At 45.5% G+C, this 57,671-nt stretch carries 58 protein-coding genes and 1 tRNA gene; 51 read left to right on the forward strand and 8 right to left on the reverse strand.

Translation table 11 applies throughout. From position 1 onward, the window contains the following. Positions 1 to 29: 29 nt before the first annotated feature. The 5 genes from EKG38_RS10375 to EKG38_RS10395 form a co-directional block, all read right to left on the reverse strand. Positions 30 to 647, reverse strand: coding sequence for a pseudaminic acid biosynthesis-associated methylase (locus EKG38_RS10375; protein ID WP_126520175.1), 618 nt, complete (start codon positions 645 to 647; stop codon positions 30 to 32). A 247-nt stretch (positions 648 to 894) separates the two neighbouring features. After that, positions 895 to 1,110 carry a hypothetical protein gene (locus EKG38_RS10380; protein ID WP_126520176.1) on the reverse strand — a complete coding sequence of 72 codons (216 nt, stop codon included), beginning with the start codon at positions 1,108 to 1,110 and terminating at the stop codon, positions 895 to 897. A gap of 50 nt (positions 1,111 to 1,160) precedes the next feature. Then, positions 1,161 to 1,236 (reverse strand) — tRNA-Arg (locus EKG38_RS10385). Positions 1,237 to 1,380: 144 nt separating this feature from the next. Further along, complete coding sequence (locus EKG38_RS10390) at positions 1,381 to 2,547, reverse strand: flagellar assembly protein FlgT (protein WP_126520177.1); 1,167 nt, start codon at positions 2,545 to 2,547, stop codon at positions 1,381 to 1,383. A gap of 301 nt (positions 2,548 to 2,848) precedes the next feature. Next, on the reverse strand, positions 2,849 to 4,630 hold the full coding sequence (locus EKG38_RS10395) for a GSCFA domain-containing protein (RefSeq protein ID WP_126520178.1): 1,782 nt from the start codon (positions 4,628 to 4,630) through the stop codon (positions 2,849 to 2,851). Between the two features lie 340 nt (positions 4,631 to 4,970). On the opposite strand from EKG38_RS10395, the gene EKG38_RS10400 reads away from it, so the two are divergent. Together EKG38_RS10400 and EKG38_RS10405 are read left to right on the forward strand one after the other, a co-directional pair. Next, positions 4,971 to 5,597 (forward strand): FlgO family outer membrane protein, encoded by a 627-nt coding sequence (locus tag EKG38_RS10400; RefSeq protein ID WP_126520179.1) that lies wholly within the window; start codon positions 4,971 to 4,973, stop codon positions 5,595 to 5,597. Next, positions 5,594 to 6,040 (forward strand): LPP20 family lipoprotein, encoded by a 447-nt coding sequence (locus EKG38_RS10405; RefSeq protein ID WP_126520180.1) that lies wholly within the window; start codon positions 5,594 to 5,596, stop codon positions 6,038 to 6,040. Before EKG38_RS10400 ends, EKG38_RS10405 begins: the two co-directional genes overlap by 4 nt. Positions 6,041 to 6,335: 295 nt before the next feature. Here the strand turns inward: EKG38_RS10405 and EKG38_RS10410 are convergent, their stop codons facing one another. The 3 genes from EKG38_RS10410 to flgA form a co-directional block, all read right to left on the reverse strand. Further along, positions 6,336 to 6,761: a flagella synthesis protein FlgN gene (locus tag EKG38_RS10410; RefSeq protein ID WP_126520181.1), complete on the reverse strand. Its 426-nt coding sequence runs from the start codon at positions 6,759 to 6,761 to the stop codon at positions 6,336 to 6,338. 7 nt (positions 6,762 to 6,768) lie between these two features. Next, entirely contained in the window at positions 6,769 to 7,107 is a 339-nt protein-coding gene (flgM, locus tag EKG38_RS10415) for a flagellar biosynthesis anti-sigma factor FlgM (RefSeq protein WP_126520182.1), read from the reverse strand. A gap of 106 nt (positions 7,108 to 7,213) precedes the next feature. After that, on the reverse strand, positions 7,214 to 7,921 hold the full coding sequence (gene flgA, locus EKG38_RS10420; protein ID WP_126520183.1) for a flagellar basal body P-ring formation chaperone FlgA: 708 nt from the start codon (positions 7,919 to 7,921) through the stop codon (positions 7,214 to 7,216). A gap of 211 nt (positions 7,922 to 8,132) precedes the next feature. Here flgA and EKG38_RS10425 point away from each other — a divergent pair, with 211 nt between their 5' ends. From EKG38_RS10425 to EKG38_RS10670, 49 genes are all read left to right on the forward strand, one after another. Then, positions 8,133 to 9,053 (forward strand): chemotaxis protein CheV, encoded by a 921-nt coding sequence (locus EKG38_RS10425; protein WP_126520184.1) that lies wholly within the window; start codon positions 8,133 to 8,135, stop codon positions 9,051 to 9,053. A 126-nt stretch (positions 9,054 to 9,179) separates the two neighbouring features. Then, positions 9,180 to 10,019 carry a CheR family methyltransferase gene (locus EKG38_RS10430; RefSeq protein WP_185826832.1) on the forward strand — a complete coding sequence of 280 codons (840 nt, stop codon included), beginning with the start codon at positions 9,180 to 9,182 and terminating at the stop codon, positions 10,017 to 10,019. 408 nt (positions 10,020 to 10,427) lie between these two features. Beyond that, positions 10,428 to 10,826: a flagellar basal body rod protein FlgB gene (gene flgB / locus EKG38_RS10440; RefSeq protein ID WP_126520187.1), complete on the forward strand. Its 399-nt coding sequence runs from the start codon at positions 10,428 to 10,430 to the stop codon at positions 10,824 to 10,826. Between the two features lie 2 nt (positions 10,827 to 10,828). After that, entirely contained in the window at positions 10,829 to 11,245 is a 417-nt protein-coding gene (flgC, locus tag EKG38_RS10445) for a flagellar basal body rod protein FlgC (protein ID WP_012143420.1), read from the forward strand. A 13-nt stretch (positions 11,246 to 11,258) separates the two neighbouring features. After that, positions 11,259 to 12,110 carry a flagellar hook assembly protein FlgD gene (gene flgD, locus EKG38_RS10450; RefSeq protein WP_126520188.1) on the forward strand — a complete coding sequence of 284 codons (852 nt, stop codon included), beginning with the start codon at positions 11,259 to 11,261 and terminating at the stop codon, positions 12,108 to 12,110. 147 nt (positions 12,111 to 12,257) lie between these two features. Further along, positions 12,258 to 13,622: a flagellar hook protein FlgE gene (gene flgE, locus EKG38_RS10455; protein ID WP_126520189.1), complete on the forward strand. Its 1,365-nt coding sequence runs from the start codon at positions 12,258 to 12,260 to the stop codon at positions 13,620 to 13,622. Positions 13,623 to 13,818: 196 nt separating this feature from the next. Next, positions 13,819 to 14,562, forward strand: a complete 744-nt coding sequence (gene flgF / locus EKG38_RS10460) for a flagellar basal-body rod protein FlgF (protein WP_126520190.1) — start codon at positions 13,819 to 13,821, stop codon at positions 14,560 to 14,562. Between the two features lie 11 nt (positions 14,563 to 14,573). Continuing rightward, positions 14,574 to 15,362, forward strand: coding sequence for a flagellar basal-body rod protein FlgG (gene flgG / locus EKG38_RS10465; protein WP_126520191.1), 789 nt, complete (start codon positions 14,574 to 14,576; stop codon positions 15,360 to 15,362). A 10-nt stretch (positions 15,363 to 15,372) separates the two neighbouring features. After that, positions 15,373 to 16,062 (forward strand): flagellar basal body L-ring protein FlgH, encoded by a 690-nt coding sequence (flgH, locus tag EKG38_RS10470; RefSeq protein WP_126520192.1) that lies wholly within the window; start codon positions 15,373 to 15,375, stop codon positions 16,060 to 16,062. Positions 16,063 to 16,074: 12 nt separating this feature from the next. After that, positions 16,075 to 17,166 (forward strand): flagellar basal body P-ring protein FlgI, encoded by a 1,092-nt coding sequence (locus EKG38_RS10475; RefSeq protein WP_126520193.1) that lies wholly within the window; start codon positions 16,075 to 16,077, stop codon positions 17,164 to 17,166. A 205-nt stretch (positions 17,167 to 17,371) separates the two neighbouring features. Then, the gene (flgJ, locus tag EKG38_RS10480) at positions 17,372 to 18,382 is read left to right on the forward strand and encodes a flagellar assembly peptidoglycan hydrolase FlgJ (protein ID WP_126520194.1); all 1,011 of its coding nucleotides are present in this window, start codon (positions 17,372 to 17,374) and stop codon (positions 18,380 to 18,382) included. 76 nt (positions 18,383 to 18,458) lie between these two features. Further along, entirely contained in the window at positions 18,459 to 20,390 is a 1,932-nt protein-coding gene (gene flgK / locus EKG38_RS10485) for a flagellar hook-associated protein FlgK (protein WP_126520195.1), read from the forward strand. 57 nt (positions 20,391 to 20,447) lie between these two features. Continuing rightward, positions 20,448 to 21,638 (forward strand): flagellar hook-associated protein FlgL, encoded by a 1,191-nt coding sequence (flgL, locus tag EKG38_RS10490; RefSeq protein ID WP_126520196.1) that lies wholly within the window; start codon positions 20,448 to 20,450, stop codon positions 21,636 to 21,638. Positions 21,639 to 21,704: 66 nt separating this feature from the next. Continuing rightward, positions 21,705 to 22,526: a flagellin N-terminal helical domain-containing protein gene (locus tag EKG38_RS10495; RefSeq protein WP_126520197.1), complete on the forward strand. Its 822-nt coding sequence runs from the start codon at positions 21,705 to 21,707 to the stop codon at positions 22,524 to 22,526. A gap of 244 nt (positions 22,527 to 22,770) precedes the next feature. After that, positions 22,771 to 23,589 carry a flagellin N-terminal helical domain-containing protein gene (locus EKG38_RS10500; RefSeq protein ID WP_126520198.1) on the forward strand — a complete coding sequence of 273 codons (819 nt, stop codon included), beginning with the start codon at positions 22,771 to 22,773 and terminating at the stop codon, positions 23,587 to 23,589. A 106-nt stretch (positions 23,590 to 23,695) separates the two neighbouring features. Next, positions 23,696 to 24,085: a flagellar protein FlaG gene (locus EKG38_RS10505; protein ID WP_126520199.1), complete on the forward strand. Its 390-nt coding sequence runs from the start codon at positions 23,696 to 23,698 to the stop codon at positions 24,083 to 24,085. A 57-nt stretch (positions 24,086 to 24,142) separates the two neighbouring features. Next, entirely contained in the window at positions 24,143 to 25,516 is a 1,374-nt protein-coding gene (gene fliD, locus EKG38_RS10510) for a flagellar filament capping protein FliD (RefSeq protein WP_126520200.1), read from the forward strand. Between the two features lie 28 nt (positions 25,517 to 25,544). After that, entirely contained in the window at positions 25,545 to 25,871 is a 327-nt protein-coding gene (locus EKG38_RS10515) for a hypothetical protein (protein ID WP_126520201.1), read from the forward strand. A gap of 10 nt (positions 25,872 to 25,881) precedes the next feature. Then, positions 25,882 to 26,292, forward strand: a complete 411-nt coding sequence (gene fliS / locus EKG38_RS10520) for a flagellar export chaperone FliS (RefSeq protein WP_126520202.1) — start codon at positions 25,882 to 25,884, stop codon at positions 26,290 to 26,292. Positions 26,293 to 26,582: 290 nt separating this feature from the next. After that, positions 26,583 to 28,016, forward strand: a complete 1,434-nt coding sequence (locus tag EKG38_RS10525; RefSeq protein WP_126520203.1) for a sigma-54 dependent transcriptional regulator — start codon at positions 26,583 to 26,585, stop codon at positions 28,014 to 28,016. A 139-nt stretch (positions 28,017 to 28,155) separates the two neighbouring features. Further along, entirely contained in the window at positions 28,156 to 29,271 is a 1,116-nt protein-coding gene (locus EKG38_RS10530; protein WP_126520204.1) for a sensor histidine kinase, read from the forward strand. Beyond that, the gene (locus EKG38_RS10535; RefSeq protein WP_126520205.1) at positions 29,264 to 30,622 is read left to right on the forward strand and encodes a sigma-54-dependent transcriptional regulator; all 1,359 of its coding nucleotides are present in this window, start codon (positions 29,264 to 29,266) and stop codon (positions 30,620 to 30,622) included. The genes EKG38_RS10530 and EKG38_RS10535 overlap by 8 nt, the downstream gene beginning before the upstream one ends. Before the next feature lie 322 nt (positions 30,623 to 30,944). Then, complete coding sequence (fliE, locus tag EKG38_RS10540) at positions 30,945 to 31,277, forward strand: flagellar hook-basal body complex protein FliE (RefSeq protein WP_012143401.1); 333 nt, start codon at positions 30,945 to 30,947, stop codon at positions 31,275 to 31,277. Positions 31,278 to 31,353: 76 nt separating this feature from the next. After that, on the forward strand, positions 31,354 to 33,063 hold the full coding sequence (gene fliF / locus EKG38_RS10545) for a flagellar basal-body MS-ring/collar protein FliF (RefSeq protein WP_185826833.1): 1,710 nt from the start codon (positions 31,354 to 31,356) through the stop codon (positions 33,061 to 33,063). Next, positions 33,053 to 34,102, forward strand: a complete 1,050-nt coding sequence (fliG, locus tag EKG38_RS10550) for a flagellar motor switch protein FliG (protein ID WP_126520207.1) — start codon at positions 33,053 to 33,055, stop codon at positions 34,100 to 34,102. The genes fliF and fliG overlap by 11 nt, the downstream gene beginning before the upstream one ends. Then, positions 34,102 to 35,106 (forward strand): flagellar assembly protein FliH, encoded by a 1,005-nt coding sequence (gene fliH, locus EKG38_RS10555; protein ID WP_126520208.1) that lies wholly within the window; start codon positions 34,102 to 34,104, stop codon positions 35,104 to 35,106. The genes fliG and fliH overlap by 1 nt, the downstream gene beginning before the upstream one ends. A gap of 120 nt (positions 35,107 to 35,226) precedes the next feature. Further along, positions 35,227 to 36,567, forward strand: a complete 1,341-nt coding sequence (fliI, locus tag EKG38_RS10560; protein WP_126520209.1) for a flagellar protein export ATPase FliI — start codon at positions 35,227 to 35,229, stop codon at positions 36,565 to 36,567. Between the two features lie 66 nt (positions 36,568 to 36,633). After that, on the forward strand, positions 36,634 to 37,080 hold the full coding sequence (gene fliJ, locus EKG38_RS10565; RefSeq protein ID WP_126520210.1) for a flagellar export protein FliJ: 447 nt from the start codon (positions 36,634 to 36,636) through the stop codon (positions 37,078 to 37,080). 157 nt (positions 37,081 to 37,237) lie between these two features. Beyond that, positions 37,238 to 39,070 (forward strand): flagellar hook-length control protein FliK, encoded by a 1,833-nt coding sequence (locus EKG38_RS10570; protein ID WP_246033130.1) that lies wholly within the window; start codon positions 37,238 to 37,240, stop codon positions 39,068 to 39,070. Between the two features lie 119 nt (positions 39,071 to 39,189). Continuing rightward, entirely contained in the window at positions 39,190 to 39,711 is a 522-nt protein-coding gene (fliL, locus tag EKG38_RS10575; protein ID WP_126520211.1) for a flagellar basal body-associated protein FliL, read from the forward strand. A 41-nt stretch (positions 39,712 to 39,752) separates the two neighbouring features. Next, entirely contained in the window at positions 39,753 to 40,778 is a 1,026-nt protein-coding gene (gene fliM / locus EKG38_RS10580; RefSeq protein ID WP_126520212.1) for a flagellar motor switch protein FliM, read from the forward strand. A 91-nt stretch (positions 40,779 to 40,869) separates the two neighbouring features. After that, positions 40,870 to 41,253, forward strand: coding sequence for a flagellar motor switch protein FliN (fliN, locus tag EKG38_RS10585; protein ID WP_126520213.1), 384 nt, complete (start codon positions 40,870 to 40,872; stop codon positions 41,251 to 41,253). A 20-nt stretch (positions 41,254 to 41,273) separates the two neighbouring features. Next, the gene (fliO, locus tag EKG38_RS10590; RefSeq protein ID WP_439332652.1) at positions 41,274 to 41,639 is read left to right on the forward strand and encodes a flagellar biosynthetic protein FliO; all 366 of its coding nucleotides are present in this window, start codon (positions 41,274 to 41,276) and stop codon (positions 41,637 to 41,639) included. Then, complete coding sequence (fliP, locus tag EKG38_RS10595) at positions 41,633 to 42,382, forward strand: flagellar type III secretion system pore protein FliP (RefSeq protein WP_439332653.1); 750 nt, start codon at positions 41,633 to 41,635, stop codon at positions 42,380 to 42,382. Before fliO ends, fliP begins: the two co-directional genes overlap by 7 nt. Positions 42,383 to 42,390: 8 nt before the next feature. Further along, entirely contained in the window at positions 42,391 to 42,660 is a 270-nt protein-coding gene (locus EKG38_RS10600) for a flagellar biosynthetic protein FliQ (protein WP_126520216.1), read from the forward strand. Positions 42,661 to 42,712: 52 nt separating this feature from the next. Beyond that, entirely contained in the window at positions 42,713 to 43,510 is a 798-nt protein-coding gene (fliR, locus tag EKG38_RS10605) for a flagellar biosynthetic protein FliR (protein ID WP_126520217.1), read from the forward strand. A 32-nt stretch (positions 43,511 to 43,542) separates the two neighbouring features. Then, positions 43,543 to 44,676 (forward strand): flagellar biosynthesis protein FlhB, encoded by a 1,134-nt coding sequence (gene flhB / locus EKG38_RS10610; RefSeq protein ID WP_126520218.1) that lies wholly within the window; start codon positions 43,543 to 43,545, stop codon positions 44,674 to 44,676. A 292-nt stretch (positions 44,677 to 44,968) separates the two neighbouring features. Then, complete coding sequence (flhA, locus tag EKG38_RS10615; protein ID WP_126520219.1) at positions 44,969 to 47,071, forward strand: flagellar biosynthesis protein FlhA; 2,103 nt, start codon at positions 44,969 to 44,971, stop codon at positions 47,069 to 47,071. An 11-nt stretch (positions 47,072 to 47,082) separates the two neighbouring features. Then, positions 47,083 to 48,477 (forward strand): flagellar biosynthesis GTPase FlhF, encoded by a 1,395-nt coding sequence (flhF, locus tag EKG38_RS10620; protein ID WP_126520220.1) that lies wholly within the window; start codon positions 47,083 to 47,085, stop codon positions 48,475 to 48,477. A gap of 4 nt (positions 48,478 to 48,481) precedes the next feature. Further along, entirely contained in the window at positions 48,482 to 49,363 is an 882-nt protein-coding gene (locus tag EKG38_RS10625; protein ID WP_126520251.1) for a MinD/ParA family protein, read from the forward strand. Further along, positions 49,356 to 50,075: an RNA polymerase sigma factor FliA gene (locus tag EKG38_RS10630; protein WP_126520221.1), complete on the forward strand. Its 720-nt coding sequence runs from the start codon at positions 49,356 to 49,358 to the stop codon at positions 50,073 to 50,075. Before EKG38_RS10625 ends, EKG38_RS10630 begins: the two co-directional genes overlap by 8 nt. Positions 50,076 to 50,109: 34 nt before the next feature. Next, the gene (gene cheY / locus EKG38_RS10635; protein WP_012143382.1) at positions 50,110 to 50,493 is read left to right on the forward strand and encodes a chemotaxis response regulator CheY; all 384 of its coding nucleotides are present in this window, start codon (positions 50,110 to 50,112) and stop codon (positions 50,491 to 50,493) included. 13 nt (positions 50,494 to 50,506) lie between these two features. Further along, complete coding sequence (locus EKG38_RS10640; protein WP_126520222.1) at positions 50,507 to 51,244, forward strand: protein phosphatase CheZ; 738 nt, start codon at positions 50,507 to 50,509, stop codon at positions 51,242 to 51,244. Positions 51,245 to 51,259: 15 nt separating this feature from the next. After that, complete coding sequence (locus tag EKG38_RS10645; protein ID WP_126520223.1) at positions 51,260 to 53,413, forward strand: chemotaxis protein CheA; 2,154 nt, start codon at positions 51,260 to 51,262, stop codon at positions 53,411 to 53,413. Positions 53,414 to 53,438: 25 nt separating this feature from the next. Then, on the forward strand, positions 53,439 to 54,554 hold the full coding sequence (locus EKG38_RS10650) for a protein-glutamate methylesterase/protein-glutamine glutaminase (RefSeq protein WP_126520224.1): 1,116 nt from the start codon (positions 53,439 to 53,441) through the stop codon (positions 54,552 to 54,554). Then, positions 54,547 to 55,215, forward strand: a complete 669-nt coding sequence (locus EKG38_RS10655) for a hypothetical protein (RefSeq protein WP_246033131.1) — start codon at positions 54,547 to 54,549, stop codon at positions 55,213 to 55,215. Before EKG38_RS10650 ends, EKG38_RS10655 begins: the two co-directional genes overlap by 8 nt. Before the next feature lie 36 nt (positions 55,216 to 55,251). After that, positions 55,252 to 56,043: a ParA family protein gene (locus EKG38_RS10660; RefSeq protein WP_126520225.1), complete on the forward strand. Its 792-nt coding sequence runs from the start codon at positions 55,252 to 55,254 to the stop codon at positions 56,041 to 56,043. Next, entirely contained in the window at positions 56,027 to 57,085 is a 1,059-nt protein-coding gene (locus EKG38_RS10665; RefSeq protein ID WP_126520226.1) for a chemotaxis protein CheW, read from the forward strand. The genes EKG38_RS10660 and EKG38_RS10665 overlap by 17 nt, the downstream gene beginning before the upstream one ends. A 7-nt stretch (positions 57,086 to 57,092) precedes the next feature. Continuing rightward, positions 57,093 to 57,584: a chemotaxis protein CheW gene (locus EKG38_RS10670; RefSeq protein WP_126520227.1), complete on the forward strand. Its 492-nt coding sequence runs from the start codon at positions 57,093 to 57,095 to the stop codon at positions 57,582 to 57,584. Positions 57,585 to 57,671 lie beyond the last annotated feature (87 nt).

Genomic DNA, 57,671 nt, shown 5'->3' on the forward strand with positions numbered 1-57,671 from the left:
TGCCACTCTTATCCTTTCTATTATTAATGCTACACTTTCTCTAGCAAAAACCACGTCATATCATCTTGAGGGAAAGTATTGTCCCTGTGGTAGACGAAACCATAATCGACAAGCGATAGATCTGGATACTTGTCCATTAATTCACCTGCAAAATCCCGCTTAAACAGTTTCTCTTTATGGCCTCTATATTCAACTTCTACTGGTGTAGGATTATAGTATTCAGAGATACAGATATATTTTTTGCTTGAGCGGTAAAGCAACTCATAGACGTGATTGAGTTCTGCAGGGTTGATATGGATCAGAACCCCTTTGATCAAGACTAAATCATTTGTCTCTTCTGGTTCAAAGTCTAAAATAGAGGTATGGAATACTTTCAAATCGTCAAAGCGCTGTAATTTTTCTACTGCGTTATCATTGATCTCGATGGCCGAAAGCGAAGCTTGAGGTAACAAGACTTTTAACGCTTCTAAATTAAGACCGATATTTGAACCAAACTCGATGATTTTAGTGATGTTTTTTGTTTTTTTTAGTATAGATGAGAGCATCGAAATATTTGCAGCAACGATTTTATCACTCTTATTACGACCTATATAATTATTGCCAAATTCCCCAGCCCAAAATTTTTCTTGCTCTGTCTTATAGCTCATAGCCCGTCCTTTAGGTTCGTTCGATAATTAATAAATTTGGTTACTTTAGCTTAATCAATTCTATTACGAAATCTTAGTTTATGTATCCAGGAGTCATGTGGGATACTCATAGATTTACAATCTTTATTCTGATCACTATGAGTTCGCGTTTCCATTAAATTTCACTGATATAACTTAATCTGAGGTTTAGTATAAATATAGAGCCTTAAACACATCAAGTATCTTTGAAATTTAGCGATTTTGCCATTCATTGAGCATGACCATCAATCAGGAGACTGGATACATCGCATATGCCATAGACAGTGACGACGACAGAGTTGAATATTGTCGACGTAGATAGCTTGATTATTACGAGTGACAAGGTTTGCACCGAGGTGAACGAATGATTGAACTTTGAGGCTGAAGCTAAAACTGGCCAGCGTTGCTGTATGATTTGAAGGTTTGATTCAAATTGTTCAGTCATTGACTCTATCCTTGACAGTAATACTCATTACTAGATATCAGGTCACTAACTGGTCTCCCCACAGGGACTCGAACCCCGATCGATCGCTTAGGAGGCGACTGCTCTATCCTGTTGAGCTATAGGGAGACGTCAGTGATTATACTGATTTTATTCCAGATGAAAAGAGGGATGAAAAGGCTTTAGATTTAGATGCTTGTTTATTAATCGCAAATAGTACACCGTCTAATGTCACAAGCTGAATTTAACGGTGCACTCATTAAGCATCTGAGCCTACATTTTTATCGCAATATCATTGATTTGTACATTGAAGGATGCTTTTTGGCCGATTAATACGGCGGTGGCGGTATCTTCGGTTACCTGATCTATTTTTACCGTTGCGCGGCTTTTTCCGGCAACCGCTCTCATCTTATCGAACCGGTCAGGAAAGTTTTGTTGCAGGATAAGTTGGAATGAATCACCCACTCGTATTCCGTGGCGCCGTCCCAAATTTATGATCAGCCTGTCATGTTGTTTGGCGACGACTTGTCCCAGAATAGGGCGACAGCTTAAACTGGTATCGATATCCTGGATGGCCTGAGCTAACAACTTATCGATACTTTTGCCGTAGGTCGACTTCCAAAATCTTTGATGGTTAGAGGGAACGGTTTCCTGACGGTCGAACTCCCAGGGGGCGGAGCTATTGTAGGTCTCACTCCAGATCTGTTCGCCACTGATCCCATGGTAGAGTGAAAGACGAATTTGAAACTGACGGTTCGGATCGCTGCTCCACAACCCAAGCATATGACTCTCTGCAGGATCGGTCGAGATATCGATGATCTCGGGTAATAACACATATTGGCTGTCGGTTATTTCACTCAGCCAGCTAGGCAGACGGTAGCCCCGAATATCGACTAATGCCTGCTCTATGTCTAAGCGTTCATTGGCATGAATATGGGGAAAGCTGGTTTGAGAGCTCTGAGTTATTGTGTCTCCAATTCGTTGAGATAGTGCCTTTTCAAAAAATCCGATATTACCGTAGCGTAGTTGCGTTCTGTCTTTAATGAGTGACTGCGGGACTAATATTGCCGCTTTAAGAGATTGACTGTCACACTGCATCTCATTGGCGTCTGAGGAAACGATATCGACTCTGATCATGACGGTGAGCTTATCGTCTTCTATCAGCTCATTGACTAATTCAACTTTAGCCGCTTCCGATTGGTTTTGAATTGAAAAGCTATCTTCCACAAGCTGACCATTTTTGACCTGTTTAGTGCTGGTAAAGTTGGCACCACTGTTAAGAGTGGCATAGGTTAGAGCCTGATGAATTGCATCCTCCCTAGCTTTTGGGATATTGCCGTTGACTATATTTGCTTCGCCCTTAACGACAACCCAGGCGCCGAATGCGAACTGAGAGTACAGCGATACTAAGGTGAGCAGCAGCAGGGTCATTCGTTTCATCTATTGGTCCACTTCTTTGTTGTCGATATCGGTTAAAAACTATGGTTATCTAACTAGGAATCGACGTAAAAATGACAGTTCAACCGCCGTCACTTAACTATTATCTACATTAACCAATATCTAGCAATATCTATGCCTTATCTTCATGAAGCCGCTGCTAAAGGAAGTGAGAGTGAAGCTGTATGTCTCAATGTTTTTGAAATAGTGCTGAAAGTTTTTGAATTACTTCGATTCACCTAAGTTCAATATTGATTGAACCTAGGCAAAACGCTTTGATGACTTTGGTATAAGTTAACTGGTATTAGTTAATTGAAGTTGGTTGAATGACTAGCGGCATGAGTTTTTTAGCGAGCCAGGAATAGTACTTCTCATTTCCATGTATCCAATCATCGTATGTGATGTTAGAGATATAACTTTCCGGATCTGAAATCTCTTTATCGAAGGTCGTGGCGGCATTAAAGAAGCCAATCCCAAATTCATTCAAAACATATTCCATCGCATAAAAGTAGGAATTGATGATGTTTGTCATCGATTTCGATTCTTCAAAGTACTGACTAAAAGGGGGATCGGAAACGACAATCACCTTATGCCCATTATTGTGAAGTTTAAGCAGTATTGTGAGTTGCTCTGTTAGATCTTCATTGAAGTAATCGACAAACTCCTGTGTTGATATTTCAGATTTCCCTTCGGGGTAAACCTTGTTCAGCCAGTTTACAAATCGAAAAATGCTCTGATGAATCTGCATTCCGAGGTTAGTAATAATGGTCGAGCTAGTCGGCGTTTCACTTTGCTCTAGGTCATTTAAATTACCGTATATCACCGACCATAACTTTCTCGAAACTGCACTCTCTAAAGGTACAAGGTATTCGGTATCGCATAGTGCAAACTTCTTTTGAGAGAAGCCAGAACCGTTCATTACCATGCCACCACAATGTCGAACATTCATATCTATAAGCGACTTAGAAAGCTTAGCCATATGGCTATCACCAAACAGGGTTAATTCGGACAGGGGCTGCTCTATTGGGTTAGCTTGTAGCTTATTTGCGGCTTCGAGCATCTCCTCATCGCAGACGACTTCATCATTATCCGATGTTGTAACCTCAATAGCCTCAATTTTTTGCGATGCCTCTTGTGCTGGAGTCGACTCAGGTTGCGCACCCAGAACGGAGCCGAAATGGCGCATAACATAGTTAACGGCTGTGGGGGTAACAGATCTTAGATTACTCTCAAACCTGAAATCTCCGGAGCAGGGGACGGTAATGATCTCGTAAGAGGGGAAGTAATGGAAATCAGTTCTGTTATCACACAAGAAGCCTGCGACTGTTCTAAGAATAGATTTTGAGTGTTGATTGGCTACCATAATATGCTTATTGGTAGCCGTTGCCGTTAGTGGCACCGGAGAAACGGTCAGAATTATTTTTATGTCCGGATTAATGGCCTTTAGACGGGTCGAAATTTTTTCAAGGTCGGTGCGGATCTCTTCATAGCCAAAGTTATAGAAACTGTAGCGGGAGTCGTCGAATACCCCCGCTATGATGCCGGGACAGCTCGGGTAAAAGACATCACTGCAATCCTTCCACGCTTCGGTTAAGCCGAGTGTGAAAATGAGCACATCGGTTTTAGCTATTGTCTCTACCATCTCTGTTGCGGCTTCTATTCTGGCATTGATCAGAGATGCTTCAGACTCAAAACCTGATGGATTAAAGTTGGGTCTTAGCAAGTCATAATATCTTGCCCCGTCCGAGTAGATTGCACCGCTTTTATTAAAGCCTGAGTCTTTTTCTGCAACATCGAACCATTGTAGAAGGCATCTTGGTGTGTATAGATTACCGAAAGCGAAGCTGGATACTTGTCCCGTTTCAATTTTGCTTTGGTTAAATGTGTACCCTCCGGCATTAAGCCATTTACCCACATGTTGTGCGAAACAAGACCCAATAGATGAAATTCTGGGGTTTTTAATATCCAAATCGATTTGATGTAATTGAGTGAATGTCTCTTGGCCAAGTTTAATGTTTGCAACGCCAGTGCGCCAAAAGAAGGTTTCGCCTTTATCACTGTATGGTGTAGAACCTGGGTTCTTCATAATACAATCTCTCCGTATCTTTCAAATAGATGTCTGGGGGATGAGGTGCTGACCTTAGGCTGGCATTCCACCGACGTTTAACAGACAGTTTATTTACATTTAAGATAATAAAGCAATATGCGTGCCTGTGAGAAAAATATGATAACTCAGTTAAAGTTACCCTTAATCAAGCCGATGAACATGCTAATACTATTATTGCGGAAATAACCCTAGGGGCTGGGGGATAAACACCTTATCTTTGGCGTGATATTTGCTTCATTTTTTTTAAGTTTGTTTGAGAGAGTAATTTGTCGATATCGCGATCTCATGGCATTTTTATTGTTAAGTTTAGGATACAGCTATGCGTATAGTGCTACTTCTATCATCGGTTTTATTGCTTAACGCTTGTGCTCAGAGTGGAAGCTCAGATATGGAACCGCTTGCCAGCGGCAATCAGTTGCCGCAGAGAGCGGCAATTAACCATATGTCTCAACAGATAGTGAATGAGTTAGTAAGACAAAATGATGACCTGAAATCCAATCAGCCACTCCTCGTTGCTACGCCTGTTTTCTTAGATGATCTGAAAAGGACCAATGCTATAGGTTTGCAACTGCAGCAAGGCTTTATCTCTGCGCTGCATGATAATCAATTTAATCTGGTCGATATCAATGTCGGTGATAATATCAGGGTTACACCTGAAGGGGATTTCTTACTAACCAGAGATTGGAAGCTACTGCCCTCGGGGATCGCCGTCGAGCACGTTCTGGTATCAACCATGAGCCTTAATACTTTGGGAGTGGTGGTTAACTCAAGAATTGTCAATGTCACTAATAATCGTGTTGTCTCTGCATCTCAGGGGAGCTTTTCCGTCAAGGATCTTCCCGGGTATCTTAAGTACTCTGAAAAGGTCGTCTCTCAAGGTGGGCTGTTATATCGAGATCGCAGTGTTGGTATGCAAGAGGTTCAAGTGAAAGGTGATACAAAATGAAAATTTGGCTGATGTTGATTGTAGTGTTAATTACGGGCTGCTCATCTAAAGACAGGTATATAGAGTGGGAAACACAGGCCCCGGACAGTTTTCCTAAGCTTACAGCAATAGGCTATGCTCCATTGGATACTCAACCCGCAGAGGCTCAGTCACAAAAAGTATTAATGGCGATGCAAGCGTCAAAGATTGCCGCCTACAGGGAGTTAGCCGAGCAGGTATATGGTCAGCAGCTCTCAGCCTCGAGTAGAGTTGATGATTGGATGTTGACCAATGACAGTATTCAGGCATCTGTTACCGGGGTGATACGGGGGGCTAAGGTGGTCAAAAGTTACCCTGCAGGTGACCATTATGTGACTGAACTCGAACTGGATTTTGCTCAGGTATGGGCGCTTTATCAACAACAAAATAGGCCGCAAAAGATAAAAGAGATCACCTATTTTTAAATTAGCTACGAGCTAGTCTAGCTCCCTAGCTACAAGCTTTCTATCTCTGTCATCCCCGCAATGTTTTTGAGCGGGGAATCATCTTGCCACTCTTAAAAGAACTAAACAAAAAGAACGACCCTAAAGGCTCTTGGCTCCTGCCTGCGTAAGAGTTACGAGAAAAGTATTTACTATGAGCTTCGGGTTAGGAACTACTATCTAGGAACTATTATCTAGGGTTAAAGGGGGGAGGGGGCTTTGCTTTTGGCTTGCGATTCGGAGCTTTCTTAACTTTATATTTAGCTCGCCGCCGCTTTTACGCTTTTAAGTTATTACCCAGAGTCGATATAGTAGAAGTTTTACCTTTACCATTATAGGTGAGGCTGGAGGCATTTCTGCTGACTTGAAGCGCCTGTGAGAGGCGGTTAATACTGGCGATATTCAGTTCGATTAAACTGGTATTTTCTATGTTCAACTGTTGGCATTCAGCAAGCAGTTTCTTGGCTGAATTTACTTTTGCTGATAATTCAGGATCACTGGTCAGCAATGACTTTTCAGAGTGTGAGGCTAACAACTCATCGTTCAGTCTTAGATCATTAAGTAACTTGGCTTTGGCTGTGGCCAAAGAGAGTAAAAGATCTGCACTTTGTTCGATTAGCGCACTTTTCTCATGTGTTATTGTTACTTTCAGCTCTTCAAGCAGCTTATGCTGCAGCTCGATGATGTTAGTTATTTGACTCATAGGTGTATTAATTGAGATCCTTTAGTTCATTTTCGAACTGAGCAATATTGGTTGCGAGTTTTTCAGGATCGATTTTATAACGTCCTTCCGCAATGGCTAGTTTTATCTCTTGAACTTTTTTCTGATCAACTTCAGGAATACTGGCAAGCTTTGCCTGAGTATTCTGTAGCTGCTGTGCCTGTGAGGTGATAGAGACTGAATCACTCTTCGGTGGCATGCTAGTTGAAGTCGCTGCAGCGCTCTGACTTGTCTGGTTACTGCCTTTGGCTGCATTAGCATTGGCAGCATTAGCTTTACCCACGTGAGTGTTTGCTGAAGTATTTACTTGTTTAATATTAATAGCCATCTTAGGCTCCAACAATAAAAAAATGGAAGGTCATACACGTGTATCGGCAGTGTTCACCAGAGCTTTAGTTTTTTTATATCATATCTTGAGCTAGCTTAGGTTTAGACTACATTCTCACTTCAACTTCTCCAACGCCTGTGACTTTAGCATCAAGGCTTTTGTTGGAGTAACTGTTCTTAACGCGAATTCTATCACCTAAATTGCCATCACGCAGTGCTTCTCCCACTGTTTTTATTTCGAAATTCTTTGAACGAGCCCAAATCGAGACGGTATCACCTTTGCAGACAAAACAGAGGTTATTGATAAAGATAGGTTGATTGGGGGGGATTCTCCTCTTGACGCGTGTACCAACCACATCCTCAATTTTATCGAACTGTCGTCCTCTCAAGCTCGTTTGCTCTACATATCGAATAGCGACATCTCCACTCGATATCAGATCATCGGGCCCCAAAGTCTCCCGGGAAACGACTACCGGATAGAGTACATCGACTCTAACGGACAGAAATATTTGCCAGGGATACTGAAGTTGTGGACTGTTACAGCTTATTTTTACCGTATTATTTCGTTTTATAGCTCTGTTGCTTGCCAGTTCTGCTTTAACGGGTGGCAGGCATAAAGGCGGCTTCAATCGGGAGTCCAAACTTTGGGGCGTAATGTTGACTCTTGCATGCTCTGCAACATTAATTTTATCTTCGATAACCGCTATAGCTAAGTTAGAAATGGTCGATAGAGAAGGAACACTTGCTTCTTGTGAGCTAAAAGCATGTGTTGATTGGAATAAAATGATTAAATAGACCACATATTTTACTTTCATAATGAATAGACTAGCTTGATTAGCTAGATTACACCTATACTTTCTTAGTGACCGGAACTTTGTACTTCTCATCTTGTGAGAGAAGGAGTCAGAAACTTGACAATTATATGGTCAGGTTGTGAGATGTATTTTATAAAGCAATTAGTATGCCTATACTCATTAAATGCTGGGTAATGGGTGAGCATCCAAAAGTCGACAAGGCAAGAGTACTATGTCAAACATTCTTGATTCAGTTAATAAACGCACGCAGTTAGTCGGGCAAAACCGTTTAGAGCTTTTATTATTTAAACTAAATGGTCGTCAAAGATTCGGTATCAACGTATTTAAAGTCAAAGAGGTATTGCAATGCCCGCCCCTTACCTCCTTGCCTAAGTTAAATAGTACAGTGAAAGGTGTGGCACATATTCGCGGTAACACTATTTCAGTCATAGACTTGAGTGCTGCAACCGGTGGTCGTCCTATCGAGAATACCGAAGGATGTTTTATCATTATCGCGGAGTATAACCGCAGTGTGCAGGGATTTTTGGTTTGCTCTGTGGAGCGGATCATTAACATGAATTGGGAAGCCATTTTGCCACCACCACAAGGTGCGGGCAGAAATTCCTATTTAACGGCGGTAACGGAAATAGAGGGGGAGTTAGTCGAGATCCTCGATGTTGAAAAAATTCTCGATCAGATCTCTCCGGTTAAGACCGAAATTAGTAAAGAGACCGATGAAGCCATAACCATCGACCGTGAACAACATTTTCATATCATGGTCATCGATGACTCGGCAGTGGCTCGCAAGCAGATCATCAGGGCTCTCTCGTCATTGGGCTTACAAATTGATACGGCTATCGATGGTCGAGATGCGCTCGAAAAGCTCAATAAAATTGCTGCAGAGATGGATAATGTCGCAACTGAAATCCCGTTGATCATTTCAGATATTGAGATGCCTGAAATGGACGGCTACACTTTAACTGCAGAGATAAGGGATAACCCTAAGTTAAAAGATATTAAAGTGGTATTGCATACATCATTAAGCGGCGTATTTAATCAAGCTATGGTTCAGAAAGTTGGAGCTAATGATTTTATTGCGAAATTTAACCCAGATGAACTTGCAGCAGCAGTGAATAAGCATTTGAGTCTATAAGAGACTCTCTATAGGGTGCAGTGACTTGATATTAAGCTTGTTTCTTTTATCTGGCTCATGTATAACGCTGCGCTCTATAGTAAGTTAATGCAACACTGTTATAGCTTGTTTTATTGATATTAGGATATCAAGGTGCCGAATAAATCACTCGCTGAAAATGAGTACACACAATTTAGACTATTTCTGGAACAACACAGTGGAATTGTGCTGGGTGATAATAAGCAGTATTTAGTACGAAGTCGCTTAGCACCTTTGATGGGGAAATATAACCTTCCTTCACTATCTGAAGTTGTTAAGCATTCGATGAAGCCGAGCGAACGTCAACTTCGTGCTTCAGTTATTGATGCAATGACGACAAATGAAACCTTGTGGTTTAGAGACCGATATCCGTTTGAGTTATTATCAAATACCTTGTTGCCGGAATATTCACGATTAGGACGACCACTGAAAATCTGGTCTGCCGCCTGTTCATCAGGCCAGGAACCTTATTCTTTGGGGATGACAATTCTCGAGTATCAACAGAAAAAACCTGGGACCCTGCCAGGTAGTGCGTCCATTTTAGCAACCGATCTCTCTCCTTCAATGCTTGAAAGATGTAAAAATGCTGAGTATGACAATTTAGCCTTAGGGCGAGGTTTATCTGAGGAGCGAAAACGTCAGTTTTTTTCCGCGACAGATGCCGGAACTATGGTCGTAAAGGATAATGTAAAAAAGTTTGTGAACTTCAGAGCCCATAATTTGCTTGAGAGTTATACCTTACTGGGCAAGTTTGACATTATTTTTTGCCGTAACGTACTCATCTATTTTGCCCCAGAGGCAAAGGCAAAAATTTTGCGGCAATTTGCTGCCGCTTTAAACCCGAAAGGCATCCTTTTTCTTGGTGCTTCTGAGTCAATTGCCGGTTTAACTGAAGAATATGACATGGTGCGCTGTAACCCAGGCATCTATTACCAGAAGAAGACTTAAATTTTGTGGTGGCGATTCCGCTGCCGCTTTAAACCCGAAAGGCATCCTTTTTCTTGGTGCTTCTGAGTCAATTGCCGGTTTGACAGAAGAATATGAAATGGTTCGTTGTAACCCAGGCTCTATTACCAGAAGAAGACTTAACAGAGAGACGGCACAGCGTGCCTTATAGACGGCTTCGCCTATGAGGACGCTCGCAAGCTCACTATCAGACGCCAACAAGTTGGCTATTTTCAAAATCGTAAAAGGCAACTAAGTGCCTTCCTCTAATTCTTTCATTTTGCTCCTCGCAAGCCTGCCAGCGATCTCGTAGCCTGCTTATTAGCGTTCCCCTAGAGTCTCGCACCTCTTTTTGCTTTTTGTGGCATGACTATTGCTTTGTTTTTAGCATCAGGCTCAGGAGGCAATTTTATGGCGATTAATTTTGATAAAGCATTGGGTGTTCACCAATATACATTGGGGATCCGCTCTCAACGTGCTCAAGTAATCTCTTCAAATATTGCTAATGCTGACACTCCTCACTATAAAGCACGAGATCTTGATTTCGATAAGGCGATGCAAGCCGCGACGAGCCGTCAAAACGGGTTGTCGATGAGCCGCAGTGATGTTAAACACTTCGATCTAACGACTTTGTCCGGGCAGAACACCGCTTATAGAGTCCCTAACCAGCCTGATACCGGTGATGGCAATACTGTCGATATTCAACAAGAGCAGTCAGAATTTATGCAAAATGCACTCGAATATCAGATGTCACTCGGTTTTTTAGACAGTAAGTTTTCGGGCCTTAAGAAGGCACTGAGAGGAGATTAATTATGAGTTTATTTGATATCTTTAATGTTGCTGGCTCGGGTATGTCTGCTCAATCTGTCAGATTGAATACAACAGCGAGTAATATTGCCAATGCCGATGCAGTCTCTAGCAGTGTCGATGAAACTTACCGTGCCCGCCATCCGATTTTTGAGGCTGAGATGGCTAAGGCTAGCCATCAGCAGCAATCTTCTCAAGCAGTTGCCGTTAAAGGCATAGTTGAAAGCGATGCTCCCTTGCAAAAAGAATACTCCCCCGATCACCCAATGGCTGATGGTGATGGGTTTATCTACAAACCTAATGTAAACGTGATGGAAGAGATGGCTAACATGATCTCAGCTTCGCGTTCGTATCAAATGAATGTACAGGTTGCTGAAGCGGCGAAATCGATGCTTCAACAGACTTTAAGAATTGGCAAATAGTAGGAGGTAACAAGTGAGCCTCATCAACCCACTTAATAGTGCTCAATCCGTCGGCGGTCAAACACAGGCATCGAAAACATCTGTGGCGCCTGCACAGCAGACGAACTCTTCGGCCGCTCAAGCTGCAACGACGCAATCGACTGCGGATTCCACGACGGGAAACCCCTTTATCGATAGTATTCGGTTACCAGAAGAATCATCGATTCCAGAGCCTAATAGTCAAGAGTTAACCCAAGAAGACTTCTTCTCATTGTTGAGTCAACAGCTCTCGATGCAGGATCCCTTTAAACCTGTAGACAACGACCAGATGATCTCGCAAATGGCATCATTCTCGACCGTTGACGGTATTAAGAACCTGAACGATGAGATTGTTAATCTAAACTCCGTGATGACGTCGAGTCAGGCACTTCAAGCATCAGGGCTGGTTGGGCAGAAAGTGCTTATCCCCTCGGATACCGGCCATATTTCAGCGGAAGATCCTTCGATTAACGGCATTATCAGTACACCGGAAGCGATCGATACTATTACTGTACGTATTGAAGATGACAAGGGGCAGCTTGTTAAATCCTACACCATAGATGGTAGTGCCGGTGGTAACGTCGAAGTCAGTTGGGATGGACTGGGCACCAATGGTGAACCAGTCGCTTCAGGTAATTACTCCATTAAAGCCAGTGGCCGCGTAGATGGCACGTCTGAGGAACTTCCGGTTTCAACCTATGCCCATGTGACGAGCGTTTCGTTAGGCACAGCAAGTACCGGCGCGATTCTTAACCTGCGCGGTGTGGGTGGTATTAAGCTTGGTGATGTGTTGGCCGTCGCTGAATCTGGCAGCGGAAATAAACCGGTTGTAGATGCAGAACCTTAGGCCATTTTAAGTTCCTATTTAAAGTGGGAAAAGATTTGATACCTGGCGCAATATTTGCTTCATTTACGTCAGGTGAACAGTTAACTAGAAGGCTGTGGGTGAGTAGATAAGTCATCGGCAGTAATGAATTAAAAATTGAGGTGAATTATGTCTTTTAACATCGCATTGAGTGGTATCGCGGCAGCGCAGAAAGATTTGAATACCACGGCAAATAACATTGCTAACGTCAATAGTATCGGCTTTAAAGAGTCCAGAGCTGAATTTGCAGATGTGTATGCAAACTCAATTTTTGCTAACGGTAAAACGGCTGTGGGCGGTGGTGCAACAACCAGTCAGGTGGCGCAGCAGTTCCATCAGGGGAGTCTGCAATTTACCAATAATGCGCTTGATATGGCGATTAATGGCGGCGGCTTCTTTGTCACCTCATCGGGTGTGGGCTCTCAAGATTTAACCTATACACGAGCCGGTGCATTTAAAGTGGATGCAAACAGTTACCTTGTAGATTCCCAGGGGAATTTCCTGCAGACGTTCGAAGTAGACAAAGACGGAAACTCAACCTCTGTCAGCTTAACCGAGACTAAACCTGTCAGGATCCCCGATACCGCAGGTAGCCCGCAGAAGACGGAGAACGTCGGCATACAGATGAACCTCAATGCGGGAGATCCAACCTATGATCCTGCACTGTTCGATCCTCTTGATCGTGATACTTATAACAACTCTACCGCGGTCACCATGTATGATTCATTGGGTGAGCCACACGTGATGACGACTTACTTCGTCCGTCCACCAAATGCGGCCTATAACGGAGAGAGTAACTGGGTCGCCTTCTATGCGGTCGATGGTAAGCAGGTGGACTTAGCAGGCGCTGCCGGTGTTTACGATAGAGATACTTCTGGTGACGGTACGGCGGATACACTCGATGTACCTGCTGTCACCGCAGGGGGCTGGAAGGGGGCTGTGATTAAGTTTAACGAGTTAGGCTCTCATACGTCGACCGACCCAGTATCGATTGTTACCGAGACTTTAGGCAATGGCGGTGCCGATGTTCTGGGGCCCGGTACAGATGGTTCACAAACCTTGACGATAGACTTTGACAATCCTACTCAGTATGCATCGACTTTCGAAGTGACTGAGTTAACCCAGGATGGTACTACGGTTGGCCGTCTCACTAATGTCGAGGTCGGCGCCGATGGTCTGATTAACGCGAGCTACAGTAACGGTGCGACTGTCGCACTGGCAAGGGTAGCCTTGGCGCGCTTCTCTAATGAGCAGGGTTTGACGCAGGTGGGTAACACCTCATGGAAAGCGAGTCTGGACTCAGGTGCAGCGCTTGCCGGTGAGGCGAACAGCGGAACCTTTGGTAGTGTTCGTTCATCGGCCCTGGAGCAGTCAAATGTCGATTTGACTACAGAGCTTGTTGATCTTATCTCGGCTCAGCGAAATTTCCAGGCGAACTCGAGAACGCTGGAGGTGAATAATACCCTGCAGCAGACAGTATTACAGATCAGGTAGTAGTCTCTCCTAGTTAATAAAGGCGTTGCCCGCGGCAACGCCTTTCCGCTTTACCTACCACAATGCCCCCCTAAGACTTCATTTCGAATTGTTTTACCTTCTAATCTCCAAGCTAAATGAATTGACCAAGCTGGCATGATGTTTGCTAGTATTATTTTAATAGATAGTAATAGCAGAAAGATTGACGGAGGCGCTGGTGGACAAATTACTTTACGTCGCTATGAGCGGCGCTAAGCAGAACATGAATTCGCTGGCGGTTCGTGCAAATAACCTGGCAAATGCCAATACCGACGGTTTTAAATCCGATATGGCTCAAGCTCGCTCCATGCAAGCTTTTGGTGAAGGGTTGCCGACACGTGTGTTCGCGATGACTGAGAGTCCGTCGGCAAACTTTGCATCCGGCCCCATAAAAACAACGGGCAGAGATCTCGATGTTGCGGTTAGAGGTGACGGTTGGATTGCCGTTCAGGCGGATGACGGCGGAGAAGCTTATACCCGTTCGGGAAGTCTGAGTTTCGATACTACAGGGCTGCTCCGTAACGATCGCGGCAACCCGGTGATGGGCGATTCAGGTCCCATCGTTTTGCCACTGCCTATCGAAAAAATTGAGATTGCTCAGGACGGTATCATCTCTGTCAGGCCTCAAGGTGCCACGGCTGAGGTGATTGAAGAGGTGGGCCGCATCAAGCTCGTTAATCCGGGTAACCAAAATATGATGAGGGGCTCAGATGGCCTGTTCAGATTGATGTCGGGAGAAAATGCCCCAGCCGATCCTTTTGTTGCTGTCGAAAGTGGCGCAGTAGAAGGAAGTAACGTCAATGCCGTCGATGAAATGGTTAACCTCATCGATATACAGCGTCAATTTGAGATGCAAGTCAAAATGATGAAAACAGCTGAAGAGATGGATAAAGCCTCCTCTTCATTAATGCGTGTTAGTTAGGAGTCAAAATTATGCATCCCGCGTTATGGATAAGTAAGACTGGGTTAGACGCTCAGCAAACAGATATCTCGGTGATTTCTAACAATGTTGCTAACGCAAGCACTGTTGGTTACAAGAAGAGTCGAGCCGTCTTCGAAGATCTTTTATATCAAACCGTCAATCAGGCCGGAGGCGTAAGTGCATCAAATACTAAGCTTCCCAATGGCCTAAATATCGGTGCGGGTACGAAAGTTGTCGCCACGCAGAAGGTATTTACTCAGGGCAATATGCTCACCACGGACAACTCGCTGGATCTGATGGTCGAAGGGCCAGGATTCTTTGAAGTTCAGCTTCCCGATGGTACCGCCGCTTATACTCGCAATGGCCAGTTTTCTCTCGATGATACCGGGCAGATAGTAACACCGGGTTCGGGCTATGTGGTTCAACCTGCGATCACCATACCCGATAACGCCACAGGTATTACCGTATCGGCCGAAGGTGAAGTGTCTGTAAAAACACCAGGTACAGCAGAGAGCCAGGTGGTTGGCCAACTGAGTATGTCTGATTTTATTAACCCAAGCGGTCTGGATCCTATGGGACAAAACCTGTATACGGAAACTGGAGCCAGTGGCACACCGATTCAAGGCACTGCATCACTCGATGGCATGGGCGCGATACGTCAGGGCGCGCTGGAAACGTCGAACGTTAATGTGACAGAAGAGTTAGTTAACCTGATTGAAAGTCAGCGTATCTACGAGATGAACTCAAAAGTTATCTCAGCAGTCGATCAGATGCTTTCTTACGTGAATCAGAACCTGTAGAGGCATAGTCATGAGTAAGTCATCAATTTTGCTTGCTGCAGCAATGGTATTTTTGCCGGTACTCACAGGTTGTAGTTCGACGGGGGGAAAACCCATTGCGGACGACCCATATTATTCGCCGGTCTATCCTGAAGCGCCGCCGACTAAGATCGCCGCGACGGGTTCTATGTATCAGGACAGTCAGGCATCCAGCCTCTATTCAGACATCAAGGCCCTTAAGGTCGGTGACATCATCACAGTGATGTTGATGGAGTCGACACAGGCTAAGAAGAGCGCCAGTAATGAGATCAAGAAGGGAACCGATCTTACTCTCGATCCTATCTATGCCGGTGGTGGTAATATCACCATAGGCGGACAACCGATAGATCTGAGATATAAGGATAGCATGAATACCAAGCGTGAGTCGGATGCCGATCAGAGTAATAGCTTGTCCGGCAGCATCTCCGCCAATGTGATGCAGGTGCTGAATAACGGTAACTTAGTTATTCGCGGAGAGAAGTGGATCAGCATTAACAATGGTGATGAATTTGTTCGCATTACCGGCATCGTTCGCTCGCAGGATATTCGCCCCGATAATACCATCGATTCACAGCGTGTCGCTAATGCCCGTATTCAATACAGTGGTACAGGTACCTTTGCCGAAGTTCAGAAAGTGGGCTGGCTCAGTTCATTCTTTATGGGCAGCTGGTGGCCTTTCTAAGGAGTTATTGTCATGAAAATTAAGTTGTTTTCTATATTCCTTTTACTGCTTGTTTGCGGCACGAGTCAGGCTCAACGCATCAAAGATATCGCCAATGTGCAAGGTGTGCGGAGTAACCAGTTAATCGGTTATGGCTTGGTTGTTGGTTTGCCCGGTACGGGTGAGAAGACCCGCTATACAGAGCAAACATTCAAAACCATGCTGAAAAACTTCGGCATTAATTTACCCGATAATTTCAGACCGAAAATTAAAAATGTTGCCGTTGTGGCAGTCAGTGCTGTAATGCCGGCTTTTATTAAGCCGGGTCAAACTCTTGACGTTACCGTATCCAGTTTGGGCGAGGCTAAGAGTCTGCGTGGGGGCATGTTACTGCAAACTTTTATGAAGGGGGTCGACGGTAACGTTTATGCGATTGCTCAGGGAAGCATGGTTGTGAGTGGATTCAGTGCAGAGGGGCTGGATGGCTCTAAAGTCATTCAAAATACCCCAACCGTTGGACGTATTCCAAATGGGGCCATGGTGGAAAGAACCGTCACAACCCCATTTTCGACAGGTGATCACTTAACCTTTAATCTACGTCGCGCAGATTTTTCAACGGCCAAACGCTTAGCCGATGCCATCAACGAACTGCTCGGTCCGGGAATGGCGAGGCCGCTGGATGCTGCTTCTGTGCAGGTCAGTGCCCCTAGAGATGTCTCTCAGCGGGTCTCTTTTCTGGCAACCCTTGAAAATATTCAAGTCGAGCCAGCGTCTGAATCGGCGAAAGTGATAGTGAACTCCCGTACCGGTACCATAGTCGTGGGTAAAGATGTTCGCCTGTTGCCCGCCGCCGTAACCCATGGCGGACTCACAGTCACCATTGCCGAAGCGACGCAGGTATCACAGCCTAATCCGTTAGCGGGTGGTCGAACGGTAGTGACATCAAACAGCACTATCGATGCCAGCGAAGAAGATAGCCGTATGTTTATGTTTAACCCAGGCACCTCTCTAGATGAGCTGGTCAGGGCGGTAAACCTAGTAGGTGCAGCGCCTTCCGATGTACTTGCAATTCTTGAAGCATTAAAAGTGGCAGGTGCTCTGCATGGTGAGCTGATCATTATCTGATTCTGTCAACTTTCTCTCATTACTCATCCTTATAAGAGAGTTCAGTATTCTACCTGAACTCTCTTGTTGCCTCTTATACCGATTGGTATTACCCCTTACATTGTCGAATTTTCCCAGCTAAATATCCGTTATGTGTTGAATTGGTACGCAGTTTGCAGAGTAGAGTTACTATCGTCTGAATATTGTCGGAATCTCTGGAACCATTATGGAAAAGCTGTCGAACTCATCTCACTTTTTGGATATCGGAGGTCTGGACTCTCTTAGATCGAAGGCCCAGAAAGATGATAAGGGCGCGCTTAAAGAGGTGGCCCAGCAGTTTGAAGGGATATTTGTTCAGATGTTGATGAAAAGTATGCGTGATGCCAATGCGGTATTTGAATCCGATAGTCCGATGAACAGTCAGTACACTAAATTTTATGAGCAGATGCACGATCAACAGATGTCTGTGAACCTGTCGGATAAAGGCATGTTGGGACTGGCAGATCTTATGGTTCAGCAACTTTCACCGGAAACCAGCAAGGTCACCCCTGCGTCAGTGCTTCGTGGTAATCAACAGGGGAGTATGGCTCAGGGAATGGTAATGAGTCGTGCGGTCAAACCTGAGGCTAGCCAGATTAAGACACCAGCGGACAGTCAGCTTGTTGACGCTAAACCAAATAGTCCGCTTGAAAGCATCTTAACAGGCAAGACTTTGCCGTCTGAAGTGACAAAGGCGGGAATGACGTTTAGCGGCCCTGAAGATTTTGTTGCCAAGCTTTATCCTCACGCTGAAAAAGCCGCAGCCACATTGGGTACCAAACCCGAAGTGCTTATTGCGCAATCGGCATTAGAGACCGGTTGGGGACAGAAGATGGTAAAACGTGCGGGTGGAGATTCGAGTAATAACCTGTTCAATATCAAGGCTGATAAACGCTGGCAGGGAAGTAAGGCTATGGTCAGTACTCTTGAGTTTGAGCAAGGGGTTGCCGTCCAGCAAAAAGCCGACTTCAGAGTCTATGACGATATTAAGCAGAGCTTCGATGATTTTGTCTCTTTCGTGTCGGAAGGTCCAAGATACCAGGAGGCCATGAAAAAGGCGGCGAGTCCAAATGAATTTATTCGAGCGCTTCAGGATGCGGGCTATGCAACCGATCCTCAATATGCCGATAAAGTGATAAAGGTGATGAAGTCCATTAGTCAGGATCTCAAGGCATCGATACCGGGAGTACAACCATGAAAGTAATATTTGGTTTGCATATGGCAATGGAATCGGTGAGCTGCGTTGCTTTTAATTTTGATGGGAGTCTCTGCTGATGTCGATGAATCTTCTTAATATTGCCCGTACCGGGGTTTTAGCTTCGCAATCACAACTGGCGGTGACCAGTAATAACATTGCTAATGCCAATACTCAGGGGTATCACAGACAGGTTGCCGAGCAGTCTAGTCTTGAATCACAGCGTGCGGGGAGTGAGTTCTATGGCTCTGGTACCTATATCTCAGATGTAAAACGTATCTACAACGACTATGCCGCGCGAGAATTACGCATCGGACAGACGGGTGCCAGTGAAGCTCAAACAACTCATACCAAGATGAGTGAGCTCGATCAACTCTTCTCTCAAATCGGTAAGGCTGTGCCACAAGGGCTCAATGATTTCTTCGCAGGCCTTAACAGCCTGTCAGATCTTCCCGATGATATCGGTATAAGGGGAAGTGTACTGGGCTCTGCCGGACAACTGGCCTCTAGCTTAAATCAGATGCAGTCTCATCTCGATGGTCAGATGAAACAGACCAATGATCAGATCGTCGGCATCACAGACAGAATCAATGAGATCAGTAAAGAGCTTGGCCATATCAATCAAGAGTTGATGAAGTCTCAGGGTGAAGACGCTCAGCTTCTCGATAAACAAGATGCGCTGATCCAAGAGTTGAGCCAATACTCGGAAGTTAACGTCATTCCTCTGGATACGGGGGCAAAGAGTATCATGTTAGGCGGGGCCGTGATGTTGGTTTCCGGCGAAGTCTCTATGTCAATCGGCACCACACCCGGAGATCCCCACGCCAATCAGTCAAGAATTTCAGCTTCAGTTGGCAGTTATTCCCAGGTTATCGATGGTTCAAAACTGGGAGGACAGATTGGTGCGCTATTCGAGTTTCGCGATGACACCTTAATCAAGGCCCAGCAGGAGCTTGGTCAACTGTCTTTGGGCGTTGCCGATGCATTTAATCAAGCTCAGAAAGAGGGCTTCGATCTGAATGGCGAAGTGGGCCAAGATATTTTTAAAGACATTAACGACCCCACGATGTCTGTCGGAAGAGTCGGAGCGTTTAGCTCAAATAATGGTGCGGGTCTTCGGGTCAATATCGATGACGCTGGGCAATTGTCTGGCAATAGCTACGAATTAACCTATACCGCTGGCGCACCAGATCCCTATGAACTCAAAGATACCTTAACCGGCAATATCACCCCACTGACACTAAACGGCACCCAACTCGATGGTGCCAATGGGTTTACGATTCACATCAATACTCCCGGTTTAGCCGATGGTGATAAATTTGAGATCCGGCCGGCTGCCGGTGCTGCCGCGGGGATCGGTGTGGTAATGACAGATCCTAAAGGTATCGCTGCAGCGGCTCCTAAGATCTCTCCCGATGCGGCAAACTCCGGGAACACAGAGATAGAGATGGTGAGTATTGATAACAGAGGGAATCTTAATTTCCCTCTTACGGGCTCTGAACTCACCTTCGTGATAGATACCGGCGCGAATACCTATGAAGTTTTCGATGTTAACGGAGCCATTGTTGGTGGTGCCAATGTGCCATTTACGACGATTAATCCACCGACTATCAGCGCCTATGGTTTTACCTTCGGTGTGACATCGACGGCTGCGGTAACGGACACATTCACTTTCGACCTCGCATTTGCACCGGGCGACAACACCAACTCGGTTGCCATGTCGAAGTTGAGTGAAACTAAGTTGATGAACGGTGGAACATCGACACTGGCAGACGTATACCAAGGTACCAAGTTGAGCATTGGTGGCAAAACAAAGGCCGCCGAAGTTGCTATGGGCTCTGCTCAGGCTGTTTATTCTCAGGCGTATAGCAGAGTGCAGAGTGAGTCTGGTGTCAACATAGATGAAGAGGCAGCCAACCTACTCCGTTTTCAACAAGCCTATCAGGCATCGGCTCGGATTATGACGACGGCTTCTGAAATTTTCGACACGCTATTTAGCTCGACTCGATAGGGAAAGCGAAATGACTTTTTTAACTTTCAGATTAGTTCAGCTAGATAGGGGTTCGATATGAGAATTTCAACTGCACAGATGTTTAACCAAGGTATCACCAGCGTTTTGGATAGGCAGTCTGCGACCAGCAAAATTTTAGATCAACTATCGAGCGGGAAAAAAGTCAATACTGCCGGTGATGACCCTGTTGCCGCAGTTGGTATCGATAACCTGAATCAACAGAACGCCCTGGTCGATCAGTTTGTTAAGAACATCGAATATGCAACCAACCATTTGGCGATGTATGAGAGCAAGCTAGGTACAGCAGAAAAATTGGTGGGTTCAACCAGAGAGCAGGTGTTGCGTGCGGTAAACGGCGGACTTGCCGATTCCGAGCGGCAAATGATTGCCGACGAGCTGAAAGGAACCCTTGATGAGTTGCTAAATGTTGCCAACAGCAAAGATGAATCCGGCAATTATATGTTTTCCGGAAACGAAACTGGCACTCAACCATTTGCCTTCGATGCAACCGGAAACATAGTCTACAGCGGTGACAATGGTGTCAGACAATCCGTTGTCGCGTCGGGAGTCACTATAGGCACCAATATTGCGGGTGATAGTGCATTTATGAACGCTCCCAGTGGTATGGGGGATTACAGCGCCAATTATCTGGCGACCCAAGCGGGTGATTTCAAAGTAGAAAGTGCAACTGTCCCCCCCCCAATCACTCCTGCAGGACAAACTTATACCTTTACCATGGTGGGAGCGGATTTAGAGATACGTGATGCGACCAATACGTTAGTACAGACAGAGGTCAACTTCGACCCGAGTAACCCCATTGTTTATAACGGGTTAGAAGTGAAAGTCGACGGTATGCCTGCTGATGGGGACGAGTTCAGTATCACATATCAGTCTAATGTCAGTATCTTCGACACGATAAATGATGCGATCACTCTGTTGGAATCGCCAAACAAAATTAATACCCCTCAGGGTAAGGCAGAGTTGGCACAGGTATTGAATAACATTGACAGTGGCGTCAATCAAATAAGTATTGAACGGGGTGTATCAGGCAATGGCCTCAAGGCTCTAGAGAGCCACAACATGACTCATGTAGAAGAGAAAGTGGTCAATAGTTCGGCGTTATCTATGTTGGAAGATTTAGATTACGCCTCGGCAATTACCGAGTATGAGAAACAACAATTGGCGTTGAATGCGGTGTCGAATGTGTTCAGCAAAGTAGGTTCAGTTTCACTGTTTGATTACATTTAAACGTTATCACAAGTTTTTTAGCCAAGGTCTACGTCTTGGCAGTACAACCAAGAAGAGGAAATTAACATGGCTATTACGGTAAATACCAATGTGACTTCAATGAAGGCGCAGAAAAATCTAAACGTCTCGAGTGGTGCCCTGGCTACATCAATGGAGCGACTATCGAGTGGTCTGAGAATCAACAGTGCTAAAGATGATGCCGCGGGTCTGGCAATCTCAAACCGTCTTAATTCGCAAGTACGTGGTCTTGAAGTGGGTATGCGTAACGCAAATGACGCTATCTCTATCGCGCAGATCGCAGAAGGTGCGATGCAGGAGCAGACCAATATGCTGCAGCGTATGCGTGATTTGACCATTCAGTCTGAAAATGGCGCAAACAGCACCGATGATATTGCAGCTATTAAAGCCGAGATGGACCAATTAGCAACTGAAATAGACCTGATTGGTACCAGCACTGCGTTTGGTAATACTAAGTTGATGAGTGGTGGCTTCTCCGCGGGTAAAACCTTCCAGGTGGGTCACCAAGATGGTGAAGATGTTACGATTAAAGTTAAGAAAACGGATAAAACGACACTTTCAGTAGCGGCACTTGTCTTAACGACTTCTGCTAACCGAGCTTCCGCTTTAGGTGCAATCGACAAAGCGATTAAGACGATCGATACTCAACGTGGTGATTTAGGTGCGATTCAGAACCGTCTATCTCATAACATCAGTAACAGTGCCAACACTCAGGCTAACGTTGCCGACGCTAAGAGCCGTATTGTGGATGTGGATTTCGCCAAAGAAACGGCTACCATGACTAAAAACCAGGTTCTGCAACAAACTGGCTCAACGATGCTTGCACAGGCAAACCAGCTTCCACAAGTTGCACTTTCTTTACTTGGGTAAGCATGGATATCGCTATAAAGTGGCTCAATTTTACTTCTTGCCGAGCCACTTTAAGCATTATTTAATTAATTACTCACCAATTTGCAATTGAATTTAAAGACTTTTTTAAAAAATTGCTGTTTTTTTGATAAAAATAACTAAAGATAAAAACTCCTCTGCCGTTAAATATACTGTAACCAATTAGCTCCGCCTGGCTTGAAGCAGACAGGCAAGTTCTTAAGTCAGGTATAAAGAGGAATCAATCATGGCTATTACAGTAAATACTAACGTCACTTCGCTTAAAGCACAGAAAAACCTAAACAGTTCTAGTGGTGCGCTAGCAACCTCAATGGAGCGTCTATCAAGTGGTTTGCGCATCAACAGTGCTAAAGATGATGCCGCCGGTCTTGCAATTTCGAACCGTTTGAACAGTCAGGTTCGAGGTCTGGAAGTTGGTATGCGTAACGCAAACGATGCTATTTCGATTGCACAAATCGCTGAAGGTGCAATGCAGGAACAGACAAACATGCTACAACGTATGCGTGATTTGACTGTTCAGTCTGAAAACGGTGCAAACAGCACAGATGACCTTGCAGCTATTAAAGCCGAGATGGACCAATTAGCAACTGAAATTGATGCAATTGGTACAAGTACTGCGTTTGGTAATACAAAGCTGATGAGCGGTGGTTTCTCCGCGGGTAAATCTTTCCAGGTTGGTGCCCAAGACGGTGAAGATGTTACAATTAAAGTTAAGAAAACGGATAAAACGACACTTTCAGTAGGGGCACTTGTCTTAACTACTTCTGCTAACCGAGCTTCCGCTTTAGGTGCAATCGATAAAGCGATTAAGACGATTGATACTCAGCGTGGTGATTTAGGTGCGATTCAGAACCGTCTGTCTCACAACATCAGTAACAGTGCCAACACTCAGGCTAACGTTGCCGACGCTAAGAGCCGTATTGTAGATGTGGATTTCGCCAAAGAGACCTCCACTATGACTAAGAACCAGGTACTACAACAAACAGGTTCTGCAATGTTAGCGCAAGCTAACCAGTTACCTCAAATAGCACTTTCATTACTATAAATGATAATGTAACAGGGTTATAGTTGATAGTAGAAAGGGAGGTTCGGCGACGGATCTCCCTTTAATGGTTTAAGGATAAACTAGGTAAGTTAGGAGGAGTATGGTCATGGACATCAATTTTACAAGCTCATCCAGCGCGGCAGCGACTAAGGTTGAGATCGGTACAGGAACTGTTAAAGCTGGAACCGTAGAAGGTGCAGAACTTGAGCCGAACACTATAATTAAAGCTGTAGAGGAAGTGGAAAAAGGTGCTTCCGAAGAGCCAAAGTTAAATGAAGAAGAGTTACAGAATTTAGTCGAAGACTTGTCCAGTATGATGTCAGTTATGCGTAAAGGGTTGGCATTTAAAATCGATGAACATTCTGGCACTAATGTTGTTAGTGTTATGGATATCGAATCAGGCGATCTGATTCGGCAGATCCCTAATGAAGAAGCGTTAAAATTAGCGAGGAAGTTGACTGAGGTAACGGGTCTTTTGATGCAAACAGAAGCCTGATTCTTCTTTCAAAGATTATTTAGCAGTAAGAGAATATTTGTTTAGTAAGAGGTTTTTATGGCATTAACGGCGACAGGAATAGGCTCTGGGCTCGATATTAACACTATTGTCGGTGTGCTTGTTGATGCTGAGAAAGTACCTAAAGAAGCAATGTTCGATAAAACTGAAAAGACGATCGATGCGAAAGTATCGGCGATAGGCACATTAAAGAGTGCCTTATCGACATTTCAGGACGCGTTAGAAAAGCTTCAAGATGGTGGTAGCTTAAACCAGAGAACCGTCTCCACTGGAGAAAGTAGTTATCTGACCGCAACTGCCGATAAAACATCACAATCCGGTAGTTATAATGTCAAGGTTGAACAGTTAGCTCAGCAGCATAAAGTTGCCGGTATCAATGTTGCCGATCCCAGCGTCCCAGTTGGAGAGGGGAGCTTAGATCTGACGGTTAACGGTAATAATTTTTCCGTAACTGTTGGTGCCACCGATTCACTCGAAGATATCGCTAATAATATCAATAGTGCAACCGATAACGTCGGTGTTACGGCGACGATTATTACCAGTGATGCGGGTAGCAGGCTGGTATTAAGTTCTGACACAGAAGGTACAGATAGCCAGATAGGCGTGGTAGCGAACGATACTGTGGGTACCGGGCTTAATGATATGTTTGGCGGTGCTAATCTTTCTGAACTTCAAATCGCAAAGAACTCGATAGTCCACGTCGATGGCCAGCAACTGACTTCTCAGACCAATGAAGTTAAAGGCGCCATTACCGGGGTGACGCTCAATCTGACAGATGCTGATTTGAGTAAAACAACCACGGTTAAAGTTGAGCTGGATAAAGACGCCGTTAAAGATAATGTGCAAGGCTTCGTCGATGCTTATAACAGTTTAATAGGTACTATCGATAAGCTCTCCGCTTATGATCTTGAGAAAAAGGAGGCCGCTGCACTGCAAGGGGACTCCATGATCCGCTCAATTGAATCCCAATTGAGGAATATGATCAGTTCAAGGGTCGATGTAGGAGGCGAGACTGTAGCATTATATGATATCGGTATAGAAGCGGACCGTTATGGAAAACTGTCTGTCGATAGTGACAAGCTTGATACCGCGATTGAAGAGAACATGAGCGGTATCGAAGGTCTGTTTTCGACGAAAGATACCGGAATTGCAAACCGTTTAGACACACTGGTTGAAAGCTATGTTAAACCGACTACCGGCTTGATTAACAGCAGAAATAATGCTTACACCAGTGATAAACAGCGCCTGGATGATCAGCGTGAAGCCTTTACCTTGAAGATGGAGCAATTAAACGCCAGATTGATGAAGCAGTTCAATGCGATGGATCTGATTGTCGGTAATTTAAATCAACAGTCTGCAGGGATTATTGGCGGCTTAAATGCTTTACCTGGCGTAGTTAGAACTCAAAACTAATCTGGGTGTTACTTGAATAGGAGGTCTCTTGCGAGCTCTACCTCAGCTGGAAAAATTAAATAAGTCTGTATCGGAAACTTTATCTGAGCTGGAGATCATTCCGGCAGAAGATGAGGCTGCTGATGAGTTGGTATTAAATTTGCAGGAGTTAGTGGGACAGCGTCAACTTTTACTCGAAGAGTTGCTAACTTCTCCAAAAGATGAAGATAGACCTGTGCTGGAAAGCCAATTAGCGTTAACGCAGCAATTTGAGCAGCAAGCTAAGCGAGTGTTACTGCACAGGCAAGAGCTTTTGCATCTTGGAAGAAAAAGTAAACGCCAAATTAATGTTTACAAATCAATAGGTGCCAAATAGGTAGGTATATATGAGAAAATCACTGCAATCATATCGAAAAGTGTCAGTTGAGAGTGAAATCTCGGTTGCTTCCCCCCACAGAATCATTCAGATGATGTTTGAAGGTGCACTGCAGCGTTTAGCTCAGAGTCGATATGCGATTGAGAATAACGATGTTGCCAATAAAGGGATCTATATTGGCAAGGCCATAGGCATTATTACCGGTTTAAATAACAGTTTGAATATGGAAGCTGGTGGAGATATTCCGACGAATTTAAGTGCTCTTTATGATTTTATGTTACGTCGCGTTTCTGAAGCGAATCTAAACAATGATGTTCAGGCGATCGATGATGTTTGTGACATTCTAAGAACCATTAAAGAGGGTTGGGATGCTATTCCGACCGAGCAACATCATATGGCATCACACAACGAAGCCGTGTAAATTCAAAATCGGTTTATGGGGGGGACCCCCCAAAATAATCGTCAAAAGTCAATTAATTGACAAGCGAATCTGGATTCGTTGAATATTTCAGCTAAAATCAATGGAGTGCAGCTAAAATCAATTCAGGTTTGCATTAAATGCATCAGAGACTTGCTAATAGCTTGCTGATAATACACTATTCCTTACGGTAGTGATTTTGTTCAGTTTGTATTGGAAACACTACACAGCTTTTTAAGCAACAAACACTAATAATTAATGCGAATAATAACGAGCGCTTTACGGCTTTTTTAATGATGCAAACAGATCAACGAATTCTACTTGTCGGTAACCAGTCTGAGCGAATTAATCGCTTGTCGTGCGTATTTGAGTTTTTAGGTGAGCAAGTTGAGCTGGTCGCAGTCGATAAGCTCGAACTGCGAATTCAAAACACTCGATTCAGAGCCTTGGTTATTTCAGTCGAAACTCAATCTAAAGAGTTACTTCAATCTCTTGCCGGGACATTGCCCTGGCAACCCATATTGCTGCTCGGAGATTTAACGGGCGTTACAGCATCTAATGTTTTGGGTCATATTGAGGAACCCCTCAATTATCCTCAATTGACCGAGCTGCTACATTTTTGTCAGGTCTTCGGCCAGGCTAAACGTCCGGATATTCCTACCAGCGTCAATCAGACTAAGTTATTCAGGAGTATGGTAGGACGAAGTGATGGTATTGCTCAGGTTCGTCACTTAATTAGTCAAGTTGCCAGCTCTGATGCTACGGTGTTGGTATTAGGTCAGTCCGGTACCGGTAAAGAGGTTGTAGCCCGTAATATTCACTATATCTCTGAGCGTCGCGATGGCCCTTTTATTCCAGTCAATTGTGGCGCCATTCCCGCAGAGCTCCTCGAAAGTGAGTTATTCGGTCATGAGAAGGGATCATTTACCGGTGCGATTAGTGCCCGTAAAGGACGCTTCGAATTAGCAGAGAAAGGCACTCTCTTTCTGGATGAGATCGGTGATATGCCTCTGCAGATGCAAGTGAAGCTATTGCGCGTGTTGCAGGAGAAGGTATTTGAACGGGTAGGGGGCTCAAAATCCATTACTACCGACGTTCGTGTTGTCGCCGCGACTCATCGAGATCTCGAAGAGATGATCACTAACGGTCAGTTTCGTGAAGATCTCTATTATCGATTGAATGTTTTCCCTATCGAAATGCCTGCCTTGTGCGAGAGAAAAGATGATATACCTCTCTTGCTTCAGGAGTTAGTCAGTCGGGTTTACAACGAAGGTCGTGGTAAGGTTCGTTTTACCCAAAGAGCGATAGAGTCGTTGAAGGAGCACGCCTGGGCTGGCAATGTGAGAGAACTCTCGAATTTGGTTGAGCGTCTTACCATTCTCTACCCCGGTGGATTGGTCGATGTTAATGATCTTCCTGTTAAGTATCGTCACATAGATGTGCCTGAATACTGTGTCGAGGTGAGTGAAGAGGAGCTTGAGCGTGATGCGTTAGCTTCGATATTCAGTAATGATGAACCGGTCGATATTCCTGAAACACGTTTTCCAAGCGAGCTACCTCCGGAAGGCGTTAATCTCAAAGACCTTCTCGCTGAGCTCGAGATAGATATGATTAGGCAAGCGTTAGAACAACAAGATAATGTCGTTGCCAGAGCGGCTGAAATGTTAGGTATCAGACGCACGACTCTCGTCGAAAAGATGAGAAAATATGGAATGGGAAAAGATTAAATAGAAGTTCCTAGGAACTAGTTTCTAGTTCCTAGTTCCTAGTTCCTAGTTCCTAGTTCCTAGTTCCTCGCCCCTTCTTTTCCTCTTGGCACACTTCGTGCACCCCCTCCGTTAGCAGCAATTTTTTGACGGAGTCGATATGTCCGTAAACCCTCAAATTCAACTTGATACTTTAAATCAGTACTCTCCGAGATGGTTGGAAACAGCACCTGCTGCCAACATGTCAAATCGAATGGAGCGCATCCTTCAGGCTATGCCTTCGGGAGTCGTGATCATTAATGGTGATGGGTTAGTCACGGATGCTAATCCAGTGGCCGTTGAACTATTGGGATTACCATTAGAGGGCTTAAGGTGGATTCAGGTCATTAACCGTGCCTTTTCTCCACAAGATGACGATGGCCATGAAGTTTCACTTCGTAACGGTCGCAGAGTTAAGCTCGCGATAACCCCGTTGACGCCAGAACCCGGCCAGCTGATAGTGCTGACGGATCTGACAGAAACCCGTCTGCTGCAAAAGAATTTATCTCACCTTCAGCGCCTTTCTGCACTAGGAAAGATGGTGGCAACGCTTGCTCATCAAGTGCGTACGCCATTGACTGCGGCCTTGCTATACGCCTCAAATTTAGCCAGCCCGAGAATATCTGAAGCTGCCAGAAGCCGTTTTCAGAAGAAGCTCGTCGATAGACTAAATGAGCTGGAACATCAGGTGAACGATATGTTGCTGATGGCAAAGGGACGTCAACAGGAGCAAGGTGAAGCAGAGACTGTCGATTCGATTATGGGAAGTGTACTGGCCAATTGCGAACCTATTGCAAAACAACATTCATGCAAGCTTGAATTTATCGATGAATCCAGTGGTGAGTTTCTTGCCAATGCCAGCGCATTAAGCTCTGCTATCAATAACCTTGTGGTTAACAGCATAGAAGCGGGCGCGACCCGGGTCGAGCTGAAGGGTCGAGAATCGGCTCACGAACTTCAGATCGATGTCACCGACAATGGCAAAGGCTTAGATAAGTCGATGCAGAAGAAAGTGATGGAACCCTTTTTTACGACTAAACCCCAGGGAACAGGGCTTGGCCTCGCTGTTGTTCAGTCGGTGGTGGCTAATCATGGCGGAAAGATTCACTTTAGGTGCGAGAAAGGAATGGGTTGCAGAGCTTCCTTACACTTTCCCAAGTTACAACAAATGACAGATAAAGAAGATCTTTTACAGGAAGGTTTATCTAAACAAGCTGAGGAGTCATCTCATGTCTGAAGGCAAAATACTCTTGGTTGAGGATGACCATTCGCTCAGGGAAGCCCTATTAGATACGCTATTGCTGGCACAATATGAGTGCACCGATGTCGGCTCTGCTGAAGAGGCCATCATTAAGCTGAAAGATGAATCATTCGATATGGTGATAAGTGATGTGCAGATGGAGGGGATTGGAGGCATAGGTTTGCTCAATTACCTTCATCAAAATACTCAAATACCAGTGCTGTTAATGACGGCGTATGCCACCATCGATAATGCGGTTAATGCGATTAAATTGGGCGCTGTCGATTATCTGGCAAAACCCTTTGCTCCCGAGGTGTTATTAAATCAGGTTTCTCGTTATATGAAGCCTAAACTGGTACAAGATCAACCCATCGTCGCCGATGACAAGAGTCTTGCGTTACTCAGTTTGGCTCAAAAGGTGGCTGCATCCGATGCTTCCGTGATGATTATGGGGCCGAGTGGTTCAGGAAAAGAGGTGTTGGCGCGCTATATTCATCAAAACAGCAGTCGCGTCGATGGTCCGTTTGTGGCAATTAATTGTGCCGCGATTCCTGAGAACATGCTAGAAGCCACTCTTTTTGGTTATGAGAAAGGGGCCTTTACCGGTGCCTATCAGGCTTGCCCCGGAAAATTTGAACAGGCGCAGGGAGGGACACTGCTGCTGGATGAAATTTCCGAGATGGAGCTGGGACTACAGGCCAAGCTTTTGCGTGTTCTTCAAGAGCGCGAGGTTGAGCGACTCGGGGGGCGTAAGAATATCAAACTGGATGTCAGAGTGCTCGCGACGTCGAATCGTGATCTTAAGTCTCTGGCGAGCTCTGGGGAGTTTCGTGAGGATCTTTATTACCGAATCAACGTCTTTCCACTGACATGGCCGGCGTTAAACCAAAGGCCGGCTGATATCTTACCGCTAGCCAGGCACTTACTGTTAAGACATGCCACGTCATCGGGATTAGCCGAAGTACCTGAGCTCGATGAAGGTGCTTCAAGGCGCTTATTGACACACCGCTGGCCCGGCAATGTCAGAGAGTTAGATAATGTGATCCAACGAGCCTTGATACTTCAAAGCGGCACGGTTATCAGCGTTAATGACCTCATAATAGACTCACAGGATGGATTGCTTAATCAGGATACATTCGATATCGCGCAAAATATTGAACCTAAGCCTGCCGAACTCGATGGGCTCGGGGATGAGCTAAAGGCCCAAGAGCACGTCATTATTCTCGAGACGCTGACTCAATGTCAGGGAAGTCGTAAGCTTGTCGCCGAAAAGTTAGGAATAAGTGCAAGAACCCTCAGGTATAAGATGGCCAAAATGCGGGATATGGGAATACAGATCCCGGCTTAAAAGCTAAGAATGACGCCCTGCGGGCTACTAGGACGCTCGCAGGCTCACTGCTAGGACGGACTTCGTCCTGATAGGTTCTAGCAAAGCAAAAGCACAAGCTTGTATTGGTTAGGTTTTAAGTTCATTTTCCCCAACCTAGAACCTAGGAGAAGCAGCGCGACGCCCTCGAAGTGACGAAGTCACGTCCTAGCAGCGTAGCGCTCTTCTTAGCTCCCCCCTTCTGTTTAACTTGGCAAACTTATTGCATCATCATAACTATCTGTAATTTTCGTCAACTATTCGTCACTTTATATTCAAGAAGGACGGCGATAGGGAGCATGTTATGCAAATCGGTGCCAATTCATTACTGCAAGAGATGCAGTCACTAAGCGGTGAAATTCCTGCTGGCGGCATTAATACCCAAATTACCAGACAGGTTAATAATACCTCCGGCAGTAATTTTGGTGAGCTCCTTTCTCAAGCCGTGGGCAGTGTGGGTGAACTTCAAGCCAACTCAGCTTCTATGGCTAGTCGGCTGGATATGGGGGATACAAGCGTGACTTTATCCGATACCGTCATCGCCAGAGAGAAAGCGAGTGTTGCTTTTGAGGCAACGGTTCAAGTTCGAAACAAGTTTGTCGAAGCTTATAAACAAATTATGAGTATGCCTGTATAATTTCGGGTAATCGAAATTTGAGTTAATACTAAAAAATTATGGATAGAACAAGCAGGTATCTATTGTGAGTACTGATATGGTTGTAGGTACAAATTCCACATTGGCAAGCGATGGCATTGCAGGTGGTGTACAAGAAGAAAACAAGTCTGGCGGTATCGGCTCTTTTGGTGGAGTCGATATGTTACGACAGGTGACCATGATCCTTGCACTTGCAATCTGTCTTGCGCTTGCTGTATTTGTCATGTTGTGGGCACAGGAACCCGAATACAGACCCTTGGGTAAAATGTCTACTCAAGAGATGATCCAAGTTTTGGATGTACTCGATAAGAATAAGATCAAGTATGAGATAGATGTCGATGTCGTGAAGGTACCCGAAGACAAGTATCAAGATGTAAAGTTGATGCTGAGTCGCGAAGGTGTTGACAGCGCTACCAGTCGCGGCGATTACCTGAGTCAAGACAGTGGTTTCGGCGTCAGCCAAAGAATGGAGCAGGCCAGACTCAAGCATAGTCAAGAGTTAAACTTGGCCAGAGCCATCGAAGAATTAAGAAACGTGACCCGCGCAAAAGTAATTTTAGCGATTCCTAAAGAAAATGTATTTGCACGTAATCGCTCTAAGCCTAGTGCTACGGTTGTGATTAATGCTCGCCGTGGAAGTCTCGGTCAGGAAGAAGTTGATTCAATTGTTGATATTGTGGCATCTGCAGTTCAAGGACTAGAGCCCACACGTGTGACAGTGACAGATTCTAATGGCAGATTACTTAACTCCGGCAGCCAGGATGCGGTTTCGGCTCGTGCTCGTCGCGAACAAGAGTTGGTTCAACAAAAAGAGTCAGAATATCGAAACAAAGTAGAATCGATACTGATGCCAATCTTGGGGCCAGAGAACTTTACCTCTCAAGTCGATGTTAGCATGGACTTTACTTCAGTTGAGCAGACGGCTAAGCGATATAATCCTGACCTGCCAGCGCTTCGTAGTGAGATGACCGTCGAAAATAATTCGAACGGTGCCACCACTGGTGGCATTCCTGGAGCCTTGTCTAACCAACCTCCCATGGAAGCCAATATTCCACAAGAAGCGTTAAATAATCAGGCCGGCGCCGAGTCTAATTCATCTTCTGGCTCATCTCATAGGGAAGCGACCCGAAACTTCGAACTCGATACGACTATCAGCCATACAAGGCAGCAGATTGGTGTGGTGAGACGAGTCAGTGTCTCTGTAGCCGTCGATTTTAAGTCCGGCAGTGTCGGTGAAGATGGTCAAGTCAATCGTGTGCCAAGAACCGAACAGGAATTATCAAATATCCGTCGCTTACTCGAAGGTGCAGTGGGCTTCACTACCCAGCGAGGTGACATAATCGAAGTTGTTACCGTTCCCTTTATGGATCAGTTGATCGAGGAGGTCCCCGCCCCCGAATTGTGGGAGCAACCATGGTTTTGGCGTGCAATTAAGCTAGCCCTGGGTGGCATTGTTATCTTGGTGCTTATTCTTGCGGTTGTCAGACCCATGTTAAAACGACTCATCTATCCCGATAGTGTTAAATTGCCGGATGAGCCAAGGTTTGGTGATGAACTGGCCGAGATTGAAGATCAATATGCTTCAGATACATTAGGTATGTTGAACAGGCCAGAAGCTGAATACAGTTACGCCGACGATGGCTCAATTTTGATACCTGATCTTCACAAAGATGATGATATGATTAAAGCAATTAGGGCACTGGTGGCAAATGAGCCTGAACTGTCGACACAAGTCGTAAAGGGTTGGTTACAAGACAATGAGCAATGATAACGAGAATCAAGTTAAGCCCAAAGGTGGCAGTTTTAGTGTCGATGATCTTTCCGGTACTGAAAAAACGGCCATCTTATTGCTGAGCTTAAGCGAAGCCGATGCGGCTTCAATTTTGAAACATCTTGAACCTAAACAAGTTCAGAAAGTGGGCATGGCAATGGCTGCGATGCAAGATTTTGGTCAAGAAAAAGTCATTGCTGTTCATCAGCTATTTTTGGATGAAGTTCAGAAGTACTCCTCAATTGGTTTTAACAGTGAGGAGTTCGTCCGTAAGGCGTTGACTGCGGCATTGGGCGAAGACAAGGCCGGTAATCTGATTGAACAGATCATCATGGGCAGCGGCGCTAAAGGCCTCGAATCGCTTAAGTGGATGGATGCACGTCAAGTTGCCACCATCATCCAGAATGAGCACCCCCAGATCCAAACCATTGTTCTCTCGTACCTGGAACCGGATCAGGCCGCCGAAATTTTTGCTCAGTCGCCGGAAAATACCCGTCTCGATCTGATGATGCGAATCGCGAATTTGGAAGAGGTGCAACCGGCCGCGCTACAAGAGTTGAACGATATTATGGAGAAGCAGTTTGCAGGCCAGGGCGGTGCTCAAGCCGCCAAGATGGGTGGATTGAAAGCGGCTGCTAACATCATGAACTATCTCGATACCGGTGTTGAGAGCCAGCTGATGGAGACCATGAGAGAGTCGGATGAAGAGATGGCTCAGCAGATACAAGATTTGATGTTTGTCTTCGAGAATCTCATCGATGTTGATGACATAGGTATTCAGACTCTTCTGCGTGAAATCCAGCAGGACGTGTTAATGAAGGCGCTTAAAGGCGCAGATGATCCGCTTAAGGATAAGATTTTAGGCAATATGTCTAAGCGCGCTGCAGAGCTACTGCGCGATGATCTTGAGGCTATGGGGCCAATCAGAATTAGTGAAGTCGAAGTGGCTCAAAAAGAGATCCTCTCTATCGCACGACGTCTGAGTGACAGCGGGGAAATTATGTTAGGCGGCAGTGGTGGTGAAGAGTTCTTATAATGAAACCAAATAGCCCCGATAAGCCCGATGAAGATAATAAACCTGAGTCTGAAATGGACTTCAGTCATTGGCAAATTCCCGATGTGACCCAAGTCGCCCCCGATGATGTATCAAATTTGTTCGGACGCAAGGCTGCTCACCATGAACACGTCGAAGAAACTGAGGCTTTTTCCCCTCCCACGCTCAGTGAAATTGAAGATATCCGAAAACAAGCAGAGCAGGATGGGTTCACTGAAGGAAAGGGTGAGGGTTACAAAGCGGGCATAGAGAGTGGTCGTTTGGAAGGGATGAAACAGGGACATAGTGAAGGGTTTGAGCAAGGCCAGGAGCAAGGCTATCAGGAGGGCGTCGAACAAGCTAAAGTGTTAATCAATCGGTTTGAATCCTTATTGTCTCAATTTGAAAAGCCGATGCAGCTGCTCGACAACGAAATAGAGCTGGAGCTCGTTCAATTGACGATGAAGTTGTCGAAAGCCGTGGTTGGACATGAACTAAAAACCCACCCTGAACATATTCTTTCGGCATTAAGGTTGGGGGTCGACTCTTTACCGATAAAGGAGCAAGGCATTAATATTCGTCTGCATCCTGATGATTATCAGCTCGTTCAAGAGCTATATAGCGTTAATCAGTTAGAGAAAAATCGTTGGGAGCTGGAAGCCGAACCGAGTTTGAGCCCCGGTGACTGTGTCATTCATAGCCAGCGAAGTAGCGTAGATATGCGTCTTGATACACGGATTAACTCGGTTCTTGAGGAGTTAGAGGGTCACCAGCAACATCTGGCTCAAACTATTGATCAGCAAAAGCAGGAGTTAGACTCTGTGGCTAATGTTGCCGTTCCCTCTTCGGCAGCTGTGCCAGAACATAACTCAAATAACTCAGAGCAGCAAATTCAGCCAGATAGCCACCCGCAGCAGGTCAGCATGGATAACCCCGGTAACACTGATGCGCTGTCAGGTGAGGATTCCAGAGATGAGTCACCTTCCGGAGACCCGGATGAGCAATAAGTATCGGTGGGTGGATATTTACCCGATAATGACTCGAGTTAATACTATCCACCTTCATACTATCCACCTGTAGCCAGTAGCTTAACAACCCCAGTATTCAATGAATAGGCGAAGAACATCATGCGCAGCCGCCAAAACCAACTACTCAGCAAAATTAAGCATCAATCAATCAAGGTGCATCCCTTCGTCGCGGAGGCGAGCGGCCAGTTGGTCCGTGTTGTGGGTCTCACGCTCGAGGCCACTGGTTGTCGTGCACCGATAGGAAGCCTGTGTAGCATTGAAACCTTAGCCGGTGATCTGGTTGCAGAGGTGATAGGCTTCGATGGTGAACTGCTTTATCTGATGCCAATCGAAGAGCTACGAGGTGTATTGCCAGGGGCTAAAGTTACTCCTCTAGGTGAGCAAACGGGTCTGAATGTGGGGATGTCACTTCTTGGCAGAGTACTCGATGGTAGTGGCCATCCTCTCGATGGGCTAGGCCGGTTACAAACCGAGCAAAGAGCCCCGAGGCATTCACAAGTGATTAACCCGTTATCGCGAAGGGCCATCACAGAGCCGCTGGATGTGGGGGTAAGGGCTATCAATGCCATGCTAACCGTGGGTAAAGGGCAACGTATGGGGCTTTTTGCCGGTTCTGGTGTGGGTAAGAGTGTGCTACTTGGCATGATGACGAGAGGGACGACCGCCGATGTGATTGTTGTTGGCCTGGTGGGGGAGCGTGGACGAGAAGTTAAAGAGTTTATTGAAGACATTCTAGGTGAAGAGGGGCGTGCCCGTTCGGTTGTTGTCGCAGCGCCTGCAGATACGTCACCCTTGATGCGCCTACGAGCCTGCGAAACTTCCACAAGAATAGCCGAATATTTCAGAGACCTGGGTTATAACGTACTTTTACTGATGGACAGCTTGACTCGTTACGCTCAGGCGCAGCGTGAGGTTGCGCTAGCCGTCGGTGAGCCGCCGGCTACCAAGGGATATCCTCCATCGGTATTCGCCAAGTTACCTAAACTCGTTGAACGTGCCGGAAATGGCGGGCCTGGTCAAGGCTCTATCACTGCTTTTTATACGGTACTGACTGAAGGCGATGATCTGCAAGATCCCATTGCCGATGCGGCCAGAGCGATTCTCGATGGTCATATTGTGTTATCCCGTAGTTTAGCCGATTCAGGCCATTATCCAGCGATCGATATTGAAGCCTCTATCAGTCGTGTAGCCCCTATGGTGATAAGCCCTGAACACCTAGAGTCGATGCGTTGTGTCAAGCATGTATATTCCTTGTTTCAGCAGAATAAAGACCTCATCTCTATCGGTGCCTATACTCAAGGAAGCGATCCGAGAATAGATAATGCTATCCGCTTGCAACCGGCGATGAATGCCTTTTTACGACAAACTATGAAAGAGACGCTCAGCTTCGATAGCAGTGCGCTAATGCTCTCTCAATTGGGTGCGCAGTGTAAGGTATGAATGAGTTTCTAGGTCCTAGGCACTAGGACCTAGAGTCTAGAACCTTCTCTTATTCCAGGAATATTAATGGCCAAGCATGATCCGTTAGATACAGTTTTAAAGCTGGCAACAGAAGCAGAAGAGCAAGCTGCACTTCAGTTGCAGTCAGCCCAGTTGGCACTTCAGAAATGTCAGAGTCAGTTGGGAGCGTTGAGAAATTATCGATTAGACTATATGAAACAGATGGAAACTAATCATGGTAAGACGATCAGTGCCAGTTATTATCATCAATTCCATCAGTTTGTTCGCCAGATTGATGATGCCATTGTCAAACAGATCACATCGATTACTGAAGCCGATACTCAGAGACTTTATCGTCAACAATATTGGCAGGAGAAGCAGCAAAAGCGCAAGGCGGTCGAACTCTTGCTTGCCCATAAAGCCGAGAAGGCGCAACTGGCAGAGTTAAGGCTGGAGCAGAAATTAACTGATGAATTTGCCTCACAACAGTTTTATCGAAAGCGTTCTCGTTAGCGGCGTTACTCGCATTTTCTTATTACAGACTGCATTTGTTGGCATTTTAATTGCTTGTAATCTTTATGCAATTATAGATTGACCGATTTCGGTCGATAATTTGACGCTATGTACAGCTCCATATGTTAAGTGGACTATAGCGGCAGTTGGAGGCTTCATGCAGAAAATGACAAATGTACTTTTACCTAATGCTGAGATAACTGCTGAGAGTAACGCCTCTGCCGGCATTAAGAAAAGTACCCATTCAGAAAGTCGACCATCTGGAATTCAATCCTCTGAAACCCAATCCTCTGAAAAGAGTGACTTTTATGCCGCGCTGGAACAGGCAAGTAATCATGCCGATAACTCCTCTGAAAAATCAAATAAGACAAAAGAGACGCGTATCGATGCCGTTGATAATGAGGGTAAGTCTTCACAGAGCAAGGAGCAGCTTGATGCTGAAGGGGATACCACCAATGTGGATCATGTTTTAGCTCAGCTGACCCTTGCCAGTGAGCTCGATAATACCGATAGTCTGGACTTTAGCGGTAAACTCTTGCCGCTCAATGCCGATTTGGCATCGAATACCCTGTCACAAGAGTCAGAGCTTGCTTTCAACTTCAATAAGTTTGGAAGTAATACAACTCAGGAGTCAGAGCTGACGACCGATCTTGTCCAGGGGGAGTCACAGGAGTCAGAACTTGCTCTTAAAACCGGTGGCGCAGCTGAAACCGGTCTTGAATCCACAGAATCTATCGATCAGGAGATGATGAGTCTGCTGATGGCTAAAACGGGGTTGTCAAAAGAGGAGCTGCAGGCCCTGCCTGCTGAAAAATTAACAGAGCTGGCAGCATTAGCTAAAGCCGGTGCGACGAATTTTCAACAAGTTCTAGATGACAATATCACGGTGGCTTCGAATCAAGCATCACTGACTAATCCGGGCAGTGTACAAGGGGCTGGCAATGTTCAGGGCGCTGCATCGGGAAATCCTGCCAGTGAAGGGGGATCGTCGGATCGAAATTCAAGCTCATTTGCCACGGGGACAAATGGTTTAGGTCAAGCAGGCATAAGTCAAGCGGGACCCGAGAGCAAAGGAAACCAAGCTGTAAAAGTCGACCCATTAACGGCTTTAAATGGCAGCGATCAGTCCAGTGTTCCTAAAGAGGGTGAACTAAAACAAAGTGGTGTAAACCTTGGTGATACTAAGTTCGTAGAGATTAAGTCAGTCGAAGCCAAGCTCGCTGAGACTAAGCCAATTGAGACTAAGACCACCGAAGCTAAGTCTAACGATGCTAAGTTGAGTAATATCCTCGGTGAAAAGTCCACTCTTGAAGTCGATAAAAACCTTCAGGTTAACAACAAGAGTGCGGGACTTGCCCCTGAAGCCGTCGCGCAACAGTTGAAAGGAGCCGAGCTCTCGGTGCAGTTAACACCGATAAAAGCTGCAATGGAACTCTCGCCCGCTCAAAGTGAACCAGTGGCAGAGATAAAGATTTTTCAGACAACGGTGCCAACCCCCCCGGCGAGCCGAGGTGAAGTCCCTCAATTTCAGTTATCGTTGAGACAGAATAACGAGCAACAAAATACGATGCAGGAGATGATCCAACGGTTCTCTCCGGTGATGAAACAACAATTGATGACGATGGTGAGCCAAGGCGTACAGCATGCGGAGATCAGGCTCGACCCGGCAGAGTTAGGACAGATGATGGTGAGGATTCAGGTTCAAGGCGATCAGACACAGGTCCAATTCCAAGTAACCCAGCATCAAACTCGAGATTTGATTGAGCAGGCGATCCCCAGACTAAGAGATCTGCTTTCTGAACAGGGCATGCAATTAACCGACAGTCACGTTTCTCAGGGGGATACAGGTCAAGGGGAGCGTGGAGAACATGGAAGTGATGAAAACCTAGGTCGTTATGGCAATGACATGGATGAAATAGCAGCAGAAGAGTCACTATTAAGCATAAATCAGACAACAAGTTATAGTTCGGGTATAGATTATTATGCATAAGCAGGTAACCTATAGTGCTAGAAAAGCAGTTATTGAAAATTAAGTGCTGTCGGGACAAGATAGAAGGCATCACAACGCGCCAATAACAGGCTTAGTTACGTCTTAAGAAGGGAAATCAGATGGCTGAAGAAGAATCATTAGAGTTAGAAGAGAACCAAGAGCCTAAAAGTAAGAAAAAATTGGTGATCTTTGGTGCCATAGGCCTGGTACTGGTACTTCTTATTGGTGGTGGACTCTGGTTTTTTCTTGGTTCGAGTGACACCGCGGATACTGCCGATACCGAGGCGGTTTCCACTGAGAGCGATGAACCTGTCAATACCGGCGAAGCCTACTATGTAGGTATGCCCAGACCATTTTTGTTTAACCTTCCCGGGGCGAATCGCTCAAGATTGGTTGAAATTAAAGTTCAGTTAATGGTGCGTGGAAGCGAAGATGACCTCTTGATTAAAAAGCACATTCCATTAATTGAAGATGCGTTACTGACTACGTTTAGTAGCGCTGATGTTCAGAAGTTGAGTTCACTTGCCGGTAAGGACGAAATGCGTCAGATGGCTCTGCTCAATGTTCAAAATACTCTGCAACCGGTAACCGGAAGAAAAGTCGTTGAAAAAGTCCTGTTTACCGGTTTTGTTATGCAGTAATTCGAAAACATATCCTATTTAAAAGTTAAAAAGGCACTATTGTGAGTGATCTATTAAGCCAAGACGAAATTGATGCGTTACTGCATGGTGTAGATGACGTAGAAGAAGATGAGGTAGACGAGGGGTTTGATGCCCGCTCCTATGACTTCTCTTCGCAAGACCGTATTGTCCGTGGACGAATGCCTACGCTGGAGATTGTGAATGAGCGTTTCGCTCGCCATTTACGGATCAGCATGTTCAACATGATGCGCCGAGCTGCCGAAGTGTCCATTAACGGTGTTCAAATGCTTAAGTTTGGCGAATATGTCCATACTCTATTTGTTCCTACCAGTCTTAATATGGTGCGTTTTAGTCCTTTAAAAGGAACAGCCCTTATCACCATGGAAGCAAGGTTAGTCTTTATCTTAGTAGATAACTTCTTCGGTGGCGATGGACGCTTTCACGCTAAGATTGAGGGCCGTGAATTCACCCCAACTGAACGGCGTATCGTACAGTTACTGCTGAAGATCATCTTCGAAGACTATAAAGATGCCTGGGCGCCGGTGATGGATGTCGAGTTCGAATATTTGGATTCTGAAGTCAACCCGGCTATGGCTAACATTGTTAGCCCGACCGAAGTAGTTGTTGTCAGTTCCTTCCATATCGAAGTCGATGGCGGCGGCGGCGATTTTCATATCACCATGCCTTATTCGATGATTGAGCCCATTAGAGAACTGCTCGATGCCGGTGTACAAAGCGATACACAAGATACCGATATGCGTTGGTCGCAGGCCTTAAAAGACGAGATTATGGATGTTGATGTGGGCATAGATGCGACCATAGTGGAGCATAAGCTTACGCTAAAAGATGTGATGGAATTTAAACAAGGGGATGTGATCACCGTTGAATTGCCGGAACATATCGTTATGAGGGTCGAAGATCTACCGACTTACCGATGCAAACTCGGTACCTCGCGTGATAATTTAGCGTTGAGAATATGTGAAACTATTCAAAGACCGGAGTCGGCCAAGAGCGAACTGCAACTGGTCGCTCGAAAGGCTAAGGTTAGAGAAGCTCAAGAATTATAAGTTAATAGTCATGAGCAGAAGGTTATAGGTTCTAAATTCGACCCTCGACACTAAGCATTAAGAGATATTAAAAATATTTAAGGTAAAAAAGATGAGTACTGAAGATACAGGTGATGATTGGGCTGAAGCGATGGCAGAGCAGGCCATAGAAGAGGCGCAGGCTGTCGAACTCGACGAGTTAACCGATACCGCTGCCGCGCTTTCTGAAGACGATGTCGCCAAGCTCGATTCAATAATGGATATCCCTGTGACTATCTCGATGGAGGTGGGTCGTAGTTTTATCAGTATCCGGAATTTATTGCAGCTCAACCAAGGCTCTGTGGTCGAATTAGATCGTGTCGCGGGTGAGCCGTTAGACGTGATGGTCAACGGCACATTAATCGCTCATGGGGAGGTGGTGGTTGTGAACGATAAATTTGGTATTCGTTTGACTGACGTGATCAGCCAGACTGAACGAATTAAAAAGCTTAAATAAAGGCTGTTATGATTATCTCAATGTTAGCAGCGGGTGCTGCTACGACAGCTACTGTAGCCTCAGCGGTAGAAAAAGACTCGGCAATGGCTACGTTAGCTAACATGCTGGGTGGCTTAATTGTCGTCCTTATCCTGATCTTCGTTTTGGCTTATATCGTGAGGCGGTTTAATCTAGTCCCCGCAAGCAGCAATGTGCTTAAAGTGGTTGCTGCAACGTCGTTAGGGCAGAGAGAGAAGGTGGTATTAGTCGAGGTCGATGGTCAGCAATATCTACTGGGCGTGACTTCTCAACAGGTTAATTTAATAGATAAGCTGGAAACTGTGGTAAATACTGAGATGGATTCATTTGCCAGCCGATTACTTCAAGCAAAGTCAAAACAATCATGAAACGGATCCTGATTTTTACTGCGTTTAGCCTATTACTTATTTCGCCGGAGGCTTTCTCACAAGGAGGCGTTCTGCCAGCCGTAACAGTGACAACTGGCCCACAGGGCGAGACGCAATACTCTGTGACTATGCAGATACTCTTGTTGATGACCTCGCTGAGTTTTCTGCCTGCCATGGTTATTATGTTAACCTCATTTACGCGAATCATCGTTGTCCTGTCTATTCTTCGTCAGGCGATTGGTCTGCAGCAAGCACCGTCTAATCAGGTGTTGATCGGAATGAGTCTGTTCCTCACTTTTTTTATTATGTCGCCCGTTTTTGATAAGGTTTACGATGATGCGGTCAAGCCCTATATGGAAGAGAGCATGGGCATCGAGGAGGCCTTTAATAAGGGTAAGGAGCCGATAAAGACATTCATGTTGGCGCAGACCCGTGTGACCGATCTCGATACTTTCATTCAGATCTCCGGCTATCAGAACATTAACTCACCGGAAGAAGCGCCGATGAGTGTGATCATTCCCTCTTTTATCACCAGCGAGTTAAAAACGGCCTTCCAGATTGGGTTTATGCTGTTCGTCCCATTTCTCGTTCTGGATTTAGTGGTCGCCAGTATCTTGATGGCCATGGGTATGATGATGCTTTCACCTATGATTGTCTCACTTCCTTTTAAAATTATGTTGTTTGTTCTCGTCGATGGTTGGAGCCTTGTAATGGGGACTCTAGCCAACAGTTTTGGGACCTAGGAGTCCTTATGAATCCTGAATCACTGGTCGATATATTCCGAGAAGCGTTAACCGTTATCGTGACAATTGTCTCCTTGATCATTGTTCCTGGTCTTATGATTGGTCTCGTCGTTGCCGTTTTTCAGGCGGCAACCTCAATTAATGAGCAAACGTTGAGTTTCTTACCACGTTTGCTTACTACTTTGTTTGCACTGATGTTTCTTGGCCACACACTGATACAAATTATGATGGAGTTCTTCATTCAGATGGTAAATATGATCCCGCAGGTTATCGGGTGATGCACATTTACCTGCAGGTGTTTATCTTTGACTGTATAAAGCGCCCTGGCTGATGGAAATTTTAATCGGCACCATCATGGATACCATAGCGTCATACATGTGGCCGCTATTTCGGGTATCGAGCATGTTGATGGTGATGGCCGTTTTTGGCGCTAATACCACTCCTGTCCGTGTTCGTCTGCTCCTGTCTATGGCGATCACATTCGCTATTGCCCCTGTATTACCCCCTGTAGAGAATATTGAACTTTTCGCCTTATCTTCGGTATTTGTGACCGCGCAGCAGGTATTAATCGGCGTTGCCATGGGGTTTGTCACCCTGTTGGTCATGCAGACATTTGTGTTGACGGGACAAATTATTGGTATGCAAACGAGTTTGGGTTTCGCCTCTATGGTTGACCCCTCATCGGGTCAACAAACCCCGGTGATCGGTAACTTCTTTCTACTGCTAACGACAATGATTTTTTTAAGTGTCGATGGGCACTTAGTGTTGATCAGGATGTTAGTGGTGAGTTTCGAGACGATCCCCATCTCCGATCAGGGGCTTAGTATTACCAGCTATAAGCTGTTAGCCGAATGGGGAGCCTATATGTTTGGTGCGGCGCTCACCATGTCAATTACTGCAATCGTGGCACTTCTATTGATTAACCTGTCTTTCGGTGTCATGACCCGAGCGTCGCCACAACTTAACATTTTTGCGATTGGTTTTCCCGTGACCATGGTCAGTGGCTTGATCATTTTATGGTTAACCCTGACTCCGATTATGGAGCATTTCGGTGAGGTCTGGCGTGCCGCTCAGTTATTACTCTGTGATGTATTACTGCTTCAATGTAATGTCGATGGTCTTTTTTAATCATGCGAACGATAAAGCCCGGGAGTTAACCGATGGCTGAGAATGACAGCAGTCAAGAAAAAACCGAGGAGGCGACCCCCAGGCGCCGGGAGCAATCCCGGGAGAAAGGTCAGGTTGCCCGATCGAAGGAGTTAGGAACTTCAGCTGTCTTGATGGCAGCCGCTGTCGGTTTCGCGGTCACCGGACCAAGTATCGCCAAGAGTCTCTATAATATTATGGAGATACTCTTTACCATGGACAGAACGCAGATATATGACACCAATGAGTTGTTTCTAATCTGGTCTCTTATAGGTAATGAACTCGCCTTTCCTATGTTGAGCTTTATTGCAATACTTGCTCTCGTGGCATTCTTGGGTAACATTATTCTTGGCGGTATCACCTTCTCCACCAAGGCTTTTATGCCTAAAACGGATAAGATGAATCCGGTTAATGGCTTCAAACGAATGTTTGGGGTTCAGGCGCTCGTAGAACTGACCAAGGGTATCGCAAAATTTTCGGTAGTCGCATTATCCGCCTATTTTCTTCTAAGCTATTATTTTAATGATATTCTCGCGCTCTCTCGGGATCATCTTCCGGGTAACGTTTACCATGCATTAGATCTCCTGGTATGGATGTTCATCATTCTCTGCTCCTCCACAATTATCATTGTCGTTATAGATGTGCCGTTTCAAATCTGGAATCACAACAAGCAGCTGAAGATGACAAAGCAGGAGATAAAAGATGAATACAAAGATACCGAAGGTAAGCCGGAAGTTAAGGGGAAAGTAAGGCAGATGCAGAGGGAGATGGCGCAACGCCGCATGATGGGGGAGGTCCCTAATGCCGATGTGATTGTTGTAAACCCGGACCATTATGCCGTTGCGGTCAAATATGATGCCATGAAAGCCACGGCTCCCTTTGTTTTGGCAAAAGGCGTCGATGAAGTGGCATTCAAGATTAGGGAGATAGCGCGAGAACATGAGATTGCCATCGTTTCGGCCCCACCTCTGGCACGAGCTATATACCACACAACTAAAATCGATCAGGAGATCCCCGAAGGACTTTTCACTGCGGTAGCTCAGGTGCTCGCCTACGTATTTCAGCTACGTCAATTTCAAAAACATGGGGGTAAGCGACCCAATCCTATTCCAAGTGAGCAACCTATCCCTGATGAGCTTAAACACTAGAGTTACAGCCGTTAAGTGTTAAATAATGGGTAATTGAAGCCTGGCTGAGTCGATATAAGGATATTAACCCGCAGATCTAGTTGCATTCTTATCCACGTCTACCGCTTTTATCATTATATTGTCCATTTGAGATATTAAGCCGTTCATTTACCGTGTGTTTAACGGTATAGTGGCGCAGCTAAAAATCTACTTACTAAATTTTTACTAAATTAGCACTAAATTACTAAACTCCCCATATTGGCTTAAAAATTGCTGAGTAAGGGCTAGATGTCAAAGTTTGGACTCTTTTTGAATGGATGTTAAAGCAAGCCTAGGTCAATTAAAGCAAGTAAGACCCGCCAATTTTAAAGGCCTGGGTACACCTCTGCTTGTTTTAGCCGCTTTGGCTATGATCGTATTGCCGATCCCAGCATTCCTGCTCGATATTCTTTTCTCTTTCAATATTGCCTTAGCGCTTATTGTATTGCTGGTATCTATCTATACCGACAGACCGCTGGATTTTGCCGCGTTCCCCAGTGTGTTACTGGTTGCAACCCTGCTGAGATTGGCACTTAACGTCGCCTCTACCCGAGTCGTATTACTCGAAGGTCACAATGGTGGTGATGCGGCCGGTAAGGTGATTGAGTCTTTCGGTTCTGTGGTGATTGGCGGTAACTATGCCGTGGGTCTGGTGGTTTTTCTCATTCTTATCATCATTAACTTCGCGGTAGTGACTAAAGGTGCCGGGCGTATCTCAGAAGTGAGTGCTCGTTTTACCTTGGATGCCATGCCTGGTAAACAGATGGCTATCGATGCCGACTTAAATGCCGGTGTGTTGAACCAAGACCAAGCCCGGGTTCGCCGCGCAGAGGTCACTAAAGAAGCTGATTTCTATGGCGCGATGGATGGAGCCTCAAAATTTGTAAAAGGTGATGCGATTGCCGGTATTATGATCATGGTGATTAATATACTGGGGGGATTCGTCATCGGTATGGTTCAGCATGGACTGGATTTCTCCTCTGCGGTAGAGATCTACACCCTGCTAACCATTGGTGATGGCCTGGTGGCTCAGATCCCAGGCCTGTTGCTCTCCATTGCGGCGGCACTCATGGTGACACGTCAAAATGAGTCGGGTGATATGGGCCAGATGATGATGAGTCAGATGTTTGACAATCCGAAATCGATAGCCATTGCCGCCGCAGTCCTGTTTATCATGGGTATCGTACCAGGGATGCCACATGTTGCCTTTCTCACTCTCGCTTTTGCCGTCGGCGGCGTTGCTTTCATAATGTATAAGAAGAAGGCAAATGCGCGCGAGAAAGCGCTGGAGTTGGCTAAGACCTCTCCGGCTGAGAAGGCCGATGCCGGTAAACCGAAAGAGCTCAGTTGGGATGATGTTCAACACGTCGATACCATCGGGCTCGAAGTGGGTTATCGATTGATCCCACTGGTCGATAAAGGCCAAGGTGGAGAGCTGCTGGGACGAATTAAAGGGGTAAGAAAGAAACTGTCTCAGGAACTTGGCTTCCTGGTTCCTGCGGTACATATTCGCGATAATCTGGATCTGTCGCCAAATACCTATCGTATCTCTTTAATGGGTGTAGCCTCTGGTGAAGCCGAGATCAGGCACGATTGTGAACTGGCGATTAACCCTGGACAGGTGTATGGCAAGTTAGATGGCATTGAAACCACCGATCCCGCCTTTGGGCTGGAGGCGGTGTGGATTGCACCTGAGCTTAGAGAGCACGCACAAACCTTAGGCTATACCGTTGTTGACGCTGCGACGGTTGTAGCAACACACTTGAGTCAGCTGTTAACGAATAATGCGGCTAAGTTACTGGGCTACGAAGAGGTTCAGCAGTTGATGGAGATGTTAGGTAAGCATTCTCCAAAACTTGTCGATGGGTTCGTGCCAGATGTGATGCCACTTGGCTCGGTGGTGAAAGTGATGCAGAACTTACTTAATGAAGGGGTTTCAATCCGAGACCTGAAGACCATAGTTCAGACATTACTGGAGTATGGCACTAAGAGCGCCGATACCGAGGTACTGACGGCCGCGGTGCGTATTGCACTGAAACGCATGATCGTTCAAGAGATCAGCGGGCCGGAGACAGAGATACCTGTCATTACATTGGCGCCAGAGTTGGAACAGATGTTGCATCAGTCTATGCAAGCGACTGGCGGTGAAGGTCCGAATATTGAACCTAGTCTAGCTGAACGTATGCAGAAGTCTTTAGAAGACGCATCACAGAGGCAGGAGATGGTCGGACAGCCGGCAATATTGCTTACATCGGGTATGTTACGTTCAACCTTGTCCAGGTTTGTTAAACATACAATTCCAAACCTAAGGGTGATCTCCTATCAGGAAGTGCCCGATGAGAAGCAGATTAGAATAGTATCTGCTGTCGGTCAGTAGAGGGTGTGTAAGTGAAGATTAAACGATTTTTAGCAAAAGATATGCGCACAGCTCTCGCCCAGGTTAAAGAGACCTTAGGTTCAGATGCCGTGATTATGTCCAACAAGAAAGTGACGGGTGGCATAGAGATAGTGGCGGCTGTCGATTACGACGAGCCTAAGCCAAAATTGCAGCAAACTGCAAATGCTGCTCCCACGTCATCATTTCTGGATTTAGCCGAAGAGAAAATTTCTCTTGGGTCAAAAAGACCCGTGCGGACGGAATCAAAAGTTAAGCCGGCTCCTGCCGCCGATTCATTGCAAGCCCTGTTAGAAAGACAACAGAGCCGGGTTAACCAACAGATCAGTCACAAGTCCGATGAGCTGGATATGCCCGAGTGGGCAAAAGGGTTACAAGCTCCATCTGTTAATGCGAGAGTAGCCGAACCCGAAGCAAAGCCATTTAATGGTCGAAGCGGGCATGAATCTAAAGTTAAACCAAATCAAGAGTTTGATGCGATGCGTGAAGAGTTAGCCTCTCTGCGTAATTTATTGACTCATCAGGTGACGTCGTTACTGACGGAGCAAAAGAGTCGGGTTAACCCTGTCGGTGCCATGTTAGAAAGTAAATTGCTAGATGCCGAGTTTTCACCGGCAGTGGCTGCAAAGCTTTCCGATTTGAGTGAACATTATACTCCGGCCGAACTCGTCAGAACTTTGCCGCGCAGTTTGGCTAATATGCTAGATAATCAAGGTGATGATATTGTTCGCCAGGGTGGGGTCGTCGCATTTGTTGGTCCGACAGGGGTCGGTAAGACAACCACAGTTGCAAAATTAGCCGCCAGATATGTTGCACACCATGGTGCAGATCAAGTTGCGTTGATTACTACCGATCATTATCGCATAGGAGCCTTTGAGCAATTGGCTACCTATGGCAAAATAATGGGGTGTCCGGTAAAGCAGGCACATGATCTTAATGAGTTGGAACAAATTCTTTATCAGTTCAGAAATCGCAAGCTAGTATTGATAGATACGGCGGGTATGGGTCAACGAGATATCAGGCTTTTCCAACAACTAGATAATTTAGCTGCAAATAGCAGAATACCTATACGCAGTTATCTGGTACTGTCTTCTACAGGGCAGAGAAGGGTCTTAGAGGACGCCGTAGCGCAATTTAAACGTATTCCGCTATCGGGAGCCGTGTTGACTAAGCTCGACGAATCAGTTTCTTTAGCTCCAGCATTGAGCGTATTGATACAAAGTGGGTTACCATTAAGTTATGTAACTGACGGGCAAAGAGTTCCAGAAGATATGCAAGTTGCTGATACCTTAGCTTTAGCCAATAAAGCGTTATCGGTATTAGATAAGAAAGAACACTTAGTACAGAACAATGAACGGTCAGATGAAAGGGCCTATGCATTTGAGTAAAGCAATGAGTCGGGATCAAGCAAGTGGTTTACGTATGATGAATCAACCTTATAACGAAAAAGTAAAAGTAATCGCGGTTTCCGGTGGTAAAGGTGGCGTGGGTAAAACCAGTGTCTCCATTAATACCGCCGTAGCCTTGGCTGAAAAAGGAAAGCGTGTATTAGTCCTGGATGCTGATTTAGGTTTGGCTAATGTCGATATTATGTTGGGGTTACGAGCCGATCGTAACTTATCACATGTATTATCGGGAGATGCAGAGCTAGATGATATTATCGTTCGTGGGCCTAAAGGTATCGGAATTATTCCGGCGACCTCGGGAACACAGGCGATGGTTGAATTGTCTCAGGCACAGCACGCCGGTTTAATTCGAGCCTTTAGTGAGATGCGTACCCAATTCGACATTTTAATTGTCGATACTGCGGCAGGTATCTCAGATATGGTATTGAGTTTTTCTCGGGCCTCTCAAGATGTGCTAGTAGTAGTCTGTGATGAACCGACATCGATCACCGATGCTTATGCCTTAATAAAGATATTGAGTCGTGAGCATGGTGTTTTCCGTTTTAAAATAGTTGCCAATATGGTGAGAAGTTTACGGGAAGGGATGGAACTCTTTGCTAAACTTAGTAAAGTTACGGATCGTTTCTTAGATGTCGCGTTGGAATTAGTTGCGACGATACCTTTCGATGAAAATTTACGTAAATCTGTACGTAAACAAAAATTGGTCGTAGAGGCGTACCCTAAATCACCGGCATCAATTGCTTATCATGGCCTGGCCAATAAGATAATTAGTTGGCCGATCCCTCAGCAACCAGGTGGTCATCTTGAATTTTTTGTCGAGAGATTAGTACAGCGACCTGAGTATCAAGAGGATAGGACGAGTGAGTAAAGCCGCTGCGTATACTTGTTTAGATAATAAAGCCTCAATAGTTGAACAGTATGCACCGTTGGTTAAAAAGATTGCCCACCATCTGTTAGCGCGTCTACCGGCATCGGTTCAACTCGATGACCTGTTGCAAGCCGGAATGATGGGGCTCCTCGAAGCTTCTTCGAAGTTTGATGGTAGCAAAGGGGCAAAATTTGAAACTTTTGCAGGCATTCGGATCCGTGGTTCGATGCTTGATGAGATCCGTCGGGGAGACTGGGTTCCACGCTCGGTTCATCGGAATCAAAGGCGCGTTGCTCAGGTTATCGGTGAGTTAGGGCAAGAGCTAGGCAGAGATGCCGTTGACAGCGAAATTGCACAGCGACTTGATATGTCGCTCGATGAGTACCATCATATTCTTAATGATGTTTCAGTAGGTAAAGTTGTTGGTATCGAAGACTTAGGTGTGTCGGTTGATGTTGTTAGCCATGATGAGGTTCAGCAGGACGATATATTTGAGTCGATAGCAGACGTGGAATTTCATAAGGCATTAGTGGAAGCTATCAAGCTTTTGCCTGAGAGAGATGGATTAGTTTTGTCGCTTTATTATGACGAAGCACTGAATTTAAAAGAAATTGGGGCCATTCTTGAAGTTAGTGAGTCGCGGGTAAGCCAGATATTGAGTCAGGCGATGCTCAGACTTAAAGCTAAACTTAAGCATTGGACAACAAAATAACAATTACATATTAAAGAGCTCCGCGGAGGAAACCTTGGACAAGAATATGAAGATTCTCGTTGTTGATGATTTCTCAACAATGAGGCGTATCATCAAGAACTTGTTAAGAGACTTGGGTTTTAATAACACTCAAGAAGCAGATGACGGTTCAACAGCACTGCCTATGTTGCAAAAAGGCGACTTCGATTTTGTCGTGACCGATTGGAATATGCCTGGTATGCAGGGGATCGATCTATTAAAAGCGATTCGTGCAGACGATGAGTTAAAGCACCTCCCTGTGCTGATGGTTACTGCAGAAGCAAAAAGGGAGCAGATCATCGCAGCAGCGCAAGCGGGTGTGAATGGTTATGTTGTTAAGCCTTTTACAGCAGCTACGTTAAAAGAGAAGTTAGACAAAATTTTTGAACGACTCGGATAATCAAGGTTGTGTTATGCAGGCTATAACCTCAGGGCTCATTTCGTTAGAGCAAGCAAATAAACTTGTCGAACTGCTGACCGAAGGCCAGCAAGAGCAAGCCGACGAGTTGATCAGGGACATTGCAACGCCAATTCAAAAAGAACTGTTCGATGAGGTAGGAAGACTGACTCGACAGCTTCACAGTGCCATTGTTGATTTTCAGGTCGATGACAGACTGATCACATTAGCGAGTACTGAGATCCCTGACGCTAAAGAACGCCTAAGTTATGTCATCGATATGACAGAGCAAGCTGCAAATAAAACCATGGATGCTGTTGAGGAGTGTCTGCCTTTGGCAGAGGCTCTGACAACGAATATTCAATCGGTAAAACCAACATGGGGTAAGCTCATGAGGCGTGATATCGAACTGAATGAATTTAAAGGTCTTTGTCATGACGTTCAGCAGTTTGTCGATCGAAGCGAATTGGATTCGATTCGTTTAAGAGAGCTACTAAATGAAATTTTATTGGCTCAAGATTTCCAAGATTTAACAGGGCAGATGATTCGAAGAGTAATCGACTTAGTACGTGAAGTCGAAAATAACTTAGTTTCTATGCTAACTGTATTTGGTGAACAGCCCGTTAGCGAGGACACACCAGTCACGACCAGCAACGTTGAAGCCGAGGGGCCTATCATGAATGCTGAAGAGCGTGATGATGTTGTCACAGGTCAAGACGAAGTCGATGATCTGCTTTCGAGTCTGGGTTTCTAATTAGGAGTCATATTAATGTCATTTGATGTTGATGAAGAGATACTGCAGGACTTTTTGATCGAAGCTGGTGAAATTTTAGAGCTTTTGTCTGAACAATTAGTCACTCTGGAAAATAACCCAGAAGATACGGAACTGCTAAACGCAATCTTTCGAGGTTTCCATACTGTAAAAGGCGGTGCAGGATTTCTTAGCCTGGGCCCAATGGTCGATGTGTGTCATGAAGCCGAGAATACCTTTGATCTGTTGCGGACTGGTAAGCGAGAAGTATCTTCAGAATTGATGGATATCATTCTGCAAGCAGTGGATGCCATCAACGCAATGTTTGCTCAGACCCAGGCTGGTATCGAGCAAGACCCCGCCGATGCAGAACTATTAGCCAACTTGAAATTACTGAGCTCCGGCGCTCCTTTTCCCGTCCCGACGGTTGATGAATCCATTGATGCCTCAATTGAGTTATTCGATGAAGCTCCCGCCGAGGAAGATTCGGGTATTGAGCTGTTTGATGAGGCTCCAGCCCCGAAAGCCAGCAGTGGCACAAGCGGCGGCAGTATTGATGAAATTAATGAGTCAGAATTTGAGGCGCTTCTCGATGCGCTTCACGGTGCGGCGAATGGTCCTACCGGTTCTAAAGATATCAAAGCAGATACACCACAAATTCCTGCAAGTAGTGATATCACAGACGATGAGTTTGAGTCACTGCTCGATGAGTTACATGGCTCAGGTCAATTTAAGAATAAGGACGCTCAAGTTGTCCCCCCTGTCGAGACTGCACCTCCAGCGGTAGATTCTGACGACATCTCTGATGATGAATTTGAAAAATTACTCGATGAACTGCATGGTTCGGGTGGAGCCCCAAAAGCTGTCACTAAAGCTCCTGTAGCTAGCCAGCCTAAGAGTTCACCTGCAGCCCCGGTTGCCAAGCCTGCTGCGAAAGCGCCGGTAGCTAAAGCGGCGCCTAAGGCTGTAGCCAAAGCGGCACCGGCAAATATGCCACAAGCGGAAACGACGGTTCGTGTCGATACTGCAAGGCTCGATCAGATCATGAATATGGTCGGTGAGTTAGTGTTAGTGAGAAATCGCCTTATCAGCTTAGGGATTAACCGAGACGATGAGGAGCTCTCTAAAGCCTTGGCTAATCTGGATCTTGTTACCGCCGATCTTCAAGGTGCGGTGATGAAGACACGCATGCAGCCGATTAAGAAAGTCTTTGGCCGTTTCCCTCGAGTCGTACGTGATTTAGCCCGTACCTTGAATAAAGAAATTGATCTGAGAATGATCGGTGAAGATACCGATTTAGATAAGAACCTTGTCGAAGCGCTTGCCGACCCTTTGGTTCACTTGGTTAGAAACTCTGTCGATCACGGTATTGAGATGCCTGCAGATCGAGAAGCTACGGGTAAATCCAGAACGGGTACCATTACCCTTTCAGCGAGTCAGGAAGGTGACCACATTCTATTGAAGATTGAGGATGACGGCGCCGGAATGGATCCAAATAAGCTTAAAGAGATCGCCATAAGCCGTGGTGTACTCGATGAAGACACCGCCTCTAGAATGACCGATAATGAAGCATACAACCTTATTTTTGCTCCTGGGTTCTCAACCAAAGTTGAGATTTCCGATATTTCGGGACGTGGCGTCGGCATGGATGTGGTTAAAACCCGCATTGCCCAATTGAACGGAAGCATCCATATTGATTCCTTGCAAGGTAAGGGGACTCGATTAGAGATTAAGGTACCGTTAACGCTCGCGATTATGCCGACACTAATGGTTGAGGTAGCAACACAGGTCTTCGCACTGCCTCTTTCCAGTGTGAGTGAAATTTTCCACCTCGATCTGACCAAGACAAATATCGTCGATGGTCAGCTGACTGTAATCGTTCGAGAAAAGGCCGTGCCTCTGTTCTATCTGGAGCACTGGCTAATCCGAAAACAGACCGGGTTTAAGCATGGTGATAAGCAACATGGCCATGTAGTTATTGTTCAACTTGGTACTATGCAGATAGGTTTCGTGGTTGATTCTCTTATTGGTCAAGAAGAAGTTGTCATTAAGCCTCTGGGCACCTTGTTGCATGGAACTCCAGGCATGGCAGGGGCCACAATTACATCCGACGGTGGTATTGCACTGATCCTTGATGTACCTGGTTTGCTGAAGAATTACGCAAAAAAATAAAACAACTTGCGGTATAGGAAATTGAATGGGCATTAAAGTTCTTGTTGTTGACGATTCCAGTTTTTTTCGTCGAAGGGTAAGTGAAATTGTCACTAAAGATCCAGAACTAGAGGTAATTGGTACCGCTTCCAATGGTCTGGAAGCCGTTAAAATGGCGGCGGAACTTAAGCCCCAAGTGATCACTATGGACATAGAGATGCCCGTAATGGATGGCATCAGTGCCGTTCGTGAAATTATGGGTAAAACTCCGACGCCAATTTTGATGTTTTCTTCATTGACTCAGGATGGCGCTAAGGCGACGCTTGACGCATTAGAAGCTGGGGCACTCGATTTTCTTCCTAAACGCTTCGAAGACATTGCGACCAATAAAGATGAGGCGATTCTCCTTCTGCAACAGAGAATTAAGGCTCTTGGGCGTAGAAGAGTTTATCGACCCGTAACCCGCTCTACGATACCGACGCCTGCTAAATCGACTAAAACGCCGGCATCTCCCCAGTTAACCCGCTCGGTGACACCCGCACCGGTTCCTGTAAGAGGAACTGTTGTTAAAAGGGCATCGGGTAAAAATTATAAATTATTATTGATTGGTACTTCTACCGGTGGGCCAGTGGCCTTGCAGAAGATATTGACACAACTACCGGCAAATTATCCCCATCCTATTTTATTAATTCAGCATATGCCGGCAGCCTTTACTCCTGCATTTGCCAGTCGCTTAAATGGCCTTTGTAAAATTCAGGTCAAAGAAGCCCAGACGGGTGACCAATTAAGACCTGGCACCGCATACTTGGCTCCTGGCGGGATGCAGATGATGCTTGAGAGGGGGGGAGCTCATGGTCGAATTAAAATTGTTGCTGGTAGTGCAGATATGAATTACAAGCCCAGTGTCGATATTGCGTTTGCTTCAGCTTCAAAAATATCCGGAAGGGAGACGCTGGCAGTGGTCTTAACCGGAATGGGGGCCGATGGAAGAGAAGGGGCCAGAATGCTTAAGAGTGCCGGTGCTACTATCTGGGCACAAGATGAAGCCAGTTGTATCGTCTATGGTATGCCACAAGCCGTGACCGCCGCAGGGATATCGAGTCAATCGATAGCGCTGGATGATATGGCCGAAGCTATTTTAAGAGAATCCAGCCATGGCTAGAGCCAAGAGAAAGATGAACACTTTCTCTATTCTGATTATTTTTCTACTCTCAATAGGCGTTTTTGTTACAACTACCCTCTATTTCGATGTGCGGCATAAAAATACATTGCTGCTCAGCGAGGTGGAGCGATTGCAAAGTAGCCAGGTTTTACTCATGGTGCCAGATGAGCAAGCTGAAGCTGTAGCAAAATGGATGGCCGAACATCCCAACGCGACACAGGAATTGCTCTCCCACGCTCAACCTCAGCAGGAAGTTAAGGTGACAGTTGGACCCGGTGTCGAGGTTTCTGAGGCTACTGCTCACAAAACGAGTCAAGATGAGTCGCGCAACACTGCACAATTGAGTCAGGATGATATAGTGGTACCAAGCAGTATTGCCCGCACTCCGAATAAGCAAAGTGATGAGCGACTAACTGATGGGGACTCTGTTAACGAAGCAACTGATCTATCCACGCATAGTTCACAAACGCCTTCTAATATCCCAGAAGCCGAGCTTGCTTCTACTCTTGAATCCGGTGGGGTAAAGAGTGAAGTCGACGGTAGCGGCGTTCAGAAAGAGTTAGTGGCGGTTCCCCTTACGATTTCAGAAAATGAAGATGGGGTTAAAGTGATAAGCTTGCCTCATGGCGGTATTCGAGTGACAACTCGAGAAAATAATTAAAAAAGTGATATTGATAGTGAATTTGAGGGGCGTTTTTTGAAGATCTGGACCATAGCAAACCAGAAAGGTGGCGTGGGTAAAACGACTACGGTTGCCAGTTTAGCCGGGGCCCTGGCTAAACGTGGCCAGCGTGTCTTGATGATCGATACCGATCCTCATGCATCACTGGGCTATTACCTTGGCATTGACTCCGAAGAGGTTCCTGGCTCTCTCTACGATGTTTTTTTGGCTCATAAGCAACTCACTAAAGAGAGAGTGAAGAGCCATATCGTCTCAACAGATGTTGAGGGGATCGACCTCCTTCCTTCTACTATGGCGCTTGCGACCTTAGACAGGTCTCTCGGTCACCAAGGTGGCATGGGACTCATACTGCAAAAACTGCTTGCCTTAGTGGAAGATGACTACGATGTCACACTGATCGATTGTCCACCAGTCTTAGGTGTGTTGATGGTCAATGCGCTTGCGGCAAGTCAGCATATTATTGTGCCTGTTCAAACGGAGTTTCTGGCGATTAAAGGCCTGGACCGAATGATAAAAACCATGATCTTAATGGGGCGGTCTAAGAAAACCAGATATAACTATACTGTTGTTCCTACTATGTATGACCGCCGGACGAAGGCGGCATCATCCGCCCTGCAGCATCTGGGAGAAAAGTATGGTGACAAACTCTGGCCGGATGTGATTCCGGTTGACACCAAATTCAGAGATGCGAGTTTAGCGCATCTTCCAGCTTCTCATTACTCGGCAAGCAGTCGTGGTGCGAAGGCATATGAAAGGCTGTTAGAACACCTGCTGACTGGGGAGCTTTCACATGACAACCTCAGTTGATGAAACGGTATTCGATTATTTTTCTCTGCTTCTTACTGAGGTAGAAGATGAACCTAATATTCAAGTTGAGGCGATAACTGCCGATATAGCTGAACAAGTGTTTCCCGAGCTGATTTCAGATGGGTCAAGTTCAAATGCGTTGAAATTGAAAGGTTTAAAATCAGAGCTTGTAAATAATGAGCCTGTCATTGAAAAGCCAGAAACGATTGAGACACCAAGGCTACAAACACAACTCAAGACTCAATCCCACAATAAGACGCAAACAGAGACGCAGGCGTTAACGAAATCAAAAATTAGAGAAACCGACCCTCATCTGGATAAGTTGGCTCTGGAGCAACTATTAGCGCCGGTTTTCAAACCTGAGCCACAGATTGAAACTGAATCAATTGTTAAGCTTCAGAATCAAACGCTTGCTAAATCGAAAATTAAGACGACATCTGTTCCGGATAAAGTCGCTGTTAAGCCTAAAGTCGACGTTCACGTTGAGAACAAGATTGATATTAAGCAAAATCAGGAACAGGAATTAGAGTTAAAAACACAATTAGGTGAAATTCCACCTAAAGTGACAAAAGATCTGCTTGAAACGCTCGATGATGAGTTTCAGGTACTATTCTTTAAGGTAGCAGGGCTGACATTGGCCGTGCCGTTAGTGAGCCTGGGCGGAATAGTTAAAATTGAACGGATTAATCATATTATGGGCAGACCCGCTTGGTACAAGGGAGTCCAAACATATAGAGACACACAGCTAAATATTGTCGATACCGGTGCATGGGTCATGCCTGAAAAGTACGATAAAGCATTAGCTGAATCCGTAAACTATCAATATGTTGTATTATTAGAAGATAGTAACTGGGGATTGACGTGTGAATCCTTGGTAAATGCAGTAAGAATCACGAAATCTGAGGTCAACTGGCGGAGCAAAGCTGGGAAGCGCCCTTGGTTGGCTGGTGTAGTAAAAGAGCAGATGTGTGGCATATTGCATGTGCAAGCACTCATAGAGTTATTAAATTCAGGTTTAGGTAGTCAGGATCCTGTTGGCTGAGGTAGATATGACAGACGCAAATAAAGTAGCGGTAGCGGTAAATAAAGATGATGAAGTGTTGCAGTGGGTAACCTTCAGACTCGACAATGAAACTTATGGCATTAATGTCATGCAGGTTCAAGAGGTATTAAGATATACCGAAATTGCACCCGTTCCTGGTGCTCCACACTATGTATTGGGCATTATCAACCTTAGGGGTAATGTTGTCACAGTCATAGATACGCGCACTCGCTTTGGCTTAGCTTCTGCTGAAATAGATGACTCGACAAGAATTGTGATCATTGAAGCTGAAAAGCAGGTGATTGGTATTCTGGTCGACAGTGTTGCTGAAGTTGTTTATCTTCGTGGTTCAGAGATCGATAATGCACCTAACGTCGGAACAGAGGAAAGTGCCAAGTTTATTCAAGGTGTGAGTAACAGGGATAATGAGTTACTTATCCTTGTAGACCTGGATAAGCTGTTATCTGACGAAGAGTGGATGGAACTGTCCCAAATTTAACCGCTACAGTTTCTGACTCTGGCTTCTATCTATCAGTTTCCATCTTTTAGATTGAGTTTCGCCAGAGTTTAGTTTCAGGAATTTGCT

The organism is Shewanella canadensis, from assembly GCF_003966225.1.
Taxonomy (GTDB): Bacteria; Pseudomonadota; Gammaproteobacteria; order Enterobacterales; family Shewanellaceae; genus Shewanella; species Shewanella canadensis.

Bases quoted from the DNA above. Each gene is read 5' to 3' on its own strand.
- EKG38_RS10375 (WP_126520175.1), bottom strand. From the start codon at position 647: ATGAGCTATAAGACAGAGCAAGAAAAATTTTGGGCTGGGGAATTTGGC.
- EKG38_RS10380 (WP_126520176.1), bottom strand. From the start codon at position 1,110: ATGACTGAACAATTTGAATCAAACCTTCAAATCATACAGCAACGCTGG.
- EKG38_RS10390 (WP_126520177.1), bottom strand. From the start codon at position 2,547: ATGAAACGAATGACCCTGCTGCTGCTCACCTTAGTATCGCTGTACTCT.
- EKG38_RS10395 (WP_126520178.1), bottom strand. From the start codon at position 4,630: ATGAAGAACCCAGGTTCTACACCATACAGTGATAAAGGCGAAACCTTC.
- EKG38_RS10400 (WP_126520179.1), top strand. From the start codon at position 4,971: ATGCGTATAGTGCTACTTCTATCATCGGTTTTATTGCTTAACGCTTGT.
- EKG38_RS10405 (WP_126520180.1), top strand. From the start codon at position 5,594: ATGAAAATTTGGCTGATGTTGATTGTAGTGTTAATTACGGGCTGCTCA.
- EKG38_RS10410 (WP_126520181.1), bottom strand. From the start codon at position 6,761: ATGAGTCAAATAACTAACATCATCGAGCTGCAGCATAAGCTGCTTGAA.
- flgM (WP_126520182.1), bottom strand. From the start codon at position 7,107: ATGGCTATTAATATTAAACAAGTAAATACTTCAGCAAACACTCACGTG.
- flgA (WP_126520183.1), bottom strand. From the start codon at position 7,921: ATGAAAGTAAAATATGTGGTCTATTTAATCATTTTATTCCAATCAACA.
- EKG38_RS10425 (WP_126520184.1), top strand. From the start codon at position 8,133: ATGTCAAACATTCTTGATTCAGTTAATAAACGCACGCAGTTAGTCGGG.
- flgB (WP_126520187.1), top strand. From the start codon at position 10,428: ATGGCGATTAATTTTGATAAAGCATTGGGTGTTCACCAATATACATTG.
- flgC (WP_012143420.1), top strand. From the start codon at position 10,829: ATGAGTTTATTTGATATCTTTAATGTTGCTGGCTCGGGTATGTCTGCT.
- flgE (WP_126520189.1), top strand. From the start codon at position 12,258: ATGTCTTTTAACATCGCATTGAGTGGTATCGCGGCAGCGCAGAAAGAT.
- flgG (WP_126520191.1), top strand. From the start codon at position 14,574: ATGCATCCCGCGTTATGGATAAGTAAGACTGGGTTAGACGCTCAGCAA.
- flgH (WP_126520192.1), top strand. From the start codon at position 15,373: ATGAGTAAGTCATCAATTTTGCTTGCTGCAGCAATGGTATTTTTGCCG.
- EKG38_RS10475 (WP_126520193.1), top strand. From the start codon at position 16,075: ATGAAAATTAAGTTGTTTTCTATATTCCTTTTACTGCTTGTTTGCGGC.
- flgJ (WP_126520194.1), top strand. From the start codon at position 17,372: ATGGAAAAGCTGTCGAACTCATCTCACTTTTTGGATATCGGAGGTCTG.
- flgK (WP_126520195.1), top strand. From the start codon at position 18,459: ATGTCGATGAATCTTCTTAATATTGCCCGTACCGGGGTTTTAGCTTCG.
- flgL (WP_126520196.1), top strand. From the start codon at position 20,448: ATGAGAATTTCAACTGCACAGATGTTTAACCAAGGTATCACCAGCGTT.
- EKG38_RS10495 (WP_126520197.1), top strand. From the start codon at position 21,705: ATGGCTATTACGGTAAATACCAATGTGACTTCAATGAAGGCGCAGAAA.
- EKG38_RS10500 (WP_126520198.1), top strand. From the start codon at position 22,771: ATGGCTATTACAGTAAATACTAACGTCACTTCGCTTAAAGCACAGAAA.
- EKG38_RS10505 (WP_126520199.1), top strand. From the start codon at position 23,696: ATGGACATCAATTTTACAAGCTCATCCAGCGCGGCAGCGACTAAGGTT.
- fliD (WP_126520200.1), top strand. From the start codon at position 24,143: ATGGCATTAACGGCGACAGGAATAGGCTCTGGGCTCGATATTAACACT.
- fliS (WP_126520202.1), top strand. From the start codon at position 25,882: ATGAGAAAATCACTGCAATCATATCGAAAAGTGTCAGTTGAGAGTGAA.
- EKG38_RS10525 (WP_126520203.1), top strand. From the start codon at position 26,583: ATGATGCAAACAGATCAACGAATTCTACTTGTCGGTAACCAGTCTGAG.
- EKG38_RS10530 (WP_126520204.1), top strand. From the start codon at position 28,156: ATGTCCGTAAACCCTCAAATTCAACTTGATACTTTAAATCAGTACTCT.
- EKG38_RS10535 (WP_126520205.1), top strand. From the start codon at position 29,264: ATGTCTGAAGGCAAAATACTCTTGGTTGAGGATGACCATTCGCTCAGG.
- fliE (WP_012143401.1), top strand. From the start codon at position 30,945: ATGCAAATCGGTGCCAATTCATTACTGCAAGAGATGCAGTCACTAAGC.
- fliF (WP_185826833.1), top strand. From the start codon at position 31,354: ATGGTTGTAGGTACAAATTCCACATTGGCAAGCGATGGCATTGCAGGT.
- fliG (WP_126520207.1), top strand. From the start codon at position 33,053: ATGAGCAATGATAACGAGAATCAAGTTAAGCCCAAAGGTGGCAGTTTT.
- fliH (WP_126520208.1), top strand. From the start codon at position 34,102: ATGAAACCAAATAGCCCCGATAAGCCCGATGAAGATAATAAACCTGAG.
- fliI (WP_126520209.1), top strand. From the start codon at position 35,227: ATGCGCAGCCGCCAAAACCAACTACTCAGCAAAATTAAGCATCAATCA.
- fliJ (WP_126520210.1), top strand. From the start codon at position 36,634: ATGGCCAAGCATGATCCGTTAGATACAGTTTTAAAGCTGGCAACAGAA.
- EKG38_RS10570 (WP_246033130.1), top strand. From the start codon at position 37,238: ATGCAGAAAATGACAAATGTACTTTTACCTAATGCTGAGATAACTGCT.
- fliL (WP_126520211.1), top strand. From the start codon at position 39,190: ATGGCTGAAGAAGAATCATTAGAGTTAGAAGAGAACCAAGAGCCTAAA.
- fliN (WP_126520213.1), top strand. From the start codon at position 40,870: ATGAGTACTGAAGATACAGGTGATGATTGGGCTGAAGCGATGGCAGAG.
- fliO (WP_439332652.1), top strand. From the start codon at position 41,274: ATGTTAGCAGCGGGTGCTGCTACGACAGCTACTGTAGCCTCAGCGGTA.
- EKG38_RS10600 (WP_126520216.1), top strand. From the start codon at position 42,391: ATGAATCCTGAATCACTGGTCGATATATTCCGAGAAGCGTTAACCGTT.
- fliR (WP_126520217.1), top strand. From the start codon at position 42,713: ATGGAAATTTTAATCGGCACCATCATGGATACCATAGCGTCATACATG.
- flhB (WP_126520218.1), top strand. From the start codon at position 43,543: ATGGCTGAGAATGACAGCAGTCAAGAAAAAACCGAGGAGGCGACCCCC.
- flhA (WP_126520219.1), top strand. From the start codon at position 44,969: ATGGATGTTAAAGCAAGCCTAGGTCAATTAAAGCAAGTAAGACCCGCC.
- EKG38_RS10625 (WP_126520251.1), top strand. From the start codon at position 48,482: ATGAGTCGGGATCAAGCAAGTGGTTTACGTATGATGAATCAACCTTAT.
- EKG38_RS10640 (WP_126520222.1), top strand. From the start codon at position 50,507: ATGCAGGCTATAACCTCAGGGCTCATTTCGTTAGAGCAAGCAAATAAA.
- EKG38_RS10645 (WP_126520223.1), top strand. From the start codon at position 51,260: ATGTCATTTGATGTTGATGAAGAGATACTGCAGGACTTTTTGATCGAA.
- EKG38_RS10650 (WP_126520224.1), top strand. From the start codon at position 53,439: ATGGGCATTAAAGTTCTTGTTGTTGACGATTCCAGTTTTTTTCGTCGA.
- EKG38_RS10655 (WP_246033131.1), top strand. From the start codon at position 54,547: ATGGCTAGAGCCAAGAGAAAGATGAACACTTTCTCTATTCTGATTATT.
- EKG38_RS10665 (WP_126520226.1), top strand. From the start codon at position 56,027: ATGACAACCTCAGTTGATGAAACGGTATTCGATTATTTTTCTCTGCTT.
- EKG38_RS10670 (WP_126520227.1), top strand. From the start codon at position 57,093: ATGACAGACGCAAATAAAGTAGCGGTAGCGGTAAATAAAGATGATGAA.